Annotated in this window: 44 protein-coding genes (1 of these 44 running past the window's edge); 26 read left to right on the top strand and 18 right to left on the bottom strand. The window is 71.0% G+C overall.

Features of this window, described 5'->3' with window-relative positions; all coding sequences use genetic code 11:
* Positions 1 to 261: 261 nt before the first annotated feature.
* Positions 262 to 1,080: a hypothetical protein gene (locus tag BLW78_RS06445; protein WP_091677723.1), complete on the top strand. Its 819-nt coding sequence runs from the start codon at positions 262 to 264 to the stop codon at positions 1,078 to 1,080.
* 52 nt (positions 1,081 to 1,132) lie between these two features.
* Here BLW78_RS06445 and BLW78_RS06450 read toward each other — a convergent pair whose 3' ends face one another.
* From BLW78_RS06450 to BLW78_RS06460, 3 genes are all read right to left on the bottom strand, one after another.
* Entirely contained in the window at positions 1,133 to 1,846 is a 714-nt protein-coding gene (locus BLW78_RS06450; protein WP_244526814.1) for a hypothetical protein, read from the bottom strand.
* A gap of 89 nt (positions 1,847 to 1,935) precedes the next feature.
* Positions 1,936 to 3,720 (bottom strand): glycosyltransferase, encoded by a 1,785-nt coding sequence (locus BLW78_RS06455; RefSeq protein ID WP_091677729.1) that lies wholly within the window; start codon positions 3,718 to 3,720, stop codon positions 1,936 to 1,938.
* The gene (locus tag BLW78_RS06460; RefSeq protein WP_244526815.1) at positions 3,720 to 5,417 is read right to left on the bottom strand and encodes a hypothetical protein; all 1,698 of its coding nucleotides are present in this window, start codon (positions 5,415 to 5,417) and stop codon (positions 3,720 to 3,722) included. The genes BLW78_RS06455 and BLW78_RS06460 overlap by 1 nt, the downstream gene beginning before the upstream one ends.
* Before the next feature lie 158 nt (positions 5,418 to 5,575).
* On the opposite strand from BLW78_RS06460, the gene BLW78_RS06465 reads away from it, so the two are divergent.
* Positions 5,576 to 6,571 carry a glycosyltransferase family protein gene (locus BLW78_RS06465; protein WP_091677734.1) on the top strand — a complete coding sequence of 332 codons (996 nt, stop codon included), beginning with the start codon at positions 5,576 to 5,578 and terminating at the stop codon, positions 6,569 to 6,571.
* A gap of 32 nt (positions 6,572 to 6,603) precedes the next feature.
* Entirely contained in the window at positions 6,604 to 9,807 is a 3,204-nt protein-coding gene (locus BLW78_RS06470; protein ID WP_091677737.1) for a glycosyltransferase family protein, read from the top strand.
* A gap of 55 nt (positions 9,808 to 9,862) precedes the next feature.
* Here BLW78_RS06470 and BLW78_RS06475 read toward each other — a convergent pair whose 3' ends face one another.
* On the bottom strand, positions 9,863 to 10,957 hold the full coding sequence (locus BLW78_RS06475) for an aldo/keto reductase (RefSeq protein ID WP_091677740.1): 1,095 nt from the start codon (positions 10,955 to 10,957) through the stop codon (positions 9,863 to 9,865).
* 95 nt (positions 10,958 to 11,052) lie between these two features.
* Between BLW78_RS06475 and BLW78_RS06480 the strand changes: the two genes are divergently transcribed.
* On the top strand, positions 11,053 to 11,964 hold the full coding sequence (locus BLW78_RS06480; RefSeq protein ID WP_091677743.1) for a LysR family transcriptional regulator: 912 nt from the start codon (positions 11,053 to 11,055) through the stop codon (positions 11,962 to 11,964).
* 25 nt (positions 11,965 to 11,989) lie between these two features.
* On the opposite strand, the gene BLW78_RS06485 is transcribed toward BLW78_RS06480, so the two are convergent.
* Positions 11,990 to 12,868, bottom strand: a complete 879-nt coding sequence (locus tag BLW78_RS06485; protein ID WP_091677746.1) for an SDR family oxidoreductase — start codon at positions 12,866 to 12,868, stop codon at positions 11,990 to 11,992.
* 122 nt (positions 12,869 to 12,990) lie between these two features.
* On the opposite strand from BLW78_RS06485, the gene BLW78_RS06490 reads away from it, so the two are divergent.
* Positions 12,991 to 13,881, top strand: coding sequence for a LysR family transcriptional regulator (locus BLW78_RS06490; RefSeq protein ID WP_091677748.1), 891 nt, complete (start codon positions 12,991 to 12,993; stop codon positions 13,879 to 13,881).
* Positions 13,882 to 13,933: 52 nt separating this feature from the next.
* On the opposite strand, the gene BLW78_RS06495 is transcribed toward BLW78_RS06490, so the two are convergent.
* The gene (locus BLW78_RS06495) at positions 13,934 to 14,887 is read right to left on the bottom strand and encodes a LysR substrate-binding domain-containing protein (RefSeq protein ID WP_091677751.1); all 954 of its coding nucleotides are present in this window, start codon (positions 14,885 to 14,887) and stop codon (positions 13,934 to 13,936) included.
* 108 nt (positions 14,888 to 14,995) lie between these two features.
* Here BLW78_RS06495 and BLW78_RS06500 point away from each other — a divergent pair, with 108 nt between their 5' ends.
* Complete coding sequence (locus tag BLW78_RS06500) at positions 14,996 to 16,285, top strand: D-serine ammonia-lyase (RefSeq protein ID WP_091677753.1); 1,290 nt, start codon at positions 14,996 to 14,998, stop codon at positions 16,283 to 16,285.
* A gap of 114 nt (positions 16,286 to 16,399) precedes the next feature.
* Here BLW78_RS06500 and BLW78_RS06505 read toward each other — a convergent pair whose 3' ends face one another.
* From BLW78_RS06505 to BLW78_RS06515, 3 genes are all read right to left on the bottom strand, one after another.
* The gene (locus tag BLW78_RS06505; protein WP_020091601.1) at positions 16,400 to 16,651 is read right to left on the bottom strand and encodes a PilZ domain-containing protein; all 252 of its coding nucleotides are present in this window, start codon (positions 16,649 to 16,651) and stop codon (positions 16,400 to 16,402) included.
* Between the two features lie 117 nt (positions 16,652 to 16,768).
* A complete protein-coding gene (locus BLW78_RS06510) occupies positions 16,769 to 17,074 on the bottom strand; it encodes a hypothetical protein (protein ID WP_091677756.1) in 306 nt (101 codons plus the stop codon).
* 291 nt (positions 17,075 to 17,365) lie between these two features.
* On the bottom strand, positions 17,366 to 17,653 hold the full coding sequence (locus BLW78_RS06515) for a hypothetical protein (protein ID WP_091677759.1): 288 nt from the start codon (positions 17,651 to 17,653) through the stop codon (positions 17,366 to 17,368).
* Positions 17,654 to 18,243: 590 nt separating this feature from the next.
* On the opposite strand from BLW78_RS06515, the gene BLW78_RS06520 reads away from it, so the two are divergent.
* From BLW78_RS06520 to BLW78_RS06535, 4 genes are read left to right on the top strand one after another with little or no spacing between them, the layout of a single operon-like run.
* Positions 18,244 to 21,510, top strand: a complete 3,267-nt coding sequence (locus tag BLW78_RS06520; RefSeq protein WP_091677762.1) for an efflux RND transporter permease subunit — start codon at positions 18,244 to 18,246, stop codon at positions 21,508 to 21,510.
* The gene (locus BLW78_RS06525) at positions 21,510 to 22,895 is read left to right on the top strand and encodes an efflux RND transporter periplasmic adaptor subunit (protein WP_091677764.1); all 1,386 of its coding nucleotides are present in this window, start codon (positions 21,510 to 21,512) and stop codon (positions 22,893 to 22,895) included. The genes BLW78_RS06520 and BLW78_RS06525 overlap by 1 nt, the downstream gene beginning before the upstream one ends.
* A 5-nt stretch (positions 22,896 to 22,900) precedes the next feature.
* Positions 22,901 to 23,752 carry a response regulator transcription factor gene (locus tag BLW78_RS06530; RefSeq protein ID WP_348272434.1) on the top strand — a complete coding sequence of 284 codons (852 nt, stop codon included), beginning with the start codon at positions 22,901 to 22,903 and terminating at the stop codon, positions 23,750 to 23,752.
* A complete protein-coding gene (locus tag BLW78_RS06535; protein ID WP_091677769.1) occupies positions 23,739 to 25,124 on the top strand; it encodes a sensor histidine kinase in 1,386 nt (461 codons plus the stop codon). Before BLW78_RS06530 ends, BLW78_RS06535 begins: the two co-directional genes overlap by 14 nt.
* Positions 25,125 to 25,202: 78 nt before the next feature.
* On the opposite strand, the gene BLW78_RS06540 is transcribed toward BLW78_RS06535, so the two are convergent.
* Positions 25,203 to 25,496, bottom strand: a complete 294-nt coding sequence (locus tag BLW78_RS06540) for a hypothetical protein (RefSeq protein ID WP_091677772.1) — start codon at positions 25,494 to 25,496, stop codon at positions 25,203 to 25,205.
* A 562-nt stretch (positions 25,497 to 26,058) separates the two neighbouring features.
* On the bottom strand, positions 26,059 to 27,660 hold the full coding sequence (locus tag BLW78_RS06545; protein ID WP_091677775.1) for a porin: 1,602 nt from the start codon (positions 27,658 to 27,660) through the stop codon (positions 26,059 to 26,061).
* Positions 27,661 to 28,409: 749 nt separating this feature from the next.
* Here BLW78_RS06545 and BLW78_RS06550 point away from each other — a divergent pair.
* From BLW78_RS06550 to BLW78_RS06565, 4 genes are all read left to right on the top strand, one after another.
* Complete coding sequence (locus BLW78_RS06550; protein WP_091677778.1) at positions 28,410 to 30,182, top strand: ethylbenzene dehydrogenase-related protein; 1,773 nt, start codon at positions 28,410 to 28,412, stop codon at positions 30,180 to 30,182.
* 14 nt (positions 30,183 to 30,196) lie between these two features.
* A complete protein-coding gene (locus BLW78_RS06555; protein WP_091677781.1) occupies positions 30,197 to 31,234 on the top strand; it encodes a 2Fe-2S iron-sulfur cluster-binding protein in 1,038 nt (345 codons plus the stop codon).
* Between the two features lie 75 nt (positions 31,235 to 31,309).
* Entirely contained in the window at positions 31,310 to 32,119 is an 810-nt protein-coding gene (locus BLW78_RS06560) for a PstS family phosphate ABC transporter substrate-binding protein (RefSeq protein WP_091677783.1), read from the top strand.
* Complete coding sequence (locus BLW78_RS06565; protein WP_091677786.1) at positions 32,116 to 34,977, top strand: putative bifunctional diguanylate cyclase/phosphodiesterase; 2,862 nt, start codon at positions 32,116 to 32,118, stop codon at positions 34,975 to 34,977. Before BLW78_RS06560 ends, BLW78_RS06565 begins: the two co-directional genes overlap by 4 nt.
* Positions 34,978 to 35,020: 43 nt before the next feature.
* Here the strand turns inward: BLW78_RS06565 and BLW78_RS06570 are convergent, their stop codons facing one another.
* From BLW78_RS06570 to BLW78_RS06585, 4 genes are all read right to left on the bottom strand, one after another.
* Positions 35,021 to 35,503: a DUF1203 domain-containing protein gene (locus BLW78_RS06570; protein WP_091677789.1), complete on the bottom strand. Its 483-nt coding sequence runs from the start codon at positions 35,501 to 35,503 to the stop codon at positions 35,021 to 35,023.
* Positions 35,504 to 35,600: 97 nt separating this feature from the next.
* A complete protein-coding gene (locus BLW78_RS06575; protein WP_091677790.1) occupies positions 35,601 to 36,656 on the bottom strand; it encodes an adenylate/guanylate cyclase domain-containing protein in 1,056 nt (351 codons plus the stop codon).
* A 33-nt stretch (positions 36,657 to 36,689) separates the two neighbouring features.
* Positions 36,690 to 37,049, bottom strand: coding sequence for a response regulator (locus BLW78_RS06580; protein WP_026604690.1), 360 nt, complete (start codon positions 37,047 to 37,049; stop codon positions 36,690 to 36,692).
* A gap of 49 nt (positions 37,050 to 37,098) precedes the next feature.
* Positions 37,099 to 40,026 carry a response regulator gene (locus tag BLW78_RS06585; RefSeq protein WP_091677793.1) on the bottom strand — a complete coding sequence of 976 codons (2,928 nt, stop codon included), beginning with the start codon at positions 40,024 to 40,026 and terminating at the stop codon, positions 37,099 to 37,101.
* Positions 40,027 to 40,328: 302 nt separating this feature from the next.
* On the opposite strand from BLW78_RS06585, the gene BLW78_RS06590 reads away from it, so the two are divergent.
* From BLW78_RS06590 to BLW78_RS06635, 10 genes are all read left to right on the top strand, one after another.
* Positions 40,329 to 40,538: a hypothetical protein gene (locus BLW78_RS06590; protein WP_020091585.1), complete on the top strand. Its 210-nt coding sequence runs from the start codon at positions 40,329 to 40,331 to the stop codon at positions 40,536 to 40,538.
* Between the two features lie 299 nt (positions 40,539 to 40,837).
* Positions 40,838 to 40,978, top strand: coding sequence for a hypothetical protein (locus tag BLW78_RS31300; protein ID WP_020091584.1), 141 nt, complete (start codon positions 40,838 to 40,840; stop codon positions 40,976 to 40,978).
* A gap of 482 nt (positions 40,979 to 41,460) precedes the next feature.
* The gene (locus BLW78_RS06600) at positions 41,461 to 41,550 is read left to right on the top strand and encodes a K(+)-transporting ATPase subunit F (RefSeq protein WP_020091582.1); all 90 of its coding nucleotides are present in this window, start codon (positions 41,461 to 41,463) and stop codon (positions 41,548 to 41,550) included.
* A gap of 23 nt (positions 41,551 to 41,573) precedes the next feature.
* Entirely contained in the window at positions 41,574 to 43,289 is a 1,716-nt protein-coding gene (gene kdpA, locus BLW78_RS06605) for a potassium-transporting ATPase subunit KdpA (protein WP_091677798.1), read from the top strand.
* 1 nt (position 43,290) lies between these two features.
* Entirely contained in the window at positions 43,291 to 43,485 is a 195-nt protein-coding gene (locus BLW78_RS06610) for a hypothetical protein (protein WP_091677801.1), read from the top strand.
* Positions 43,486 to 43,591: 106 nt separating this feature from the next.
* Complete coding sequence (gene kdpB, locus BLW78_RS06615) at positions 43,592 to 45,682, top strand: potassium-transporting ATPase subunit KdpB (RefSeq protein WP_091677803.1); 2,091 nt, start codon at positions 43,592 to 43,594, stop codon at positions 45,680 to 45,682.
* A gap of 21 nt (positions 45,683 to 45,703) precedes the next feature.
* A complete protein-coding gene (locus BLW78_RS06620; protein WP_091677806.1) occupies positions 45,704 to 46,309 on the top strand; it encodes a K(+)-transporting ATPase subunit C in 606 nt (201 codons plus the stop codon).
* Between the two features lie 185 nt (positions 46,310 to 46,494).
* On the top strand, positions 46,495 to 49,212 hold the full coding sequence (locus BLW78_RS06625; RefSeq protein WP_091678268.1) for a sensor histidine kinase: 2,718 nt from the start codon (positions 46,495 to 46,497) through the stop codon (positions 49,210 to 49,212).
* Positions 49,209 to 49,937 carry a response regulator gene (locus BLW78_RS06630; RefSeq protein ID WP_091677809.1) on the top strand — a complete coding sequence of 243 codons (729 nt, stop codon included), beginning with the start codon at positions 49,209 to 49,211 and terminating at the stop codon, positions 49,935 to 49,937. The genes BLW78_RS06625 and BLW78_RS06630 overlap by 4 nt, the downstream gene beginning before the upstream one ends.
* Before the next feature lie 45 nt (positions 49,938 to 49,982).
* Positions 49,983 to 50,429, top strand: a complete 447-nt coding sequence (locus BLW78_RS06635) for a PTS sugar transporter subunit IIA (protein ID WP_091677812.1) — start codon at positions 49,983 to 49,985, stop codon at positions 50,427 to 50,429.
* A 16-nt stretch (positions 50,430 to 50,445) separates the two neighbouring features.
* Here the strand turns inward: BLW78_RS06635 and BLW78_RS06640 are convergent, their stop codons facing one another.
* Genes BLW78_RS06640 through BLW78_RS06650 form a run of 3 tightly spaced genes read right to left on the bottom strand, consistent with a single transcriptional unit; the run spans position 50,446 to position 55,357 of the window.
* Positions 50,446 to 51,786 carry an NCS2 family permease gene (locus BLW78_RS06640; RefSeq protein WP_091677815.1) on the bottom strand — a complete coding sequence of 447 codons (1,341 nt, stop codon included), beginning with the start codon at positions 51,784 to 51,786 and terminating at the stop codon, positions 50,446 to 50,448.
* A complete protein-coding gene (locus BLW78_RS06645) occupies positions 51,786 to 54,521 on the bottom strand; it encodes a molybdopterin-dependent oxidoreductase (protein WP_091677818.1) in 2,736 nt (911 codons plus the stop codon). Before BLW78_RS06645 ends, BLW78_RS06640 begins: the two co-directional genes overlap by 1 nt.
* Entirely contained in the window at positions 54,518 to 55,357 is an 840-nt protein-coding gene (locus BLW78_RS06650; protein WP_091677822.1) for an FAD binding domain-containing protein, read from the bottom strand. The genes BLW78_RS06645 and BLW78_RS06650 overlap by 4 nt, the downstream gene beginning before the upstream one ends.
* Before the next feature lie 173 nt (positions 55,358 to 55,530).
* Between BLW78_RS06650 and pucL the strand changes: the two genes are divergently transcribed.
* Both pucL and BLW78_RS06660 read left to right on the top strand, forming a co-directional pair.
* On the top strand, positions 55,531 to 56,373 hold the full coding sequence (gene pucL, locus BLW78_RS06655; protein ID WP_091677824.1) for a factor-independent urate hydroxylase: 843 nt from the start codon (positions 55,531 to 55,533) through the stop codon (positions 56,371 to 56,373).
* 413 nt (positions 56,374 to 56,786) lie between these two features.
* Positions 56,787 to 57,671, top strand: the 5' portion of a protein-coding gene (locus tag BLW78_RS06660) for a methyl-accepting chemotaxis protein (protein WP_091677827.1). Its footprint extends 600 nt past the window's final position; only the first 885 of its 1,485 coding nucleotides appear in the window; the start codon lies at positions 56,787 to 56,789; its stop codon lies off the right edge, out of view.

A 57,671-nucleotide genomic window follows, 5' to 3' on the forward strand; every position in this document is an offset into this window, starting at 1 on the left:
GCGGGCGGCATGGCGGCGATCGCGCGGGCCAACGAGCAGGTCGACGCGGCCACCCGCCAGGTTCGGGAAGCCGCGCGCGCCGTCGGCTGAGGTCGCCCGCCCCGGTTCCGGGGGCGCACCGGCGCTCGCGGGTCGCCGCGACCGGTTTCAGACGGGCGGATTCGCCAGCCGGCCGCTTTGGCCCGGACAGGCCGCGCATGATAGCGAGGGCGCGGCTCCGATGCCGGCCCGGGTCGGCGGCGCGACGCGCGGGAAACGACCTTGGCGGCGATTTGGCTGACGGCCCTGATCCGGGCGCTGACCTCCGGGACCGTGGTGGTGCTCGCCTCCGTCCTGGCCGAGTGGCTGGGACCGGTCTGGGGCGCACTCGTCGTCAGCCTGCCGGTCTCCGCCGGGCCGGCCTACGTGTTCATGGCGATGGAGCACGACGCCGCCTTCGTGGCCGGGGCAGCCCTGAACGGCTTCGCGGCGAACGCCGCGACGGGCCTGTTCCTGATCGTCTACGCCCACCGGGCGGCCGGCCGGGACATGACCGCCACCCTCGGGCCGGCGATCCTCGCGTGGCTCGCGGCGGCCCTGCCGGTCTCGGCTCTCACCTGGACGCCGACGACGGCGTTCCTGCTGAACGCCCTGGTCTACGGGGCCGGCGCGCTCTCGACCCGGCACGTCGTGCGCGCGACCCTCGTGCGGAGCGCCGTCGTCGCGCGGCCGCGCCCGCTGGACCTGATGATCCGCGCGAGCGCCGTCGCGCTGTTCGTCGCGGCCCTCCTGGCGCTGAGTACGGCGCTGGGCCCCGCCAGGACCGGGGTCATCGCCGCCTTCCCGGTCACGATGACGAGCGCCTTCGTCATCCTCCATCGCCGCATCGGCGGGGCGGCGATGGCGCGTCTGGCGAGCGTCGCGATCCGCGGGGTGTTCGGCTTCGGCCTGACGCTGCTGACACTCCACCTGATGATCCAGCCCTACGGTGCCGCGCTCGCGCTGACGGTCGCGCTCCTCGTCTCGCTGATCTACTCGGCGGGTCTCCTCGTGGTGCAGCCCCGTCCCGGTCGGCAGGAGCCCGGCATCGTCACGCGCTGAGGCGCGCCGTCCGACCGCGACCTCGTCGCCAGGGCGCAGCCGACGAAGCGCCTCAGACGCGATCGTCCTCCCGCTGCAGGGCCCGCTTGCGCCAGGCCGTGAGCAGGCTGGCGAGCGCGTCGGGATCCAGCCCGTAGCTGTCCGGCAGACCCGCGTTGCGCCCGATCAGGTGCCGGTTCATCGCCCCGAGGCGCGTCGCGCCGGCGCTCGTGTCGTCGAACGTGACGAGGCGTTGCCCCGAACCCGGCATGGAGACCGGCTCGAACACGCTCACGTCACGCCACCGGACGCGCCGCGCGCGGCCCAGCTGCACGACGGTGAAGCCCGTCTCGTCGAGGAGCAGCGCCGAGCCGCGGATCGCCGTCAGGATGAGGAACGGGACGCCTCCGAGGAAGAGCGCGACGCCCGGCCAGAGCAGCAGTTGCATCGCCGTGGAGGGCGCCTCGTGCAGCACCATCCAGAGCGTGACGCCGCCGAAGCCGGCGGCCATCAGGGCCAGGAACAGGAGTTTCCGCACCGAGGCGCGCAGGATCACGGGGCCGGGGAACTGCGCCGCCAGCGACCCCGCCGACCGGCTCTCGGATTCGAGCAGGTCCGGCCGCAGCTGCCACACGGCGACGGCCGCGCACACGCCGAAGAACACCGTCGTCGTGACGCCGCCATCCGCGCCGGTGGCGATCATCCCGAGGCCGGCGGCGACGAAGAGGAGGCTGATGCCGAGCAGCAGGACGTTCCGGCCACGGTCGCCGCGCGCGAGTTTCAACACGATCGCCCCGCCCTCCCGCGACGCCGATGGCCGGTGGTGGCCACCCGATTCCGAGACGCGACCATACAGGCCGCGCCGCGGGGCGGCGATCACGCGCGCCGCGCCGTGTCGCCGCTCTCGCCCAGCATCGCCAGCACCTGCGCGGCCCCCTCCTCCGGCGCGATGCGGGACGTGTCGAGGAGCGGCACCCGCAACTCCTCCGCGAGCGCCCGATAGCCGGCGATCCGGGCTTCGGTCATGTGCTCCGACGGGTTCGGGACGCCGCGCGCGACCATGCGGGCGATGGTGGTGGGACGGTCGGCCCAGCACATGACGGTGAACGGGCGCGGCTCCCAGCCCGGACGGAAGGCCGGCGAGAGGAGCTGCGAGGCGGTGAACCAGTGCCGGTCGAACACGACCGGTCCCGGCGGGGCGTTGGCGATCGCCGCCGCCACGGCCGCGTGCGCCAGGTCGTCGGCCAGCGCGTGCTGCCCCGTCCGGGCGAGGTGGACCAGGATCGCGCCGACCGGACCGCTGAACGGGTTGAGCACCGTCGCGCCGAGCGCCTCGGCGACGTGCCGCGCGATACTCGACTTGCCGGAGCCGTCGAGCCCGTCGACCGCGAGCGCGATCCGCGAGGCCTGGGCGGCCTTCTGCTGGGCCCGCGTCAGGTTCGAGGGGTAGATGCGGCCCTCGCGACGGCCGTGCTCGAGGTAGTGCAGCTGCCCCTGCCACGCGTGCTCGAACAGCGCCGCGAGGTCGGCATGCAGCCGGATATAGCCGAGGGCGTCGAAATCCTCCGGCAGGGGCCCGTCCCGGCTCGCGAGGTCGGCGAGGCGCAGCGCGGTCTCGCGCGGCGGGCCGGACGGGCGCGCCGCATCGGTCCGGCCCGCCCGCAGCGCGATCGCCTCCGCGACGACGGCGAGCAGACCGTCCGCGTAGGTGTCCCAGTCGAGCGCCCGGATCCGCGCCCGTCCCGCCTCGGCCCGGGACGCGGCGCCGGCCGGATCGGTCGCGATCCTGTCCACGGCCTCCGCGATGGCCGCGCCCAGCGCCGCGTCCGGACCGTCCGGCACCACCAGGGCCGTGACGCCGTCCTCGGCGAAAGCCAGCGTGCCGTGCACGGTCGCGACGAGCGGCGTGCCGCAGGCCATCGCTTCCGCGGCCGGGTTGCACCAGCCGGCATGCGCCTCCGCGCTGCAGAACGCGTCGAGCCCGTGATACCACGCCGGCAGGTCGGACTCGGGCAGCGGCCCGTGCACGACGAGGCGGCCCGACGCCACCAGATCGGCGCGCGCGCCCACCAGCCCCCAGTCCGGCCGTCCGAACCAGTGCAGGGCCCACACGTCGCCGAGCCTGTCGAGCGCCGCGAGCTGCGCGGCGGGGCGCTTGTTGGCGATGCCGCCGAGCCGGCGCCGCGCGCCGCGCGCGGGCGGCGAGACGGGCGGCGCGAACAGCCCGCTATCGACCGCACCGACGAGGCGCCGCCACGGCAGGCCGAGGGCCTGGAGGGCGGCGTCGTCCCAGTGGTCGTTGTTCGCCACGACGAGGTCGGGCGCGAGGGTCCGCGTGACGCGCGCGTAGGCGTCGCGCCGCACCGGCGCGTTGAGGAGGTGCTGGATCCGGGCGCCGAAGTTCGGGGCCCGGAGGTCCGCGAATCCCTCGATCGTGGCATCCGGGAAGCCGCCGCCGGGCACCATGACGGCGTCCCAGCTCGCGCGCGCGGCGTCCTCGCGGTGCAGGACGGGCAGCCGCGTCTCGAACCCGTCCTCGCCGGTGCCCAGGGTCAGGTACGCGAACGCGTGACCGCGACGCGCGAGCACCCGCCCGACCCGCTCGAACCGGAGCAGGCCGCCCGTCAGCGCCAGGTGGTCACAGGCGACGAGCAGCCGCATCACGGGGTTCCTCTGATGAGACGCAGGAGGCGAAGGGACAGGCGGCTGCCGTCACCGGCCGAAGCGCGGCGGGCGTCGAGGGTGTCCTGGAGGTGGTCGCGCGCGCGGTGCATCTCGGCCGCGTAGGCGATCACGCGGTCGGTGCGGCGGACGCCCTCGCGCGCGGCGGCCTCGTGCGCGGCGGCGTCGGCGGCGCGCGCGGCGCGCAGGGCCGCGTTCTCCTCGAGCAGCCGCGCGATCTCCGCGGAGGCCTCCGCGAGCGCAGCGCGCGGATCCGCGTCGATCCGGGTCTCTTCGCCGACCGGCAGGCGCGTCGCCGCCGCCCAGTCCAGGCCGCGCTCCGTCACCCGGTCGCTGACGATCGTCTGGAAACGGCATTCCCGGGCCAGCCGGTCGGCGAGCTGCGCATCGTCCAGAGCCAGCCCGAGTCGCGGCAGCAGGGCGCGCAGGGCATCCAGAAGGGTCAGCGTGGACAGCCCGCCGGGACGCCAGTCTCGCGCATCGGTCAGCGCGTTGACCAAGCCCCGCACGGCGAGGTGGCCAGCGTCCAGAGGGCCTCCGAGCTCCCATTCCAGGTCTATGAACGTGCCGTCGGCGGCCGAGACGAGATTCTTCGGGATGGCGTCGAGGGCCTGTCCAGGGAGGATTGTCTGGGTCTCGAGCGGCGCTCCCGCCGCGAAGCGGCGCGAGACGGCTTGAAGCCACGTCCCGGCCCAGGCGGCGACGGCTTCCGGGCACCAGCCTTCCCGCGCCAGCCGCGCCTCGAGAACTTCAGACCAGAGGGAGCCCGGCACGTAGGTCTCCGACGGCAACAGGTTCGTGACGCCTCGAACCGCGGCGGGAAGGTCGGGATACACGCGCGCGCGACGCACCGCGATCTGCGACCCGGCCTCCGCGAAGGTCACCAGCCGCTCGAATTCCGGGCGGCGGCGCAAACCCGCGTGGATCGCCAGCCGGTCGTCCGGCGGCAGCGGCTCCGCCGATGCCGCGATCACGAAGGCGGGCGCCAGATCGCCGATGAGCCCCTGCTCCGTCACCGTCGCCCAGGCGCGCCGCGGCGAGAACAGCGCGCCCGCGCGGGCTGCCGGATCCGGCCCGGCCGCGCCGATGGCGAGCAGTCCGGGATCGAACCCGCCCGGCCGCGCGAGGCCCCGCTCGGCGATGAAGCTCACGGGCTCCTCCCGCCCCGGGAACGGGAACCACCATTCCTGATAGGCCAGGCCGCGGGCCTGCAGGGACCGTTTCAGGCCTGCCCGCGTGGGCAGCCGGAGGCCGTCCGACCTGAGGCGTCCCTCGAGGCTCGGGAAGCCGCGCTGCCCCACCGTCTCGGAGCCCGCAGCGAGTCCGTGGAGCGAGAGGGCGTTGTCGATGACGAGGATCAGCCGCCCGCCGGGTCGCAGCCGTTCCTGGGCCCAGGCGATCGTCGCGTCGAGCGCGTCCTGGCCCCCGTCGTCGCGACACGACAGCAGCCCCGTCAGCACGACGCCATCGAAGAGCGTGGAAGCCGGCAGGTCGGCGCCATCCGCCGTGGTGACGAGGGTGGCGTCGGGAGCCCAGCGCGCGCGGCTCCCCGCGTCGGGCTTCGGGCCCAGCAGCAGAAGCGTGCCGGTCAACCACGGCAGGAAGGGGCGCAACGCCTCGGCGCAGGGCTCGCGCGGCGGGTGCGGCGCGCCTATTGCCACTTCATCCCGTGCCATACTTCCTGATTGCCAACATCGAATTGCCCGAAATTACCCGATCGCCAAGTGGTTGGGGGAAATTAATCGACGAAATGGACATGCGACAGTTGCGTGTCTACTTACAATTGGCATTAACCTGCAATTAAAACTGGCCCGTCTCGCCGAGGTCACGAGGGATGAATTTCGTCAGCGCGATCTCGTTGGCCGGGCCGCACGTCCTGGTCACGAGCACCTTCCCCGATGCGCTCAACAGGAATCCCGGGATCCGGAGCGATCTGGCCGAGGGCTTCGCCGAACTGCTCGGCGCCGAGCGCGTCAGACACACCCCTCTGGAACTGGCGGTCGGGGCGGTCCGGGCGACCCGGCCGGATGTCGTGATCGCGGTCGGAAGTCTCGTGCCTGACCTGGCGGATCTGCGCGCGCTTCGGCGCGCCGCGGACGCCGTGGGTGCCGTCCTGATCTTCTGGCTGACGGACGACCCGTACGAGTTCGACTACGCCTTCAAGGCGGAACTCTACGCCGACATCGTCGTGAGCAACGATTCCTGGGCGGCGCAGCACTACCGGCACCCCGACGTCCACCACCTGCCGCTGGCCGCGGCGCCCGACCGGCATTTCCGGCCGATCGCCCCGGTGGCGGAGCGGGAGACAGTCCTGTTCTTCTGCGGCGTCGCCTACCCGAACCGCGTCGCACTGATGCGCCGGATCGACGATCTCCTGTGCCGGCACGTCGTGGAGATCCTGGGCGCCGAGTGGCCGGACACGCTCCGATGCGCGGTGAACCGCCGCCTCACGCCGGCGCAGATGGCCGACTACGCCGCGGCGGCGCGGCTGACGCTCAACATCGGCCGCGACCTCGACGTGGCCAATCGCCGGCTGTCGCTCCCGCAGGCGACGCCGGGACCGCGCACCTTCGAGGTCGCTCTGTCGGGCTCGGCGCAGCTGTTCTTCGTCACCGGCCTGGAAATCTGCGCGCATTTCGAGCCGGACACGGAGATCCTGCTGGTGGACGGCGCGGCCGATATCGCGCGCGCCATCGAGCGGTCGCTCGACGAGCCCGCCGCGATCGAGGCGATCGCGCGCCGGGCGCAGGCGCGGGCGCTCCGCGAGCACACCTACCGGCATCGCGCGGCGCGCCTGCTCGATCTGAGCCGCCTGACGGTCCCGGCCTGATCACGCCGCCGCTGAGACGGACGAGACCGCGCATGTCCGACCTGTCGATCCTGCTGCTCGACACCGAGCCGCAGACCCACAACCGCTACCTCGTGCTCGCCATCGCGGACGCGCTGCGCCGGCATCCCGCGGTCGGCCGGGTCCATATCGGCGGGCACGGCGATGCCCTGGCCACCTTCGTCGAGCAGGGTCTCGACACGCTGATCGCTTTCGGCGGCGCGCGGGCGCACGCGCCCCTGGTCGGCCGGCTCGCGGGGCTCGCCCGGACCAGCGTGCTCTGGACCACGGAGGATCCGTACGAGCGCGAGGCGAACGTGCGCGGGTCGGGGGCCTTCGATCTGGTCTTCACGAACGACCTTGCCACGGTCCCGGCCTACGGGGGCCGGGCGCACCACCTCGCCCTCGGCGCCTCCTCGCTCTTCCACGATCTCCCGGTGCTCGAGGACGACGCGCGCTACCGCTACGATCTCCTCTTCATCGGAACGGCGTGGCCGAACAGGGTCGCGACCCTGAACGCGCTCTCGGCCAAGCTGCCGCGGGACGTGATGTTCAAGCTGGCGCTGCCGTGGAACGCGCATATCGGTCCGCCGGAGCTGGAGGACGAGGCGCTCGTCACGGACTGGCGCTGCGGCAACCGCGACTTCGCCCTCCTGGCGAACCGCAGTCGCGTCGTGCTCACCCTGCCCCGGATCTTCTCGGCGGCGCGCGCCGATCAGGCGACCGGTTCGACGCCGCCGCCGCGGCTGTTCGAGACGGCGCTGGCCGGCGGCTACCAGGTCGTGGTGTCGCCCGAGCCGGAGACGGCCGCCTACTACACGCCGGGCGCCGAGATCGCGCTCTGCGACGACGAGGCCGGTGCGGTCGAGGCGATCCTGACGGCCCTGACCGAACCGGAGGCCCGCATCGCGCGCGCGCGCGCCGCGCAGGCGCGGACCCGCGCCGAACACCTCTACGACCATCGCGTGGCGACGATCCTGGACGCGGTGATCGATCGGCGCCGGACGCAGACGCGCCGGCCGCCCCTCGAACCGTCAGCGCCCCGCACGGTCCTGATGCTCACCCACAACCGGATGGGGCATCGTCCCGGCGGCGGGGTCGAGGTCTATCAGGAACTGCTGACCGAGTTCGGCGAGCCGTACCGCGTCCTGTTCCTCTTCTCCGTCTTCGGCGACGGGCGCTGGTCGCTCCGGCTCGAGGGCCCGGGGATCGCGGAGAGCTTCGCCTGCGGTCCCGTCACGCCGCCGCTCTCGACGGACCCGTTCGTGGAGGGGATCTTCCAGAGGCTGCTGTTCGAGCATCAGGTCGACCTCGTCCACATCCATCACCTGATGCACATCCCGCTGTCGCTGCCGCTGATCGCGCGGGCCTGCGGCATACCCACCGTCTACCACCTGCACGACCATTTCCTGATCTGCGAGCGCTGGCTGCTGCTCGATCACACCGGCCGGTTCTGCGACGTCGTCAATCGCGGGGCGGACCAGTGCGACGCCTGCCTGGTCTCGGGAAACCAGTATCCGCCCGGCTCCAAGGCGCGCCGCGACGGCATGATGACCCTGGTAACCGACGCGATCGACGCCTTCGTCACGAGCACGCCCGCCACGGCGGGGTACCTCCGGCGCTACTTCCCCGGCATTCCCGCCGACCGGATCGTCGAGATCCCGATGGTGGCGCCGAACACCGCGCCGGCCGGGGCGCGGCCTGTGTCCAGGCGCAGGCGCGACGGCGATCGGCTGACCGTGGCGATCCTGGGCAATCTCGCGGCCCACAAGGGCGGCCAGCAGGCGATCAACCTGATCCGGAGCTGCGAGGCCTATCCCATCCATTTCAAGGTGATCGGCCGCATCGACGACCCGTACCGCGAGGCGGTCGCGGGCCTCGGACCGGATCAGGTCACCGTGACCGGCGCCTACGAGCAGCACGCGATCGGCGGCCTGCTGGCCGGCTGCGATGTCTCGCTGCACCTCTCGACCTGGCCCGAGACGTTCGTCATCGCGCTGACGGAGGCGTGGCAGGCGGGCCTGGTCCCGATCGTCGCCGATATCGGGGCCCTGGCCGAGCGCGTCGAGGACGGGGTCGACGGGTTCAAGGTCCCGCCGGACGATGCCGGTGCCGTCCGCGCGCGCCTCATCGCGCTGCACTACGATCGCGCCCGCCTCGCCCGGATGCAGGCCTCCATCGGCCGGAAATCCTTCCCCGACACCGACGGCCACCTCGGGTCGGTCCGCGCCCTCTACGAGCGCCTGATCGGGGCGCGGCCGCTGCGCCACGGACGCGTTCCCAGCCACCTGCGGCACGGTTTCGATCTGCGGCTCGAGACCCTGGGATACCGGACGAACGCCGCCTCCTGGACCAGCGCGGCGATCGCGTGGGACGAGGCGGCCCGCGCGCCGGAGGCGTCGCCCACCGTGATGGCGGCGGCGCGCGCGCGCCCGGTTCCGGAGCTGCCCGACGCGTTCCGTCGCCTGACGTTGAGGCCGGTCCGGCGCAGCGAGTGCGGCTGGAGCCTCGACGTGCTGCGCACGGACGAGCGCCTGAACCGGAGCCTGGATCTCTCGTCGGTCGTCGCGCGGGCCTCCGTGTTCCTGCGCGGCTGGCTGCACGTCTCGGGGCCGGCGCCGAAGGCGATCTACCTGCGGCTGACGGGTCGCACCGGGACATCGTGGGTCGCCCTGCAGAGCGATCTCCGTCCGGACGTGGCCAAGTGGTACGGAGAACCCGCCGCCGCGACGTCCGGCTTCACCGGCCAGATCGACGTCGCGGGGATGTCCTTCGGACGCTACGCGCTCGCGATCGTCCAGATCGCCGACGGTAGCCTGCGCATCCTCGAAGACGTCGCCTCGATCTTCATCGCCCCCGACACCGAGCCGCCGGCGCGCTTCGTTCCGGAGCCGCGCCATCTCGTCAGCGGCCCGCCGCACGTCCCGGATCTGCACCACAGCCTGCCGGATGCCGGCGACGCGCTCCGCGTGTCGCCGGGGCAGCTCTGGGCCGCGGAAGTCGCGTTCCCCGGGACCGCGCCCCGGCTCGGCAAGGACACGCTGGCGGTGTTCCGCGGCACCAACGGTCAGACGTGGCGGGCGCCCGTCCTCAAGATCGACGAGCGGACGGTGCGCATCACCGCCTCCGTCCCGAACATCGATCCGGGCGCCTACACGGTGTCCCTGGCCGAGCCGCACAACAGGACGTTGCGGACCCTCGCGACGCTGTTCCGCACCCAGGTGGCGCGTTCGGAGTGACGGGGATCACCGGCAAGCCCGGTCTCGTTCCACCGAGCCGACCCCGGACGCGGGCCTACCACGCCTCGACCCGTTCACCGCCGAAGATGCGCGAAGTCGGCAGCTCGAAGATGAAGTAGGGATTGAGTTGCGGCGGAGCCGCGGCCTCATCCAAGCGGGACTGCTGCTCGGGCGTCAGGACGACCTCGAGGGCGGCGATGTTCTGCGCCAGCTGCTCCGGGCGGCTCGCCCCGACCAGGACCGAGGCGACGCCGGGGCGCCGCGCGACCCAGGCCAGCGCCACCTGCGCCATCGGTCGACCGACGTCCGCGGCGACCGCCCGCAGCACGTCCACCACCGCGAAGTTCGCCTCGGTGAACAGCATGCCGCCGAAGGGGTTGTCGCCGTTGAGCCGGCCGTCGCTGCCGCCCTCGGCCGCATCGCCGGCCCGGTCCGGGAGCGAGCCTGCCGGCCCGGCCTGAGCGAGCTTCTCGCGCCCGTACTTGCCGGTCAGCAGGCCGGCCGCCAGTGGGCTCCAGGGCACCAGCCCGAGCCCGAGGGCGCGGCCCGCGGGCAGCACGTCGAGTTCCACGCCCCGGTCGAGCAGCGAGTAGGCGTATTGCAGGCCGATGGGTTCCGGGAGGCCGTGGGCACGGGCCAGCGCGGCGATCTGCGCGGCGTACCAGGCGGGCGCGTTCGAGAATCCGTAATACAGGATGTCGCCGCGCGCGACGGCGTCGGTCAGCGCCCGGAGGACTTCCTCCGGCGGCGTGGTCCGGTCCCAGACATGGGTCCAGTACAGGTCGATCCAGCCGGTCCTGAGACGGCGCAGGGAGCTCTCGAGACCGGAGCGGATGTTCCGCGCGCTGTTGCCTCCGGCGAGCGGCGTCCCCTGCGCGCGCGGAAAGCCGGACTTCGTCGCGACGACCAGGCGGTCGCGCAGACCGCGCGCCGTGATCAGGTCGCCGAGCATCGTCTCGCTCGCGCCGCCCGCGTAGACGTCGGCCGTATCGAGGAAGTTGCCGCCCGCTTCGACGTAACGGTCGAAGATGGCCGCCGAGACCGTCGCGTCGCTGCCCCAGCGGGCGGCGCCGAAGGTCATGGTCCCGAGCGCAAGGGGGCTCACGGCCAGACCCGAGCGTCCCAGGGTTCGATAGTGCCTCAGATCCATCGCCGCACCTCACTGTTGAGGACTGGGACGTAGTCCGCCGTAGGGATCGGGATTAGCAGTGCTATTCCGCATGCGTCTGTGAGCAGAGTTCAGGAATGCGGCGCGGCACCCTCGACGATCTGGCGGCTTTCGCGGCGGTGGCGCGCCATCGCAACTTCACGCGGGCGGCCGCGGAGATGGGGCTGTCGCCCTCCGCGCTCAGCCACACGATGCGGGCTCTGGAGGCGCGTCACGGCGTGCGCCTGCTGGCCCGCACCACCCGCAGCGTCGCGCTCACTCCGGCCGGCGAGCGGCTGCTGCGGTCGGTCGGCCCCGCGCTCGAGGACGTCGCGCGCGGGCTCGACGCGCTGGCCGAGTGGCGCGGCGCGCCGTCGGGGCGGCTGCGGCTGACGACCTTCGCGTACGCCGCGCGGGCGATCCTCGAGCCCAGACTGCCCGCCTTCCTGATCGATTACCCGGCCGTCTCGGTTGAGGTGATCGTGGACGACCCCCTGACCGACATCGTTGCCGCCGGCTTCGACGCCGGGATCCGCTTCGGCGAGACGGTCGAGCGCGACATGGTGGCGGTCCGGGTAGGACCCGACCTGCGCACGGTGGTCGTCGCGACCCCGGACTACTTCGCCCGTCACCCGCGCCCTGAGAGCCCGGCTGACCTGGAAGCGCATCGCTGCGTGAACTACCGGCTCGTCGGCGGCGGCGGGTTGCTGCCCTGGGAGTTCGCCCGCGACGGCCGCGAGATCCGGGTACGCGCGGCCGGCCAGCTCGTCGTGAACGATGGCCGGCTCGCGGCCGCCGCGATCCGGGCCGGTGCCGGGAACGGCTACATGCTGGAGGACGAGGCGGCCGACGACCTGGCCGCGGGACGTCTCGTCCAGGCGCTGGACGCGTGGTGTCCGTCGTTTCCCGGCTGCCACCTCTACTACCCCGACCGGCAGGTCACGCCCGCCCTGCGCAGCCTGATCGACGCGCTGCGGTGGCGGGAGGCGCCGCCGCCTCCCGGCCCGTGAGACCGTGCCCGCGGGGCCTCCCCGCTCAGGCGCCCCGCCAGTCGCGGGCGACCTCGCCCGCGAAGTCGCGGTAGCTGCGCGGCCTGCGGCCGAGGAGCCTCGCGAAGTCCGCAACCTCGGCCTCGGTCGCGACGGCGCCGTCCTCCTGGTAGCGGCGCATCATCACCCGCAGGTCATAGGCAAGCCAGGCGGGGGCGAAGCTCCGGAGCCGCTGCTCCATCGCGTCGAGATCGTCGCCTCCGTAGCGGACCGCGCGCCCGAGGGCCTCGGACCAGATCTCCGCCAGGGCGTCGCCCGTCAGGGCGTCCGGGCCGACGACGTCGTAGGTCTCGGCCGGAAGACGGTCGGCCGCGCGCTCGCGGCGCAGCAGCGCGTTGGCCGCCGCCTCGGCGATATCGCGCACGTCGACCATCGAGACGCCGGCCTGCCCGAGGGGCACGGCAAACAGGCCGGCCCCGAGAAGCGGCTCCTTCTGGGCGAGGTCGTTCTGCATGAAGTAGGAGGGCCGCAGCACCGTGGCGGGCAGGTCGAGGGCCGCGATCATCCGCTCGACGGCGTGCTTGCCGGTGAAGTGCGGGGCATCGACGAAGGCCTCGCTCTTGAAGACCGAGAGATAGACGATGCCGCGCACGCCCGCGTCGCGGGCGAGGCTGAGTGTCGTGATCGCCTGGGTCAGCTCGTCCGGCGCGTTGGCGACGAGCAGGAACAGGGTGTCGACCCCGACCAGCGCCGCGCGCATCGCGTCGATGTCGGCGGGATCACCGCGGACGGCCTCGACGCCCGAGGGGAATCGCGCCTTCTCGGGCGAGCGGGTCAGAGCGCGCACGGCGGCCCCCTCGGCGACGAGATGATCGATGACGGCGGAGCCGATGCGGCCCGTGGAACCGGTGACGAGGATGGTCATGGCGGATCTCCTGGATGCGGGGCGGCCCCGAGCGGGCCGCCGATGACCCGAAGATGCGCCGTTCCTTTTCTGAGCCATAGTCGGCAAGATCGGGACTGGGTGTCCCGGATCTGGAACAGCACATGGACCTCGCGGCGCTCGCCGACTTCAATCTCGTCGCCGGCCACGGCGGCTTCGGCCGCGCCGCCCGGGCGAGCGGGCGGCCGAAGGCGACGCTGTCGCGGCGCGTCGCCGAGCTCGAGGCGAGCCTCGGGACGCGGCTGATCGAGCGGGGCGAGCGCAGCCTGCGCCTGACAGAGGCGGGGGCGCTCCTCCACGCCCGGACGGGGCCGCTGCTCAGCGAGATCGCGGAGGCCGGCGCCGTCGTCGGTGGCGGCCTCGACCGACCCCGTGGGCGGCTCCGGGTGAGTGCGCCGCTGCTCCTTTCCGACACGCAGCTCGGCCGCGTCGCCGCGGACTTCGCCCGCGCTTATCCCGAGGTCGAGCTGGAGATCTCCGCCGAGGACCGGTTCGTCGACCCGATCGAGGAGGGTTTCGACGTGATCATCCGGGTCAATCCGAAGCCGGACGAGCGCCTCGTCGGGCGCTGTGTCCTGCGGGACGAGCTCTGGCTGGTGGCGCCGCCCGAGGTCCCGCGTCCCGAACCGTCGGCCGGGACCGACGCGGCGACCGTGCCGGCGGCGGTGCGCTGGACGCCGCGTCAGGACGAGACGTGGCAGGTCCATGACGGCCGGACGCGCCGGTCCTACGCGCCCGTGCCGGTCCTGCGCCTGTCCTCGCTGCCGATGCTGCGCGACGCCGTGGTGGCGGGCGCCGGCGCGGCGCTGCTCCCGCGCTCGCTTGTCGGGGGCGACGTGGCGGCCGGACGCCTCGCCTGCTGGGGCTGGCTGGAGGGGCCGCCGACGGAGCTGTGGGCGCTCCACACGTCCCGGCGCTTGGTCAGTCCCAAGGTGAACGCCTTCGTCGCCCATCTGGCAGCCGCGCTGTCGACGGATCGACCCGCCGGGCGGTAGATTGAGCGTTCGAACCGAAGGACGCCGAGCGCGGCGCGCGCGGGACGGTGCCCTATCCGCATTCCGCCGCACCGTCCCGACGCGGCGCCTCGGGCGAGCCCGGCGGACCCGCCATCGTCCGGCCGAGCCAGTCCACGAAGGCCGCCGCCGGCCCCGCGGGTGGCAGGGCACGCACGAGAACGAAGTACCGGAGCCCGTTCATGACAGCTTCGTCGCAAGCCGGCACGAGGCGCCCGTCGGCGCGATAGGGCGCGACGATCAGCGATCGCCCCAGGGCGATGCCCGAGCCGCCGAGCGAGGCGCGCAGCGCCAGTTGCGCGAGGTTGAAGTAGAGGTTCTGGACGCGGCCGCCCCAGGGCGCCCCGTGGACGCGTATCCAGCGATCCCACTCCTCCGAGACGCTCGCGGCCGCCTCCCACGGCGTCGCGTCGTGGAGCAGCACGACGGCCCCGCCGGGATCCGCCGCATCCCGGTAGGCCGGGGCGCAGACCGGGTAGACCGGCTCGGGATGGTCGAAGATGACCGTCGCACCGGGAGGCGGCGCCGGGCCGTAGCGGATCGCGACGTCGATACCGGACTGCGCCATGCGTCCCGGATCCAGGTCGTGGGTCTCCCCGAAGACGGCGACGTCGATGTCGGGATGCGTGTCGCTGAAGGCTTTCAACCTTGGCGCGAGCCATTCCGAGGCCAGGGAGGGGACGCAGCTGATCCGCAGCGTCGCCCGGCCCTCGCGCCGTTCCCCCCGGAGAAGGGCCTCGCCCATCCCGTCGAAGCCGCTCCGCGCCGCGGCGAACAGATCGTGACCCGCTGCGGTCAGCCGGATCTCGCGGGTGCCCCGCTCGAGCAGCGGGTAACCGAGGCGCCGCTCCAGCCGCTGGATCCGCTGCGTGACCGCGCTCTGCGTGACGGCGAGGCGGTCGCCCGCACGGGCGAAGCCGCCCGCCTCGACCAGGACGCGGAAGAAGAACAGGTCGCCGGCCAGGCGCGCGTCGAGCCTTACGGGCATGCCCGATCATAAGCGGGCCTAATAGACCGCACCAGAGAATATAATTGGCCGCATGAGCGCCGCTCGCGCAGGGTCGGCGCGGACAAACCGGGCAGGATCGGGAGCGCCATGGCAGCCGTCGGCGGGATGGAGACTCGACTATCGGGCGACCGGATTCCAGAGGCGGTCAGGCGCGCCAGCCCCACGGTCTGGATGAACCCGGCGCTGGACGCCACCGCGTCCGTCCTGCCCGGACTCGCGACCGGCCGTGCCGACGTGGACGCGGCCGTGGCGCGCTGGCAGCGGTTCGCGCCGCTCCTGGCGCGCCTCTTCCCCGAAGAGGGCGCCGGCCGGATCGACTCGCCGCTCGTCCCGCTGGAAGAGCGCCTGTCCCGTGACGTCCTGGACGGCGCCGACGGGCGCGTGCTGGTGAAGGCCGACCACGCGCTGCCGGTGACCGGCTGCATCAAGGCGCGCGGCGGCGTCTACGAGGTCCTGGCCTATGCCGAGGACCTGGCCGCGCGGGCCGGGCTGCTCACCGAGGGGCAATCCTACGCGGCCTTCGCCGACCCGGAATTCCGCGCCCTGTTCGCCCGCCACGTGATCGCGGTCGGCAGCACCGGCAATCTCGGCTTCAGCGTCGGCCTGATGGGGCGCTCGCTCGGCTTCGCGGTCGAGGTCCACATGTCCCACGACGCCAAGGCTTGGAAGAAGCAGCGCCTGCGCGAACTTGGCGCCCGCGTCGTCGAGCATCGCGGCGATTACGGGGCGGCGGTCGCGGCGGCCCGCGGCGCGTTCGCCGGCCGCGCGGACGCCCATTTCGTCGACGACGAGGATTCCGTCGACCTGTTTCTCGGCTACGCGGCCGCGGCCCTCGACCTTCAGCGCCAGCTCGCGGAGGCCGGGATCGCAGTGGGGCCGGCGCATCCCCTGTTCGTCTATCTGCCCTGCGGCGTGGGCGGCGCACCGGGCGGCGTCGCCTTCGGCCTGAAGCTCGTGTTCGGTGACGCCGTGCACCCGGTCTTCGTCGAGCCGGTCGCGTCCCCGTGCATGCTGGTCCAGCTCGCGGCCGGTCTCGACCGCCCGGTCAGCGTCTACGATGTCGGCCTCGACAACCGCACCGCGGCGGACGGGTTGGCCTGCGCCTCCGCGTCGATGCTGGTGGCCCGGACGCTCGAGAAGCTGGTGGCCGCCGTGGTCACGGTGCCCGACGACGCGCTGTACCGCTGGCTCAGGGTGATGTGGACCGAGGCGGGCCTGCGCCTGGAGCCCTCCGCGGCGGCGGGCTTCGCGGCGGCCGGGCGCTTCGCCGCCACGCTGCCCGCGGCGGTCGGCGCCGCGGCCACCCACGTGATCTGGACGACCGGCGGCGCGCACCTCCCGGCCGAGGAATTCGAGGCGACCCTCGCCCGCGGTTGAGGCGCGCTGGACGCCGGCTCAAAAGCCGAGACCGCGCGGCCGCGGCTCCTCGATCGTGTCCGATCGCCAGGCGATCCGGGGCCGATCTGGAGCGAGGGCAGATTCGGCTTTCGGTCACTCCATCAGGTCGGTCAGGGCCCCGATCTCGTCGGCGTTCTTCCAGACCGTCTCGCAGCCGATCACCGTGTCGGTGGCGTCGATCGTCAGCGTGAACGCGGGGGGCACCCGCTCGGTCCCGACGAGCCGGAGGCGAACACCCCACCGCGACATGTCGTGCACCACGCAGGGGATGGCGGGATGGCCGGCCACCGAGATGCATCCGCTCAGGTTGACGGAGACGCGTCGGGCGTTGCGCTGGTTGTCCATAAGTACTCCGCGCTAGAGCGCCGGAGCATAAGCGGCGACCGATCAAGGGCCGGTTTACGAACTGAACTCAATTGCGCCTAAAATTCGCGTCGAGGTGGCTAATACCGAAGTCTCGACCTACCGGTTGGGAAGCCACCGGGAGACGAAGGTCAGCGGACGCGACGTGCCGGGCCGGCCGTCGGCATGCTCACGCGCGTCCTCGTCCGGCAGCAGCGACCCGATCAGGCGGAGCAGCTTCTCCCGCTCCTCTCCGGTGAACAGCACGAGGAACGAACCGAGATCCAGTTGGACCTCCGGCGCGTCATCGCCCGGGGAGTGAGAGACGTAGGGCTGTCCGGTCTGGAGGTCGCGCATCAGGGCCCAGCGGTCGCCGCCGACGCCGACATGGAATTCGCGCGCTATCCGTGGGCCCTGTTCAATCATTGCTCATCCCGCACGCGGTCAACGTGCAATTTTCAACGGGATAGAGCGCGCAAACGCCTTGCGATATAACCTGGCTCAAGAATTCACAGGTATCGTCGACTGCAGCCCCACCGGCGCGAGCCGCCGGTGGCGGGATGTCGGCGCGGTCTCGGGCTGGAGGTTGGTGCACTTGCGGCGCAGGATCGCGGACGATCCGACGCCGGACTGACATGCCCCATCTCCGCGCGGCAGAGGGCGCGTTTTCGGACCGAGAAGGGCGAGCGCTCCGCTCTCGCCCGGTCGGCGCCGGCCCTAGCGATACGCGTGGGGGCGTGAGCGCTCGAAGGCGGCCGCGCAGGCCGTGTCGAAGAGCTTGCAGGGCGGCTGGGCGTCGCCCGGTTCGACGAGCATCGGCTGTCCGCGGATGTCTCCGGTGGCGTGAGCCTGCGAGTACCGTGACCGCGGGTCGAAGTAAGGATCCGAAGTGTAACTGCTCATGAAGGCGCCTCCTGCCGGCATCTCGCTCTCGGACAGCGCCACGCCGGTCTGCAGCGCCAATGAGAGCACCGAGACCAGGAGCAGCAGACATCGTCTGGTCATAGGCCCGCGCCTCCTCGCGCGCACGAGATCGGCAGCGCGGACGCTGCGCTCCGGATGTCCTGGATGTGTTCGACGAGACCGCCGCGGGCGTCAGCGGCCGGTCTCTGCGAGCAGGCCCGCCACAACGCGTGCGCGCTTCGGAACAGCCGCCCGACGGGATCACAGCGTGGCCGCGACGCACTGCCTTCAGCGACGTTGGCGGGTCAGCCCATCTCGACATTCGGAAGATGGCGCAAGCCGAGCACGCACTGCAATAAAATAGGCTTTTCAGCAGTGAAAACGGAATTGATTTGAGAAATTTTCTTTAAAATTCGATGCGCGCCCGTCCGGCCGCGGCCTGGGACGGAGACAGTGCAAGCATCGGATTCGTGACGCACTTTAGAGATCCGCTGCCGCTTTAAGTTTCTTAAACGCGCTTTATTTTGTCGTGCCGAATTCATTCGAAGAGTGTGTTTGCCAGGACTATAACTTCGGCGTGCCGGGCATTCGCCCTGCCTTCTCTTCGCACACGAGGCTTGATCGGCTCCCAGTTCACGCGGGCACCCCGCGGGAATGGGAGCCGGGTCACGGCGGGACACCCGACTGATCACATGGAACTCGTCCGGTTCGCTCTGAAGTTTCGCAAGAGCTTCTATGTTCTTGCCGTCCTCATGTTCCTCGCGGGGCTCGGCTCGATCACCGTCGCGCCGAAGGACGTGCTGCCCGCCGTCGATATCCCGGTGGTGGTGGTGGTGTGGACCTATAACGGTCTCGACGCGACCGACATGGTCCAGCGCATCACGAACTACAGCGAGTTCTCGCTGTCGAGCAACGTGAACAACATCCGCCGGATCGAGTCGACGTCGATCCAGGGCACGGTGACCGAGCGGATCTACTTCGATTCCGCGGTCAGCATCGATCTGGCGATGACCCAGGTCGACTCGGCGATGAACGCGATCCGCTCGCGCATGCCGCCGGGCGTGCAGCCCCCCGTCATCATGCGCTTCTCCGCCTCGTCGGTGCCCGTCATTCAGATGGCGCTGTCGTCCTCGAAACTGCCGCTCACCAAGGTCTTCGACTACGCGCAGTACCGGACCCGCCGCCGGCTCGCCGAGGTGCCGGGCTCGACCCTGCCCTCCCCCTACGGCGGCGCGCCCCGTCAGGTCATGGTCGATCTCGACCCCGGCAAGCTGCGCGCGATCGGCATGACGCCGCTCGATGTCCTGAACGCCGTCCTCAAGCAGAACCTCGTCGTGCCCTCGGGCCTCGCGAAGATCGGGACGCAGCAATACACGGTGCGGCTCAACTCGAGCCCGCAGCTGGTCGATCAGCTCAACCGCATTCCCATCAAGGTCGAGAACAACCAGCCGGTCCTGCTGCGCGACGTCGCCCATGTCCGGGACGGCTCGCCCCCGCAGATCAACATCGTCCGCGCCGACGGCCACCACTCCGTCCTGTTGCAGGTCCTCAAGAATGGCGCGGCCTCGACCCTGGACGTCGTGAACGCCGTCAAGGCCGCGCTGCCGGACATCCACGCGGCCGCGCCGAAGGGCATGACCATCACGCCGCTGTTCGATCAGTCGGTCTTCGTCTCGGACGCCATCTCCGACGTGGTGCGCGAGGCGGTGATCGCGGCGGGGCTCACCGGTCTCGCCATCCTGCTGTTCCTCGGCTCCTGGCGCTCGACCATCGTGGTGCTGGTGTCCATCCCGCTCTGCATCCTGACCTCCCTGTCGATCCTGGTTGCTCTGGGCCAGACCATCAACGTGATGACCCTGGGCGGCCTCGCCCTGGCCGTCGGCATCCTCGTGGACGACGCGACGGTCGCGATCGAGAACACCTACCGGATGTTCGAGGAGGGCTTCTCCTTCCGGCGCTCGGTGGTCGAGGGCGTGGCCGGCATCGCCAAGCCGGCCCTGATCTCCACGCTGGCGATCTGCTCGGCCTTCTCGGCGGTCTTCTTCCTCACGGACGCGCCCCGCTACCTCTTCGTCCCGCAGGCCGAGGCGGTGGTCTTCGCGATGCTGACCTCCTACCTCCTGTCGCGGACGCTGGTGGCGATCCTCATCGACGTCCTGGTCGCCCCGGAATACGCCCGGCATCACGGCCCGGCCGCCGAGGTCGATGGGGCGTCACCACCCCGCCGCCGCTCCGTCCTCGGCCGGATTCTCCGTGCGCCGACACGGCCCCTCGCCTGGCTGCTTCAATATCCGCTGCGCGGCGCCCTCGCCTTCCGCAACGCGTTCGAGCGCGGGTTCGCGCGCTTCCACGCGGGCTATGTCGGTCTCCTGTCCGCGGTGCTCGGCCACCCGGCCCGCGCGCTGTCCGGCGCGCTCGCCGTCTTCGCGGTGACGGCCGCGATCTTCCCCTTCGTCGGTCAGGACTACTTCCCGCAGATCGAATCCAGCCAGATGACCCTGCATATCCGCACGCGTCCGGGCGAGCGGATCGAGCAGGCGGAGAAGACCTTCGCGCAGGTCGAGGACGTCGTGCGGCAGGTCGTCCCGAAGGACGAGCTCGGGCTCATCCTGGACAATATCGGCCTCCCCGCCTCGAACTACAACTTCGCCTTCATGGATGCGTCGTTCGTCGCCTACAATGACGGGCAGATGCTCATCAACCTGAAAGGTGAGCATAAGCCGATCTCCTTCTACGAGAAGCGGCTGCGCCAGGTCCTGCACCAGGCCTTCCCCGACGACACCTTCTACTTCCAGCCGTCCGACATCATCACGCAGATCCTGAATTTCGGGACCGTCGCGCAGATCGACGTGCAGGTCTCCGGGCGGCACGATGCCGAGGACCTCGCCGTGGCGCAGGACCTCGTCCGCCGCATCGCGGCGGTCCGCGGCGCCGTCGACGTCCACCTGCACCAGATCGTCGACGCCCCGCAGATGTACGTGAACGTCGACCGCAGGCTGGCCTCCGAGATGGGCGTCAGCGAGCAGTCCATCGCGCAGAACCTGAACGTCTCGCTCTCCGGCTCCTTCCAGGTCAGCCCGAACTTCTGGGCCGATCCCAAGTCCGGCATGCCGTACCAGCTCTGGGTCCAGACGCCGGAGTGGCGCAACGCCGACATCACGCAGCTGATGAACACGCCGGTCTCGGTGCACACGGACGCGGGTGACAGGCCCGGCATCCCGATCCTGCTGTCGAACATCGCCACGATGCAGCGGCAGCCTGAGCAGACCGTGATCAACCACGTCAACCAGCAGCCGACCTTCGACATCCTCGCCAACGTCCAGAACGCGGATCTCGGCAGCGTCCGAAACGCCGTGGATCGGATCGTCGCCGAGGAGCAGGTCAAGCTCCCGGCCCCGGACAAGATCCTCGTCCGCGGCCAGATCGAGAGCATGGAGAGCGCCTTCTCGCGCATCGAGCTCGGGCTCGGGATCGCGCTGGTGGCGGTCTACCTGCTGCTCGTCCTGAACTACCAGACGTGGGTCGACCCCTTCGTGGTCATCGCCGCCCTGCCGCTGGCCTTCTGCGGCATCGTGATGAGCCTGTTCATCACCAGCACGGCGTTCTCGATCCCCGCCCTGTTCGGCGCGATCATGTCGGTCGGCGTGGCGAGCGCGAACTCGATCCTGCTCGTCACCTTCGCCAAGGAGCACCGCGAGGCCACCGGCTGCTCTGCCCGCGAGGCCGCCCTGATGGCCGGCCATACCCGCCTCCGGCCGGTGCTCATGACCGCCTCCGCGATGTTCCTGGGCCTGATCCCGATGGCGATCGGGTCCGGCGAAGGCGCCGAGCAGAACGCCGCCCTCGCCCGCGCGGTGATGGGCGGGATCGGGATGGGCACCGTCTCGACCCTGCTCTTCGTCCCCCTTCTCTACACCCTGCTCCGCCGCAACCCGATCAAGCCCCTCGAGGATTATTGATGACCCGTTTCAACGACGCCCCCGGGAGCGGCGCCGAGGCAGCCGCGCGGGCGCACCAGCACGCGGTCGAGATCGACCCGCTGCGGCAGGACGGGGCCGGCGAGGCCCTCGTCCACGCGGTGCCGCCGCCGCCGCGCAAGCGCCCGTTCCTCGTGGCGTTCCTCGCGCTCGGCAGCGCCCTCGGGCTCGGTGCCTGGCACCATTGGGAGACCTACCAGGCCTCCCTGGTGACGCAGGCCGAGGCCGTGAACTTCGTGCCCGAGGTCCGCACCGGGCCGGCGCAGGTGGATGACGGGCCCATGACGCTGACCCTGCCGGGCCAGACCGAGGCCTTCGACCATGCCGACATCTTCGCCCGCGCCACCGGCTACATCGCCGAGCGCCGGGTCGACATCGGGTCGCGGGTCAAGAAGGGCGACCTGCTGGTCCGGATCGCCGCGCCCGACCTCGACCAGCAGGCCCGGCAGGCCGAGGCCCAGCTCGGCCAATTCAAGGCGCAGCTCGCCGTCGCGCAGGCGGATGTGGAGCAGGCCAAGGCCAGCGTGACGCTCGCGAACGTGACCGACGCCCGCACCGCGACGCTGGCCGGACAAGGCTGGGCCTCGAAGCAGAACGCCGACCAGACCCGCGCGGGGATGCTGACCGCCACCGCGACCCTCGCCGCCGCGCAGGCGAAGGTGAAGGTCGCGGAAGCCAACATCACCGCCCAGCAGGCGACCGTCGAACGGCTCCGGACGCTGACCACCTTCGAGAACGTCGTCGCGCCGTTCGACGGCATCGTGACCGCCCGCAAGGTCGATGTCGGCGACCTCGTTCACGGCGATGCCGGCTCCGGGACGCCGCTCTTCACGGTCGACAGCACCGATGTCCTGCGCGTTGCGGTGCAGGTGCCGCAATCGGCCGCCGTGGGTATCCGCGACGGGGTGAAGGCGCGGGTCCAGGTCGCGCAGATCGCGGACCGGACCTTCGACGGCACGGTCTCGCGCAGCTCGGTGGCTCTCCAATCCTCGGTGCGGACGCTGGACACGGAGGTCGACGTCGCCAATCCGGACGGACTCCTGCGGCCCGGCCTCTACGTCGCCGTCACTTTCGCGGTGCCGCGCACGCATCCGCGGGTGATCGTGCCGTCCGAGGCCCTCATCTTCGACGCGGAGGGGACGCGCGTGGCCGTGGTCGGGGCGGACGACACCGTCCGGCTCCGGCCGATCACGATCGCGCGCGATCTCGGCACGCGCCTCGAGCTGCGCAGCGGCCTCGACAGCGGCGAGACCGTCGTCCTCAACCCGCCCGCCGGCCTTCAGGACGGCAGCCGCGTCGTCCCCCGCGGCTCCGTCGCCTCCCAGGTCCCGACAGCCAAGCTCTCCGAGCAGGCGAGCGCGGAGTGAGGCGCATGGTCCAGATCCCTCGCTCCCTTGTAAGCTTCGCCGGCGGGATGACGCAGGTCGGCCGCCGCGACCGAACCGCATTTGACTCCGGCTCCGAAGAGGATAATTCCACCTCTCCCTCCGAGCCGCAGGAGACCAGACAGGGCCGGCGAATACAAAATAAGAAGGAAAAACGAATGGCCAGCGTATTGGTAGTCGAGGACGACCGGCGGGTCGCCGCGGAGATCGGTTCAGCCCTCGCGGAATACGGATTTCAGGTCGACGAAGCCCCCAGTGGCAGCATCGGACTACGCAAGGCCCTGGACGGTAACTTTGACGTGATCGTGCTCGACCGGATGCTCCCGGAGATCGACGGCCTGTCGCTGCTGACCGAGCTGCGCGCCGCGAAGGTCTCGACGCCGGTCCTGATCCTCAGCGCCCTGTCGGCCGTCAACGAGCGCGTCGACGGGCTGCGCGCCGGCGGCGACGACTACTTGGCCAAGCCGTTCGAGTTCATCGAGCTCACCGCCCGCGTCGACGCGCTGGCGCGGCGCAAGATGGCGGCCGAGGCGGTGAACGAGCTCGTCGTCGGCGACCTGCGCCTCGACCTGATCGAGCGCGTTCTCCAATGCGGGAACCGGGAAATTGAGCTCCTGCCCAAGGAATTCGCGATCATCGAGTTCCTGATGCAGAACGCCGGCACGCTGGTGAGCCGGAAGATGATCTTCGAATCCGTCTGGGGCTACAGCTTCAATCACCAGTCCAGCGTCATCGACGTCCACATCGGCAAGATCCGCAAGAAGCTCGATCCCGACGGGCTGAACCCGCGGATCCACACGGTGCGCAACACGGGCTTCATCCTCCGTGCGCCTTCTTGAGGTCCGGCGCACCAGCGGCTTCCGGGTCGCGTGCCTGTTCTTCGCGACCTTCGGGACCGCCTCGCTGGCACTCTCGGGCTTCCTCTACGTCGACACGCGCAGCTACGGCCGCAAGGCCGCGTTCGAGTGGGTCGAGTGGGAATCGAAGCACCTCCTGAACCTGTCGCCGCGCGCGCTGCGCGAGCGGATCGACGCGTCCGAGGATTTCGCCGAGGGCGGCCGCCCGCTCGTCCTGTTCGGGCCCGACCACGTGCGCCGGGCCGGCGCGCCGATCGCCTTCCCCGACAGGGCGCCGATCGGGAAGCCGTTCATCCTGGCACAGCCGCTGGATCACCGCAGCCGCACGCTCTTCAGCCAGCTCACCGAGCTTCCGAGCGGCGAGTACGTGCTGGTCAGCCGCTCGGCCCAGGATCTCCAGTCCCTCGAGAAGGCGCTGGTCGAGACCTTTGTCTGGGGCATGGCCGCCACCATCGTGATCGGCCTGATCGGCGCCGTCGTGTTCGGCGCCGGCTCGCTGCGGCAGAACGATGCGATCACCAAGGCGGTCGAGCGCATCATGCGCGGCGACCTGAGCGAGCGCCTGCCGACGCGCGGCGTCTCGGCCGACCTCGCTCACCTCACGCGCGTCGTGAACGACATGCTCGACCAGCTCGAGCGGCTGATGCTGGAGATCAAGGGCGTCAACGAGAACATCGCCCACGACCTGCGCACCCCGCTGACCCGGGTGGTCGGCACGCTGGAGCGGTCGCTGCGCAAGGCCGACAGCGTCGCGGCCTTCCGCGCCTTCAACGAGGACGTCCTCGCCGAGGTCAAGAGCATCGTCGTCCGGTTCTCGGCCCTGCTGCGCATCTCCGAGATGGAGGACCGCCTGCGCCGATCGGGCTTCACCCAGGTCGATCTCGGCCGGCTGCTCGAGGATGCGGTGGAGTACTACGAGCCCCTGGCGATCGAGCGCGACATCCGACTTCTCTGGGAGCGGCCTGACGGCCCGTGCGCGATCGAGGGCGACCGCAGCCTGATCTTCGAGGCGGTGAGCAACCTGATCGACAACGCCCTGAAGTTCACGCCGGCCGGCGGGCAGGTGACGGTCGCGCTGCTCCGGAATCCGACGGGGATCCAGGTCACCGATACGGGCTGCGGCATCCCCGCAGAGGAGCTGAGCGCCGTGCGCGCCCGGTACCGCCGCGGTGCGCTGAAGACCGACAAGAGCGGCTTCGGGATCGGCCTGAGCCTCGTCGATTCCATCGCGCGGCTGCACAGCGCCACCTTCGACATCGCCTCCGACGGGAGCGGCTGCCGCGTGACCCTCAGCTGGACCCACAGCGTCGCGGGGCACCCGTCGATCGACCTCCTGCCGGCCGCATCCCTCTGACGCCGTCGTCACGCCGTCGCGCCCGGCCGGTCCCGCATCGCGGGGCGTGCCGGGCGCGGGGCCGTACCGGGTGGGCGCTCAGTAGGACGGCTGGCCGCGGCGGCGCTCGCGGCTGTTGAGATGGCTCCACTGGCGATTGGCCGGGACGGTCTCGACCGCGCTGGGCCGCTGGATCGCGGCGCTGTAGCCGGTCGCCCCCTCCCACATGCCGCCCGCCTTGTCGTTGCCCTCGGAGGCGGACCACGCGTCGAGGCCGCTGCCGTTGGTCCGGACGATGAGGCTGGGATCGATGGTCGCGCCACCGTCCTGAGCGAGAGCAGGTCCCGCGATCAGCATCGCGCCCATCGAGCAGGCGAGGACGATGTTCTTCATGATGATCTCCCGTTACACAAGCTGTCGCTCGCCGGCGACGTGGTAGTAAGATGCTGCAATACCCATTTAAACTCTATATTTTATTGCGGAATAATTCTTTCGCTCTTTGGACGGGCTTCAATCTTGAAACGATTTTTGAATTTCTCGTGGAGGATGGCCTCAGTTCGGCCACATCCCGGTCACCGGGATCAGGGCTTGTGTCGCCCAGGCCTGACGGACAATCCTGCCCGGCTTGCGCCGGCAGCGAGCACGAAAAAGCCGACCGGTTGCCCGGTCGGCGAAGTCGTATGGGTCTGAAGCTCTGGGTCAGACCGGCCCTGCCCTGGTACCCGGGCCAGCCGCTCTGAAACCATAGCATCCGCTCGGTCGGCGGCGAAGCAAGCCGCTGAAGAGCTGACTCTCTTGTAGATGATTTTGCGACGATCGCAAGCAAAAGATCTTTTATTTGTTGAATATGGCCCAATTTACGAGATAACTTACTTGGCGTTCCAAATAGAGAAGCCCGGCCTTGCGGCCGGGCTCGAGACTGGACGTTGCGCCCGCGAAGGCGCGTCGGATAGGTTCAGAAATCCCGCTGCACGCGGAACCGGAATTGGGCCGCATCCTGCGAATTGACGTAGCGCAGCGCGTTCTTCGAGATGTCCGGCGTGACGCCGCTGTTGAGCGCCGTGCGGATGTACTCGCCCTCAACGCCGATATCGAGATCCTTCACGGGGGTCCAGATCAGGCTGGCGCCGGTGATCATCTGGTTGTTGCCCCGCAGGATGGGACTCGTGGCGAAGGCCAGGGCATTCGACGCACTGGCGCCGGCCGGGGCGAAGCCGAAGCCGAGGAGGCCCAGAGCGTTGCGCCCCTTGGAGCTGTAGTCGATCTGCGCGTAGCTGCCGAAGAAGGCCGAGCGCCAGGCGGGCGACCAGTAATGGAGCAGGGAGGCGACAGCGGAGAACGAGGTCGACAGTTCGAGGCGGCCGGTCGCGGGATTGAGCACCGCGTCGGCGTAGTATTGCGCGAACGAGCCGCCGCCGACCGGCGCCGCGCCGAGGGCGTCGTACGGCGCGGTGTAGTTGGAGATGCCCGTATAGGCGATGGCACCCTGCCCGTAGGCGCCTTGGAGGTAGAGCGTGTCGCCCGTCGCGATGAACGGCAGGTTGACCTTCAGGCCGCCCTGGACCGCCCAGCCGTAGGCGTTCGAGGCGCGTCCCGTCGGCGAGATGCCGAGGCCGGTCGTGGCGGTGGTGATGCCCGCGACCGTGCTGCCGGCGTCGCCGGCATTGATCTCGTGGACGGCGGCCGAGAGCTGCGCCGAGCCCCAGGCCTGGTCGATGCGGGCCGCGCCGACGAAGTCCGGCATGCGGCTCTTCTGGGTGACGTCGACGAAGGCGACATTGCCGGGACCGACGACGATCGGCGCCAGCCAGGTCGAGGGGGTGAACGGGTTGAAGGCGTTGCTGTAGCCCGCGAAGCCGCCACCGGCCGTGAAGGCCCCGACGGCCGAGCCGGTGCCGAAGATCGGGAAGCGCCGGTAGGTCGGATCTTCCATCGAGGCGGTCAGCGTGATGCCGTTCCCGAGGATCGCCGAGTAGGCGAGCAGGTTCGTGCTGAACGTATCCGAGCCGGCCGTGCCGCCGATCAGCTCGAAGTCGTGCGCGTAGAAGTCGAAGAAGGAGGACGCGCGGCCCGCGGTGAGCCCGGCGAACTGAATGAAGGCCTTATCGGCGTTGACGTAGGTCTGCGTGCGGCCGAAGGCGTCGGCGCCGAGGCCCGCGATGGCCAAGCTCTCGCGCTGCCGGGATCCCGAGGTCAGGAACGGGCCGCTGCGGTTGGCGACATCGATGCGCAGGAAGGCGCGCAGGGTTCCGTAATCGGTCTGGGTCCGCGAATCGAGGTTCAGACGCATCAGGCCGAGATAGCCGGTGAGGTCGCCGCCGCCGCCCGTGCGAACCTTGCTGGTCTGATACAGGAAGTCATACCGCGCCCGTCCGGACAGACGAATGCAGGTATCGGTCCCGGGGATGTAGAAGAAGCCGGCGCCGTAGGCGTTGCAAACGCGTACGAACTCGACCGGCGCAGCCTTTAACGTCGGGAGATCGGCAGCGTACGCACCGCCGATCGGGATCATCAGGGCCGAGGAGCCCAGTAACAGCGCCTTGATTCTGGTCATCATATCCCCGCATCCGACGCCGTGGTCGTGCCACTGTCAGCGTCAACCCAATGATCCGCGTTCACGCACGTGTACGGGTTCCGACACGGTGCGACGTCGCAGTAATTTTTTGAGAATTGGCCGCTTTATCGCTCGGCAGCTGGACCGTATCCGTCAAGATTTGATTTTACAAATAAATTGCGATTGCGTTTTTCAACCGAAATTGACTTCCTGAACTTTGTTTTTGTATCTGAATTGATCACGGAAATGGGAGTGCGCGGGCGAGGCGAGCTGCGGATCGCGGCCGCGTCGGCTCAGCGAGGCTGGTTGATGGCGCGGTCCATCGCGTGGACTCCGCCGACCGAGACCTTGAGTTCTGCGACGTGGATGTCGCTAGCAGCGATGAAGAGGCATCTGCCGCCCTATCAGGCCTGCTCCCCGAGATCCGGCGACAGATCCCGTGGCGGCGCTATGAGACCCTGTCTGCGCGCAATCCTGACTGAGCGCTCTGTCGTGACAGGTGGCTGAGGTGCCGCTCTGAGGCCGTACCCTGTCGGCCGCGACCGCCGCCCATCGACGCGCGACCTGTAACGGTTTGCGCCGCGGCGGGCCGGAGCGGCCTTCCCGACTGACCGACCTAGCCGAGACCGCCGTTAAGCATATCGATCAAGAGTTATAGATTGCAAAGCTCGGCTATATCCCGCGGCCGGCATCATGATTTACAAAGTTCTAACGTAGCGCGTCCAATTTGCGGCGACGGTGCGGAGGATCGAATGTCGGAACCGCTGACCCTCGCGCCGCATCAGCCCGGCGGAGCCGAGACCGCCCCCGGGTGGCGCAGTACAGCCGCCGCGCAGGTCGACCGGCATCCCCGCTCCGATGTCGGGACCATCGTGATCCACTGGGTGGTCGCCATCGCCATGGTGGCGAGCCTGCTCACGGGCCTGCGCATCTCGGCCGACGCACCCGTGGCGCGGACCGCGAAGTTCCTGGCGCCCCTGCTTCCGCAAGGTGAAGTCTGGACCGTCCACTTCGTGGCCGGCCTGACCCTGTTCTTCGGAATCACCGCCTATCTGGTCTACCTCGTGCGCGGGCGTCTCACGGATCGCAACGGCCTGTCGCGGCTCCGCGCCCTCCGTGTCAGCGGGCGAAGCAAGGCCGCCCGGAAGGCACGGTGGGGCGGCATCAACGTCGCGCTGCACTGGCTGATCTACGCCGTCACGCTCGTCCTGACGGGTACCGGGGTCGCGCTCTACCTCGGCTATGGCGGCTGGGTGGTCTGGCTGCACGCCACCTGCGCGCTGGTCGCCCTGGTCTACATCGCGGTCCATACCCTCGCGCACTTCATGTACGGCGGCCTGTGGCAGCTCCTTCGGTTGTTCCGTCCGGCGGCCCTGGCGGACGGTGCGGCGCGGCGGCGGCGACCGCTCCTGGCCGCCGCCATCATCGGCCTCCCCGTCGTCGGCGGCCTCGCCTTCGCGGATGTGAGAGGCCGCTCCACGCTGGTGATCGACAAGGTGTCGGCCGGGCCCGACCTGTCGAAGCTCCTCGAAGACCCGGTCTGGCGCACCGCGCGCCCGGTCTCGGTCCGGACGATGCAGGGGGCCAATTTCGGCGGGACCGGTGAGACCACCGTCGAGATCCGCGCCGTGCGCGACGCGACGAACGTGTATTTCGCCTTCCGCTGGTGGGACCCGTCGCGCTCGCTCAAGCGCGTCCCGATGATCAAGAAGGCGGACGGCTGGCACCTCCTCGACGCGGACGCGGCGCGCGCGGACGTGACCGCCTACTACGAGGACAAGCTGGCGGTGATCTTCTCGCGATCCGACGCGTTCGGCAGCGGCGGGTCGACCCATCTCGGCGCCCGGCCGCTGCCCGACGCCCCCGCCCCGCTCAACGGCCGCGGCTACCACTACACCACCGACGGCAGCTACATCGACATGTGGCAGTGGAAGGCGGCCCGCGGCGGCATGCTCGGCGTCGTCGAGGACATGCATATCGGTCCGCCCACCGACCCCACCGCCGCCGAGCGGGCCGTGAAGGGCCGCTACCAGGCCGGCTACTGGGGCGATCCCGGCACCAGCGCGTACCGCTACAACTTCAAGTTCGAGGGTCCGGGCGGCTACGCGGGGGCGGTCGAGCCGCTGCGGCTTCCCAAGGACTGGCAGGCGACGGTGGCCAGGCTCGGCACCGTGAATCTGGACTTCGATGCCAGCACGTCGCCGGGCTCGGCGTGGTGGATGGTCGAGAAGACCGAGACGGTGCCGTACTCGGCGGCCGCCGACGCGGAGATCCCGGTCGGCACCGTGATGCCGGGCGTGCTCATGACCGACAGCTATACAGGGGACCGCGCCGGGATCTCGGCGGCCGCCGACTGGGCCGACGACCACTGGACCCTCGTCGCCGCGCGCAAGATCGCGACCGGCAGCAAGTACGACGTCGATTTCCTGCCGGGAAACACCTTCTACCTGTATGTCTCGGCCTTCGATCACACGCAGACGCGGCACACGCGGCACATGCGGCCGGTCGAAGTCCTTCTGCGCTGAGCCGGGAGCGCGCCGTGGCCGAACGCGTCACCCTCGTCATCAACGGAAGGCGGGTCAGCGCCAGCGCCGGCCAGACCCTGCTCGACGCGGGTCTGGCGGCCGGCCAGGCGATCCCGCACGACTGCGCCACCGGGCAGTGCGACACCTGCCGCGTCCGGATCCATGCGGGCGCGGTCGACGATGCGGGGACGCGCATCGGCGAGACCGTGCAGGCCTGCCGGGCCCGCCTGACCACCGACGCGGTCATCGAATTCGACGAGGTTCCGGAAGCCGTCCGGCGGGCCGGCACCGTGGACCGCGTCGTCGATCTCACCGCCGAGATCGTCGAGGTGACGGTCGCGCTGCGCAAGCGGCTGACCTACCTGCCCGGCCAGTATGTCCGGGTCTCCTTCGCCGGGCTGCCCGCGCGGGACTACAGCCCGACCCTGCGCGCGGACGGATCGGGCGAACTGAACGAATTGATCTTCCAGATCCGCCGCCAGCCCGACGGCGCGGTCTCGCCGCTGCTCGGCGGCAGGATCGGACCGGGAACCGCCGTGAAGGTCGAGGGCCCGTTCGGGACCGCCTTCCACCGGCTCGGGCGCGGCCGTCTCGTGATCGTCTCATCGGGCGTAGGCTGGGCGCCCGCCTGGGCAGTCGCCCGCGCGAGCCGGATGCGTGAGCCGGAGCGCGACCTGCTCGTCGTGGCCGGCGCGCGGCACCCGCAGAATCTCTACATGCGCCCGGCGCTCGACTGGCTGCGCGCGCGGGGGGCGACGACGGTCCTGACCTGCAGCGGCGGCAACCCGCCTCCGGATGCCCGGCCCGGGCGGCCGACGCTCCACATGCCGATGCTCACGCGCGACGACACCGTTCTCGCGGCGGGCGCCCCCGAGATGGTCGCGGCTGTCCAGTTCCTCGCCGCGGCGACCGGGGCGACCTGCTACGCCGATCCCTTCTACGCGGCCGCGCGTGGCGCGGACGGGAAACCGCCGTCCGACACTAACTTCCTGCAGCGCTTCCTCCAGCGCGTCGCGGGTCATCGGACCGCTAAAACGGAGCCTGTCGCCTAGCAGATCGTCAACCACACCTTCGGTGTACGGTATCCGGTGACCTCGGGTTAAGCACTCGAGGCGCATTCTCGGGTTATGGCACTGTTATTCACGTCTCTTCGGCGCATCATCGCGGGTGGAATCATCCTCCTGGCCCTGCCGGCCGCCGCGCGCGCGGACGACCTCGCGGTCGTCGGCACGGGCGACGGGATCGAGATGCTCCAGGCCGTGGCGGCCGCCTACAATGCCGAGAGCGGCGACGTGCGCGTGTCGGTGCCGCCGAGCATCGGTTCCGGCGGCGCCGTCGCGGCCGTGGGCGGCGAGCGCCAGAGGCTCGGGCGGGTCGCGCGCCCGCTGACCGAGGCCGAGAAGGCCCAGGGACTCGTGGAGGTGCCGCTCGCCCGCATCCCCTCGGCGATCTTCGTCCATCAGGGCGTCGGCGTCACCAACCTGACCAGCGCGCAGACTGCCGCGATCTTCGCCGGCACGGTCGACAATTGGAGCGCCCTCGGCGGCCCCGATCTGAAGATCCGCGTCGTCCGGCGCGAGGACACGGACAGCACGCTCACGGTCCTGCGGGCCACCATGCCGGGCTGGCGCGACCTCGTCCTGACCAGCCGCTCGAAGACCGCGACCACGACCCAGGACGCGATCGCCACGGTGCGGGAGACGCCCGGCGCGATCGGCTTCGGACCGTACTCGCCGGCGCTCGCGGGCGATCTCGCGGTCCTGACGATCGACGGCCGGGCCCCGCGCGATCCGGCCTATCCGAGCGCCGTGACCCTCGCGCTGATCTACAAGGCCGCCACGCGCGACGCCGCGGCGTCGGCGTTCCTCGCCTTCGCGACCTCCGACCGCGCGGGACAGGTCATGGCGGAGCGGGGCGGCGCCCCGCTCAGGCCGTGACCGGCACCGTCTTCTCGCGTTCCCTGCGCGCGCGCCTCGTCGGCGCCACGCTCTCGACGGCCGCGATCGCGCTGGCGGCCCTGGTTTTCCTGGTGGTTCTGCGCTCCGGCCAGACGCTCCGCGAGCAGGCGCAGGAGGTCTCGACCTGGTCCGAGGCCCAGCTCTCCGACCGCCTGCTCAGCGACGCCAAGCTCGCCGCGGCGCGGCTCCAGATGCAGCGCGAGGACGTCGAGCGGCGCTTCGCCACCATGTCCAAGCGCTGGGACGTCGCGAAGGCGGTCTTCTCCGGCAACACGGTGGCGGCCTCGGAGCTTCTGCGGCCGGCTCTCGCCCTCGCCGATCTCGACGGCGCCATCGCCTTCGACCTCAATCTCCGCGCCCTGACCGCCGACCGCGTCGAGGCGGACCTCCTCGCCGCCAACGCGGCGTTCCGGACGTCGCCCGTCGCGGCGTCCCTGCGGGCCGTGCTCGCCCGCAACGATCGGGAGCACGCGGACGGGTTCGTGCTGTCGCTGCGCTGGGACGACGCGCTCGCGCGGGCGCTCGCCGCCACCGAGAGCGGCACGGTCGCCGACATCTTCGGCGAGCCGCTGTTCGACGATTTCGGCGAGGTGATTGGCGGCCTCGTCGGGTACCGGGTCCTGCGCGCGCACGAGCCGACCCTGACGGCCTTCGCGTCCCTGAGCAACCGCGACGTCCTGATCCTCGCCGACCAGAACCTCCTCTCCTCGGCGGGATCGGAGGTCTCCAACGCCCAGCTCGGACCCGCGTCGGGCGCTGAGCTGCACGCCGTGCTCGGCGCCGAGAAGGTCGCGCGCTGCATCCCGCAGCCGCCCGACATACGCCTCTGCGTTGCGGCGCCGCTGCGGGAGTTGCAGCAACTCACCGGCAAGGTCGTGGGCATCGGCGAGGAGAGCTCGCGCGCGCTGCTGCGGACGCTCAGCGTCGTCGCCGGTCTCACGCTGTGCCTCGTCGCCGTCGTCATGCTCTTCCTGTCGAGCCGGATCACCCGTCCCCTGGTGCGCATCACCCAGACCGTCTCCGAGGTCGCGCGCGGCAACTGGCACGTCAGCGTGCCCGATATCGACCGTGCCGACGAGGTCGGCGATATCGCGCGGGCCGTCGTCGTGCTCGAGCATTCCCTCTCGGAGCGCGATCAGCTGCGCGACGACGTGTTCCGGCAGAACACGGTCCTGACGGAGCGCGAGCGGCAGCTGCAGGAGCAGAACGAGCGCTTCGACGCCGCCCTGAACAACATGTCCCAGGGCCTGTGCATGTTCGGCGTCCACGGCCGGCTCAAGGTCTACAATTCCCAGTTCTGCCGGATCTACGGGATCGCTCCGGGCGTGCTGGATCTCGACCCGACACAGGATGAGGTTCACCGGCTCGCTGGTCTCACGGACTGGTCGGCCGCGGAGAGCGGGCCGATCCGCCGGACCCTCACCCGGACGCTCGCCGACGGCCGCTGCATCGAGATCACGGTCGAGCCGATGGCCGATGGCGGCTGGGTGGAGACCCACGAGGACGTCACCGCGAGCGTCACCGCGCAGGCGCGGATCGCGCATCTCGCGACCCACGACGCGCTGACCGGCCTCTCGAATCGAGCGCTCCTAGCCGACCGTCTGGCCGCCGCCTTCGCGGACCATGCGGTCGGCGGCCGGGCGGTGACCGTCATCTGTCTCGACCTCGACGACTTCAAGGGCATCAACGACACCCTCGGACATCCGGCCGGCGACGAGCTCCTCCGACAGGTCGGCCGCCGCCTCACCGGACTGTGCCCGTCCGGCGGCACGGTGGCGCGCCTCGGCGGCGACGAGTTCGCGATGGTCCTCTTCGAGGCAGACCTGCCGGACGGCGTCCTCGCCCTGGCGGAGCAGATCCTGATCCAGCTCAGGCGGCCATTCTTCCTCGCCGGCCAGTTCGTGTCCGTCGACGGGAGTCTCGGTATCGCCGTCTCCGGCACGGAGGATGCCGACGGCGACGATCTCCTGCGCCGCGCCGACGTCGCCCTCTACGCCGCGAAGGCCGACGGCGGTCGGCGCGTCCGCGTCTTCGAGCAGGAGATGGAGGAGCGTCAGAACCAGCGGCGCTGGCTGGAACGCGAGCTGCGGCTGGCGATCGGCACCGCGCAGATCGAGCTGCACTATCAGCCGCTGTTCGACCTGGCGACGAACGCGGTGACGAGCTTCGAAGCCCTCGCGCGGTGGCACCACCCGGAACGCGGGATGATCTCGCCCGGCGAGTTCATCCCGGTCGCCGAGGCGACGGGGCTGATCGACGCCCTCGGCGCCTACGTGCTCGAACGGGCCTGCACCGATGCCATGACGTGGCCCGGCTCCCTGCGGGTCGCCGTCAACATCTCGCCGATCCAGTTCCGCGAGGGCAATCTCGACCGGTTCGTCGAGGAGGTCCTGCTGAAGACCGAGCTGCCGAGCCACCGCCTCGAGCTGGAGATCACCGAGTCGGTCATTCTGAGCCAGGATCAGGCGAGCTTCGAGATGCTCAGCCGCCTGCGCTCCCTAGGCGTGCGGTTCTCGATGGACGATTTCGGGACCGGCTACTCGTCCCTCTCCTCCCTGAACACCTTCCGATTCGACAAGATCAAGCTGGACCAGTCCTTCGTCCGGAACCTCCTGGAGAAGGACGAGGCGGCGGCGATCGTCCACGTCGTCGCCGAACTCGGCCGCAGCCTGAAGATCACGACGACGGCCGAGGGCGTCGAGACCCCGGAGCAACTGGCCCGGTTGCGGGCGAGCGGGTTCTCGGAGGTCCAGGGCTACCTGCTGAGCAGGCCGATCCCGGCCGCCGGCGTGGCGGCCTTCATCAACGCGCAGGAGCATATCCACGTCGCGGCCTGAGCGGGCCGCGCAAGGGCCCGTTGGGCGGCTCGGCGGCTCGCGCTCAGTCGGCGACGCGCTCCACGCGGGACAGGAGGCACCCGGGCCGCGCCGTGTGGATGTTGACGAAGCGGGTGCGCGGATCGTCGAGGGCGCGGCGGAGCGGAATCTCGGCCTCGCTCCCGGGACATACCTGCCCGAGATCGTAGAGGCAGAGATGGTCCGCGTCGTAGGCACGGACCGAGATCAGCGTGTTCGCGCGGACGATCGGCGCGAGGCCGTCGACCGCCTCGGCGCGCTTGCACTGGTCCGCGTGCAGGAAGATCGGACTGGGTGTCCAGTAGATCCCGCGCGGCTCGGGCAGATCGTAGGATCCGAGCAGCATGGTCTCGCCGGGCCGGCCGAGCCGCAGGCAGTGTCGGCAGGGAAAGCCGCCATCCGCCGTCGCGACGACCCGACGGACCGGGTTGTCCCGGTCGTCAAGGCCGGTGGTACGGAAGCGATCGGCGGTCTCCGTCGGGATCGGAACGCAGCGATAACGGGTCATGGTGCACCTCCGGGACGGGCCCTAAGCTCCGTCCCGGCGCGCCGCATCCCGCTTCTTGCTGCGCAATCCGGAACGCTCCGCGGCCGCCGCGGGCGTCTCAGGCCGGGGTCGCGTCGCCGGCCGCGAGGGCGTGGCAGTACACGTCGACCGCGCCCTTGCCCTTCAGCGTCACCGGGCCGATCGGCCGGACGTCGCGCGGGTCAGGCAGGCGCGCGAAGGCCTCGCGCGACAGGTGCAGCGCGCACCCGTCGCCGAGGCCCGCGAGCCGGGCGGCGACGTTCACGGTGTCGCCCCACAGGTCGAAGGTGAACTTCGTCCGGCCGACGATGCCGCCGACGACCGGCCCGATGTGGATGCCGCCGCGGATCCGCCAGCCCGGCTCGCCATCGGCCGCGATAGCCACCATGTCGGCGGCGCAGCCGATGGCGGCGGAGACCGGGTCGTCGTGCGGCCGCAGCAGGTTGGCCGTGGCCATGAAGGCGTCGCCGATCGTCTTGATGTTCTCCAGGCCGCGCGCCTGCGCGACCACCTCGAAAGCCTCCGCGAGGCGCTGGATCTCAGCGACGACGACGTCCGGGCTCTGATCGTGGCACCACGTGGTGAAGCCGACGAGGTCGATGAACAGGACGGCGACGTCGCCGAACAGCCGCGGCTTGACCTGCCCGGTCTCCATCAGCTCCGCCACCGCCGAGACCGGCAGGATGGCGTGCAGGAGCTCGTCGGCGCGCTTGCGCTCGCGCTCGATGGTCCGCAGATGCGCGACCTCGCGGTCGTGCGCCCGCTTCCGCTCCAGGCAGGACCGGATGCGCGCCTCCAGGATCACGGGCTCGAAGGGCTTCGGCAGGTAGTCGAAGGCGCCGAGCTCGATGCACCGGACGATGCTGCCGATCTCCATGAGGGCGGAGATCATCACGACGGGCGTGTGGCGCCAGGCCTCGTGGGCCTTCATCCGCTCGAGCACGGCGTAGCCGTCCAGGGCCGGCATCATCACGTCGAGGAGCACGAGGTCGAACGGCTCCTCGCTCAGCCGATCGAGGGCCGCCCGCCCGTTCGCCGCCCGCACGCTGGCGTGGCCGAGGAGCTCCAGCTCCTGCTCCAGCAGGTCGAGGTTGAAGGGCTCATCGTCGACGATGAGGATGCGGGCTGGCTCCACGGGTCCTCCCTTCCTGGCGTGAGACGGCCGCGCTCAGCCGAGCCAGTGCTGCAGCTTGGCGAAGAGCAGGTCCTCGTCGACGGGTTTGGTCATGAAGTCGTCGCAGCCGGCGGCCCGCGCGCGGTCCTCGTCGCCGGTCATCGCGTTGGCGGTGATCGCCATCACCGGGATGGCGGCGGTCGTCGCGTCGGCCTTGATGCGGCGCGTCGCTTCCCAGCCGTCGACGAGCGGCAGCGACAGGTCCATGAGGATGAGATCCGGCCGGTGCGCGATCGCCATGTCCACGCCGGCGGCCCCGTCGACGGCGATCAGGATCTCGTACTCGTCCTCGAGCAACTGGGTCAGCAGATCGCGGTTGAGCGCGACGTCCTCGACGATGAGAATCCGCTTCATGGGCCGGTCCCGGGCGTCGCGGGCCGCCACGAACGGGTCGTGTCCGACCTCATCGGTCACCGTCGGCGGTCTCAGTCTCCAGGACCGGCAGCACGCGGCGGACCTCCCGGACCAGGGCGGCGCGATCGAGTCCGCCCTTGTCGATCAGTCCGAGCACGCGCTCGCGGAGCATGCCGCGCTCGGCGGAGTCGAGGGACGCGGCGGTCAGGACCACGACGGGGATCGACCGGGCGGCGGGATCCGCCTGCAGGGCATCCAGAAAGGCGAGGCCGTCCATCCGCGGCATGAGCAGATCGAGGAGGATGACGCTCGGGCGGGCCTGCGCGATGCGCTCCAGTCCGGCCGCCCCGTCGGCCACCCAGTCGACGGTGCAGTGCTCCGAGTCGAGGAGCTGGCGCACGAGGTCGGGCACGTTGGGATCGTCGTCGATCACGAGGACGCGCTCGTTGTCGGGGGCGATCCGCGCGAGGGCGCCGATCAGGGCCTCCCGCTCGAACGGCTTCACGATGTAGTCGGTGGCGCCGAGCCGGAAGCCGAGCTCCTTCTGGTCGACGATGGAGATCAAGACGACCGGGATGTCCCGGGTCAGCGGATCGGTCTTCAGCGCGTGCAGCACCTGCCAGCCGTCGGTGCCGGGCATCATGATGTCGAGGGTGATGGCCCGCGGCTGCAGCTCCCGGGCCTTGACCAGCCCTTCCTGGCCGCTCGCCGCCCCGACGACCGTGTAGCCGGCATCGGCGAGGTTCTCCTTCAGCAGGTAGACGACGTTGGGATCGTCGTCGATCGCGAGCACGACCTTGGCGCCCGAGCGCGGCGCGGTGACGGCGGCGGGTGCCGATTTCGGGGGCGGCGGCACCTCGGCGCCGCCGGCGATCCGCGGCGGGATGGTGAGCGTGAAGGTCGATCCCTCGCCCTCGCGGCTCTCGACGCCGATCCGGCCGCCGAGCAGGCGCGCCAGCCGGTGGCTGATCGCGAGCCCGAGCCCGGTGCCGCTGTGGGACCGGGTCGCGCTGTTGTCGACCTGATGGAACTCCTCGAAGATCGCGCTCAGGGCGCCCGCCGGGATGCCGATGCCGGTATCCATCACGGCGAACTCGATGCCCTCATCGGCCGAGCGGACGCGGAGCGTGACCGATCCGGCCTCGGTGAACTTGATGGCGTTGCTGAGCAGGTTGATCAGGATCTGCCGCAGCTTCTCCTCGTCCGTGCGCAGCATCGGGGGCGGGTCCCGGACCTCCCGGACGAGGCGCACGCCCTCGTTCTTGACGAGGGGCTCGACGGTGCGGAGGCACAGGTCGAGGACCGGCTCCAGGGCGAAGTCCGAGGGCTTGACCTCCATGCGCCCCGCCTCGACCTTGGCGAGGTCGAGGATGCTGTTGATCAGCGAGAGCAGGTGCTCGGAACTCGCCAGGATCTTCTCGAGATTCTCGAACTGCTTGACCGGCAGGACATCCTTCGCCCGCCGCATCACCAGCCGGGTGAAGCCGATGATCGCGTTGAGCGGGGTCCGCAATTCGTGGCTCATGTTGGCGAGAAAGCTGCTCTTGGCGCGGCTCGCCTCCTCGGCCGCCTCCTTCGCCTGACGCAGGCTCTCCTCGGCCTGCTTGCGCTCGATCACGCGGCCGAGCTGCGCGCCGATATTGCTCATGACCCGGAGCAGCGAGGCGTCCGGCGGGGACGCGTCACGGGCGAAGAATTCCAGCACCGCGACGACGTCGCGCCCGACAGTCACCGGAAAGGCGAACCCCGCCCGGATGCCGTGCTCGACCGCCGCCGGCGCGCGCGGGTCCGCGGCCAGAGTCGGGTCCCCGACGCTCCATTCCGGCGCGCCCGAGACCAGAACGCGGCCGGCCAGGCCCGATCCGGCAGCCAGCGACGTGGCGGCCGTGGCAGCCTGGAATCGCGCGACATCCGCGCCGGGGTCGCAGTGCCAGATGCCGGTCGGGAGCAGCGTCCGCGTTCCGTCCCGGGCCAGGATATGGGCGTGACCGACGGGCCAGCCGGCGTGCTGCGCGACGCGCTCGAGGCAGAAGCGCAGGGCGTCCTCGACCGTCGGGGCCTCGTTGGCGGCCGCGGCGGCGGCCTGGAGCAGCTCGACGAAGGCGGTCTGCTTCTGCAGCGCCAGCTCGGCCTCCTTGCGCTCGGTGATGTCGCTCCAGGACTCGACCACCTCGACGGGCTGGCCCGTCGCGTCCCGCAGGAGGCGCTGCTCGTCCCGGACCCAGCGATAGGTGCCGTTCGCGTGCAGGAACCGGTACTCGATGACGTTGTGCCCGTCCGCGAGCAGGTGCGGGAACTCGGCGAGCACCCGGTCCCGGTCGTCCGGGTGAAGCCGCTCCAGCCAGAATTCCGGGCCCGCCAGGTAATCGCCGGGCTCGTAGCCGAGGAGATCGCGCACATTCTCGCTGATGAAGGTCGGCGCGTTGCGCCCCCCGACCTCGAAGCTGCAGATCATCGACGGGGACGCGGTGAGCAGGTAGGTCAGCCGCCCCTGCGTCGCCTGGAGCACCTGCTCGGCGCGCTTGATCTCGGTCACGTCGGTGTAGACCGCGACGACGCCGCCGTCGTTGGTCTTGCGCTCGTTGACCTGGACCCAGCGGCCGTCGACGCGCTGCTGGAGAAGCGGACCGCGCGGCGCGCGGTAATGGGCGATGCGCTCGGCGACCCAGGCCTCGACGCTCATCCCGTCCGGCCGTACGACGCAGGTCTCCGCGACGGCGTTGGCGATGGCCTCGAAGGTCACGCCGGGCACGATGATGGCCGACAGGCCGGGATGGAAATCCTGGAAGTGCCCGTTGCACAGGACGAGGCGATCGTCCGGGTCGAACAGCGCGAAGCCCTCCGAGCTGCTCTCGATCGCCTCGACGAGCTTCTGCTTGGCGACCCCGGCCTCGTCGAGAGGCCCGGCGCTCCGGCTAGGGCCGGCGTCGGCGGCCCGACCTGTCTCGCTGGGTGATCCGGCCGGCGCGTGGGACATACCTCGAACCACTCCGACACCGACGCGCCAGGGGTGACGCCTTGCCCTGCCAAACCTGATCTGCGCGATGCCCGCGGGCGCGCAATTCATTATTCGGCACCGTCGCATGGTCTATTTTGCGGATCAAGCTGTACGGGAATCGCTGTCCCGCCCCAGTCACGGGCTCGCCGTTCGTCGCCCGGTTCGTCGCCCGTCTGCCGGCTTCTCGCTTCCAATCCCGTCCGGAACGCATCGGTGCCATGTCTCGGCGCGGCGTGGCGGCACGCCGAGAAGGTGTATCTTCCGTGAAAACGGAGGAAACGATGGCTTACAAGATCACTTTTCGCCGCGGAAAACGCGAGAGCTTCACCAAGCTGTGGCCGTGCGACCTCGAGGCGGCGACGGCCTACGCGCTCGCGCAGCTCCCCCTGCAGCAGCGCGAGAACGGGGCGACCTCTGTCACCGTGGTCTGCGAGCGGACCGGCGAGGTCGTGTTCAACTCGACCGAGCAGCCCGAGGCCGCGACGGTCTAGGGCATCGCCCGGCCGCGGACCGGACGCTCCCGGAGGGGCCGCGTCGTGCCACCAGATCCCCTCCGTGCGCCCGAGCCCGTCCCGGCCTCGGTGGGCCGCGCCGAACCGGGATCCGGCGCCCACGACTCACCGCCCCGCGTCCTGCACGCGTTCGATCCGCGCTTTCTCGGGCTGACGGGCGCGCCGGCCCCCCATCCTGATGACATCCCTATGCCGGACGCCCCGCACGCGTCTTGGTCCCTCACGGCCGATGCGGACGTGGTCGCGCCATCGGGCATCAGCCCGGATGGAGCCTCCGCATGCCGATCGTCCGTTACATCCTCGCCGAGTGCAGGGCCGACCGCGTCTTCGCGCTGATGGTCGTCGCGCTCGGCGGGTGGTCCGCCGTGTCCCTCGCGCTGCTCGCGCTGAACGTCTTCGAACCCCTGCGGGTCCAGTGAGCGCCGGAGTCGCGCCGCCCTGTCGCGGCGACGCGGCGTCGCCGCCCGGCACGGCACCCCCGGGGTTATCCATCCAGCCGCTGGCGGGCCGCTGCCGCGTCTGCGGCCTCGCCTACGGCGGCATCCTCGGCCGCGAGGCGGGGGTGATCCGGCTCGATCGCGCCCGGTGGCGCCGTCTCTGCCCGGGCGCGGCGTGGCTGACCGTGCCGGCCGCCTGCGCGGGTCTCCGGGCCAGCTTCGGCAGGGGCGCCGGATCCTAACGCGGCCCTTATAAACTCCCGCCCGGTCCTCGCTCGAACCCTAACGCGGTTCCCGGCGACACTGCCGGTCGGCCAAGGCCGGCCGCGGAGCCTCCGCGGCCGGTCCGCCGAACCGGACCAGACCACCATGCTCGACATCGTCTTCCTCGCAGGGGGCCTCGCCTTCTTCGCCGCGGCGGCCGGCTACGCGGCCGCCTGCGACCGGCTCTGAGAGAGGCCGCCATGACCCTCGATCTCGCCCTCGGCGCCTGCGTGACCGCCGGCCTCCTCGTCTACCTCACCTACGCCCTCGTCCGCCCCGAGCGGTTCTGAGCGGCCCTGACGGATCTCCCCCCATGACCCTCAACGGCTGGATCCAGATCGCGCTGTACGGCGCGATCGTTCTGGCGCTCGTGAAGCCCCTCGGGTCGTACATGACCCGCGTCTTCACCGGAGAGCGCACCCTCCTCTCGCCCGTGCTCGGACCGATCGAGCGCGGGCTCTACCGCGTGTCCGGCATCGATGACCGCCAGGAGCAGCACTGGCTGGCCTATACGGGCGCGGTCATCCTGTTCCACGTGCTGGGCTTCGCGGTGCTCTACGCGATCCTGCGCCTGCAGGCGGTACTGCCGCTGAATCCGGCCGATCAGAGCGCGGTGGCGCCGGATCTCGCGTTCAACACGTCGACCAGCTTCATCACCAACACCAACTGGCAGTCCTACGGCGGCGAGACCACGCTGTCGTACCTGTCCCAGATGCTGGGCCTGACGCACCAGAACTTCCTGTCGGCGGCGACCGGCATCGCGGTCGCGGTGGCGCTGATCCGCGGGTTCGCCCGCGCCTCCAGCGGCACGATCGGCTCGTTCTGGGTCGATGTGACCCGCGCGACCCTCTACGTGCTGCTGCCGATCTGCATCCCCTACACACTGTTCCTGGTCTGGCAGGGCATGCCGCAGACGCTCAGCGCCTACGCGGACGCCACGACACTCGAGGGCGCCAAGCAGACCATCGCGCTGGGCCCGGTCGCGAGCCAGGTGGCGATCAAGATGCTCGGCACCAACGGCGGCGGCTTCTTCAACGCCAACGCCGCGCACCCCTTCGAGAACCCCACCGCCCTGTCGAACTTCGTCCAGATGGTCTCGATCTTCGCGATCGGCGCCGCGCTGACCAACGTCTTCGGCCGCATGGTCAGTGACGAGCGTCAGGGCTGGGCGATCCTCGGCGCCATGGGAATCCTGTTCCTGGCCGGCGTCGCCGTCACCTACTGGGCCGAGGCCAACGGCAGCTCGGTGCTCAGCAGCTTCGGGCTCACCGGCGGCAACATGGAGGGCAAGGAGGTCCGCTTCGGGATCAGCGCCTCGGCGCTGTTCGCGGTGATCACCACGGCGGCCTCCTGCGGCGCGGTGAACGCGATGCACGACTCGTTCACGGCGCTCGGCGGCCTGATCCCGCTGCTCAACATGCAGCTCGGCGAGGTCATCATCGGCGGCGTCGGCGCCGGCCTCTACGGCATGCTGATCTTCGTCATCGTGGCGATCTTCGTGGCGGGCCTGATGGTCGGCCGCACCCCCGAATACCTCGGCAAGAAGATCGAGGCGAAGGAGGTGAAGATGGCCATGCTCGGCATCCTCTGCCTGCCGCTGATGATGCTGGGCTTCACCGCCCTGGCGACGGTGGTGCCGGCGGGCCTCGCCGGCCCGGCCAATGCCGGTCCGCACGGCTTCTCGGAGATCCTCTACGCCTACACGTCGGCGGCGGCTAACAACGGCTCGGCCTTCGGCGGGCTCACGGCCAACACGCTGTTCTACAACAGCACGCTCGCCGTCGGCATGCTGGTCGGCCGGTTCTTCGTGAAGATCCCGGTGCTCGCCATCGCGGGCTCGCTCGCGGCCAAGAAAACGGTCCCGGCCTCCGCGGGCACGTTCCCCACCCACGGTGGCCTGTTCGTCGGGCTGCTGGTCGGCGTCGTGCTGATCATGGGCGGCCTGACCTTCTTCCCGTCGCTCGCGCTCGGCCCGATCGTGGAGCACTTCGCGGGCGCGGCCGGCCAGACCTTCGCGACGGGGGGCTGAGATGCCGCGCGCTTTCCCCGCCCGGCGCGTCCCGCGCCACCACCTCGCGCTGCACCGCTCTCCACTGCGGCACGACCGCGGCGGCGCTCAGCCCCTGCGGACCTCCGACCTCATCCTGGCGCTCCTCGGCGTCGTGATGCTCGGCGGCTTCGCCCTGCTGGCCGCCTACGCGCTCACCCTCGGCGCCGGGGGCTGAGCCTCCGCAACCGTGATCGCGCGCGGAGCGATGCGCGGCCCTGGGTTGCTTCGCTCCGCTCGCAAGGACGGCAGCCTCACTTCAATCTCTCCTCCGGACATCTCCCATGTCGCGTCAGACGTCATCCCTGTTCAGCGCCGCCCTGATCGGGCCGGCCCTCCTCGGCTCGGTACGAAAACTCGATCCGCGGGCCATGATCCGAAACCCGGTCATGTTCGTGGTCGAGGTCGTGGCGCTCCTCACCACCGTGCTGTTCGTCCGCGACCTCGTCACCGGCGGCAGCGACCTGCTCTTCTCGGGCCAGATCATCCTCTGGCTGTGGTTCACCCTGATCTTCGCCAACTTCGCCGAGGCGCTCGCGGAGGGTCGCGGCAAGGCCCAGGCCGACAGCCTGCGGCGCACCCGCACCGAGATGACCGCCAAGCGCCTCATTGGGCAGGGCCGGGCCTTCGAGACGGTGCCGGGCACCTCGCTCAAGGTCGGCGACGTCGTCCTGGTCGAGGCCGGAGACCTGATCCCCTCCGACGGCGAGGTGATCGAGGGCGTGGCCTCCGTGAACGAGGCGGCCATCACGGGCGAATCCGCCCCGGTGATCCGCGAATCCGGCGGCGACCGCTCGGCGGTGACCGGCGGCACGCAGGTCCTCTCGGACGAGATCAAGGTCCGCATCACGGCCGCGGCCGGCTCGACCTTCGTCGACCGGATGATCGCGCTCGTGGAGGGCGCCTCGCGCCAGAAGACGCCGAACGAGATCGCCCTGAACATCCTGCTCGCCGGCCTCACCCTCGTGTTCGTCTTCGCGGTGGCCTCGATCCCGAGCTTCGCGAGCTACGCGGGCGGGTCGATCCCCGTGATCGTTCTGGTCGCCCTGTTCGTCACGCTGATCCCGACGACCATCGGCGCGCTGCTCTCGGCGATCGGCATCGCCGGGATGGACCGGCTGGTCCGCTTCAACGTGCTCGCGATGTCGGGCCGCGCCGTGGAGGCGGCGGGCGACGTCGACACGCTGCTCCTCGACAAGACCGGCACGATCACCCTCGGCAACCGGCAGGCGACCGAGTTCCGCCCCGTTCGCGGCGTCAGCGAGCAGGACCTCGCCGACGCCGCGCAGCTCGCCTCGCTCGCCGACGAGACGCCGGAGGGCCGCTCGATCGTGGTGCTGGCCAAGGAGAAGTACGGCATCCGCGCCCGGGACATGGGCGGCCTCAACGCCACCTTCGTGCCGTTCACCGCGCAGTCGCGGATGTCGGGGGTGGATCTGCAGGGCACGTCGATCCGCAAGGGCGCGGTCGACGCCGTCATCGCCTCGGTCTCGGGCCAGCCCATCGCCTCGCGCGGCTCCAACGTCGCCCTGGCCGTCCGCCCCGAGGCCGAGACCGGCGTCGTGACCGAGATCCGCGCCATCGCGGAGGAGATCGCCAAGGCCGGCGGCACGCCGCTCGCCGTGGCCAAGGACGGCCGCCTGCTGGGCGTGGTCTACCTCAAGGACATCGTGAAGGGCGGCATCCGAGAGCGCTTCGCCGAGCTGCGCCAGATGGGCATCCGCACGGTGATGATCACCGGCGACAACCCGATGACCGCGGCGGCGATCGCCGCCGAGGCCGGCGTCGACGACTTCCTCGCCCAGGCGACGCCGGAGGACAAGCTCGCGCTGATCCGCAAGGAGCAGGCGGACGGCAAGCTCGTCGCCATGTGCGGTGACGGCACCAACGACGCCCCGGCGCTGGCCCAGGCCGATGTCGGCGTCGCCATGAACACCGGCACCGTCGCGGCCCGCGAGGCCGGCAACATGGTCGACCTCGACAGCGACCCGACGAAGCTCATCGAGATCGTCGGCATCGGCAAGCAGCTGCTGATGACCCGCGGCGCGCTGACGACCTTCTCGATCGCCAACGACGTGGCCAAGTACTTCGCCATCATCCCAGCGATGTTCCTCACGCTCTACCCGCAGCTCCAGGCGCTGAACGTCATGGGCCTGGCCTCGCCGCAGAGCGCGATCCTGTCGGCGATCATCTTCAATGCGCTCATCATCGTCGCGCTGATCCCGCTGGCCCTGCGCGGCGTCACCTACCGGGCCGTCGGCGCGGCCGCGCTGCTGCGCCGGAACCTCCTGATCTACGGCCTCGGCGGCGTCCTGGTGCCCTTCGTCGGCATCAAGGCCATCGACCTCGCCGTCAGCGCCATCCACCTCGCCTGAACCGGCCCTCGGAGACCTGCCATGCTCAAACAGCTTCGCCCTGCCCTGGTCCTGCTCACCGCCCTGACGGCGATCACGGGCCTCGCCTACCCCCTCGCGATGACTGGCCTCGCCAGCGCCATCTTCCCCGCGAAGGCCGCCGGCAGCCTGATCGCGCGCGACGGCACGGTCGTCGGCTCCAGCCTGATCGGCCAGAACTTCACGGGAGCCGGCTACTTCCACGGCCGGCCCTCGGCGACGACGGCGCCGGACCCGTCCGACGCCGCGAAGACGGTGCCGATGCCCTACAACGCGGCGAACTCCTCGGGCTCGAATCTCGGGCCGACCAGCGCCGCCCTCGCCGAGCGGGTGAAGGGCGATCTCGACGCGCTCAGGGCCGAGAACCCGGATGCGCCCGTCCCGGTCGACCTCGTCACGACCAGCGGCTCGGGCCTCGACCCGGACATCTCGCCCGAGGCCGCCTACTTCCAGGTTCCCCGCGTCGCCAAGGCCCGCAACATCCCGGCGGACAAGCTGCGCGCGCTGGTGTCGTCGCGCATCGAGGCGCGCACCCTCGGCCTCCTGGGTGAGCCGCGCGTCAACGTGCTGGCGCTGAATGTCGCGGTCGACGATCTCGCCCGTCGCTGAGGCGCGCCCGACAGCAGGGGGGACCCCGAAGCTGCGCTGCGGATTCCGCATCGTCTTCGCGAGCGGAGCGAAGCAATCCAGCCGCGCCACGCGCACCGGCGTCCCGCTGCCCTGGGTTGCTTCGCTCCGCTCGCGATGACGCGACCATCCCGCGTTGTCCGCGGCGTTTTGCTAAGATGGCGATCATGCCCGAGACCGGCCGCGACCCGACCCGCCCCTCCCCCGACGCCCTGCTCGAAGCTGCGCGCCGGGAGGAGCGGACGCGCGGCCGACTGAAGGTGTTCCTCGGCGCCGCCCCCGGGGTCGGCAAGACCTACGAGATGCTGACCGTCGGCCGGGCCCGGCTGAAGGCGGGGACCGACGTTGTGGTCGGCGTGGTCGAGACGCACGGCCGGGCCGAGACCGAGGCCCTGCTCGACGGCTTCGAGACGATCCCCCGCCGGTCGGTGCCCTATCACGGCACCGTCCTCCAGGAGATGGACCTCGACGCGCTGCTCGCCCGCCGGCCGGCCCTGGCGCTGGTCGACGAGCTCGCCCACACCAACGCCCCGGGCTCGCGCCACCCGAAGCGCTACCAGGACGTCGAGGAGCTCCTCGACGCCGGCATCGACGTCCTGACGACGCTCAACATCCAGCACGTTGAGAGCCTCAACGACGTGGTCGCGTCGATCACCCGCATCCGGGTGCGCGAGACGGTGCCGGACGGCGTTCTCGACCGCGCCGACGACATCGAGGTGGTGGACCTCAACCCCGACGACCTGATCCAGCGCCTGAAGGACGGCAAGGTCTACGTCCCGACGCACGCCGAGCGCGCGCTCAAGCACTACTTCTCGCGCGGCAACCTCACGGCGCTCCGCGAGCTGGCGCTCCGGCGCACCGCCGACCGGGTCGACGACGAGCTGCTCGGCCACATGCGGGCCAACGCGATCGCCGGTCCCTGGGCAGCGGGCGAGCGCGTGCTGGTCTGCGTGAACGAGGACCCCCGCTCCGCCGGCCTCGTGCGCCACGCCAAGCGCCTGGCCGACCGCCTGCACGCCCCCTGGACGGCGCTCTCCATCGAGGGCGCGCGGGCGGCAGCCCTGAGCGAGGCCGAGCGCGACCGCATCGCCGAGGCCCTGCGGCTCGCCGACCGCCTCGGCGGCGACGCCGTCACCCTGCCGGGCGGGCGCCGGATCGCCGACGACGTGCTAGACTACGCCCGCTCGGCCAACGTGAACCACATCGTCGTCGGCAAGGCGAACCGCTCGTGGCTCTTCGAGCTGGTCAACGGCTCGGTTGTGTACGACCTCGTGCGGCACAGCGGCGCCATCAGCGTGCACGTCGTCCCCGGCGAGGCCGTCCCGGACGAGAAGCCGGTGCGCCGCGCCGTGGCGGTGACCGCGCCGCGCCCGGGGCGCGACGCGCGGCCCTACGCGATCGCACTGGCGGCGATCGCCGCGGGCCTCGGCGCGGCCATCGTCGCGGAACCCTACGCGGGCGTCGAGAACGCCGACCTGTTCCTGCTGACCGCGGTCGTGGCCGTGGCGGTGCGCTGGGGCCTCGGGCCGTCCCTCGTCTCGGTGGTGGCGGCCTCGCTTGCCTACAACTTCTTCTTCCTGCCGCCGGTCTACACGCTCACCATCGCCGATCCGACCAACGTCGCGGCGTTCCTGCTCTTCACCCTGGTGGCCGTCCTCGTCTCGAACCTCGCCTCGCGCGCCCGCCGCGTCGCGGTGGTCAGCCAGGGCCGGGCGCGGGCCACGGAACGGCTCTTCGGCTTCTCGCGGAAGCTCGCCGCCTGCGGCACCCTCGACGACGTGCTCTGGGCCACCTGCGCCCAGGTCGCCGCGATGCTGAAGGTGCGCGTCGTCCTCCTGCTGCCGGACGGCCAGGCCGTCACGGTGCGGGCGGGCTACCCGCCCGAGGACATGCTGGACGAGGCCGATCTCGCGGCCGCGCAGTGGGCCTTCGACAACGACCGGCCCGCGGGCCGGGGCGCCGACACGCTGCCGGGCGCCAAGCGCCTGTTCCTGCCGATGCGGACCGGGCGCGGGACGATCGGGGTGATCGGCCTCGATTCCGACGGCACCGGGCCGATCCTGTCGCCGGAGGGCCGCCGCCTCCTCGACGCCCTGGCCGACATGGGCGCTCTGGCCATCGAGCGGGTCCGGCTCGTGGAGGATCTCGACCGGGCCGAGCGCGCGGCCGAGACCGACCGCCTGCGCCAGGCGCTGCTCACCTCGATCAGCCACGACCTGCGCACGCCGCTCGCCTCGGTCCTGGGCGCGGCCAGCACGCTGCGCGACCTCGAGGCGGCGCTCCCAGCCGACGCCAAGGCGGAGTTGCTGGCCACGATCATCGAGGAGTCGGAGCGGCTCAACCGCTTCATCGCGAACCTCCTCGACATGACCCGGCTGGAGGCCGGCGCGGTGGCCCCGAACCTCTCCGCGCAGGACGTGGCCGAGACGGTCGACACCGCCCTGCGCCGCACCCAGAAGATCCTCGCCGAACACCGCGTCGCCGTGGAGGTCGAGGCCGACCTGCCGCCGCTGGCGCTCGACCCGGTCCTGTTCGAGCAGGTCCTGGTCAACCTCCTCGACAACGCCGCCAAGTACGCGCCCGAGGGCTCGACCGTGACGGTGCGCGCGCGCCGCGCGGACGACCGGGTCCGGATCGCCGTGCTGGACGAGGGCGACGGCCTGCCGGAGGCGGATGTCGAGCGGGTCTTCGACAAGTTCTACCGCGTCCGGAAGGGCGACCGTGTCCGGGCCGGAACGGGGCTGGGCCTCGCCATCTCCCGGGGCTTCGTCGAGGCGATGGGCGGCACCGTCACGGCCGAGAACCGCCCCGACCGCGGCGGCGCCTGCTTCACCGTCAGCCTGCCGGTTCCGGCCCGGAGCGCGCCCAGGGACATCGCCGCATGAGCCCCACGATCCTCGTCGTCGACGACGAGCCGCCGATCCGCAAGCTCCTGCGCATGGGTTTGGCCACGCAGGGCTACGCGATCCTGGAGGCGCCCGATGCCCGGACCGCCCTGGCGCTGCTCGGCCGGGAGGGCGTCGATCTCGTGATCCTCGATCTCGGCCTGCCCGACATGCGCGGCCACGACCTGCTGCGGTCGGTTCGATCGAGCCGTCCCGACCTCCCGGTCGTCGTGCTTTCGAGCCGCGACGACGAGAGCGGCAAGGTCGAGGCGCTCGATCTCGGCGCCAACGACTACGTGACCAAGCCGTTCGGCATGGCGGAGCTGCTGGCGCGCCTGCGGGCCGCCATGCGCCACCAGCTCGCCGCGCGGGGCGAGCGGCCGATCTTCCGCGTCGACACCCTGTCGGTCGATCTGGTCCGCCGGATCGTGAAGGTCGACGAAGCTGAGGTGAAGCTGACGCCGCGCGAGTACGATTTCCTGCGCGTCCTGGTCCTGCATGCCGGCAAGGTGCTCACCCACGCGCAGCTGATGCGCTCCGTGCCGTCCTCGTCCGATCCGCAATACCTGCGCGTCTACGTGCGCCAGCTCCGCCAGAAGCTGGAGGCGGATCCCGAGCGCCCGCGGATCTTGCTGACCGAGACCGGTGTCGGCTACCGCCTGCGCGCGCCCGACGACGAGCCGGCCCCGCCGCACCGCGGCGCCGGCGGCGCGACCGCCCACTGATCCCGAGGACGACCCGATGTGTCCCAGCGCCCGCGATCCCGCGCGATGAGTGTGGACCGGATCCTCGCGCCCTCCGACGCGCTCGTCGGCCTGCGCGCCGCCGGCAAGGGCGCGCTGCTCGAGGAACTGGCGCGCCGCGCCGCCGGCGCCCTCGGCCTCGCCGCGGAGACGATCCTCCCCGCGCTGATCCGGCGCGAGAGCCTGGGCTCGACCGGGATCGGCGACGGCATCGCCCTGCCGCACGCGCGGCTCGAGGGCATCGCGCGCCCCTACGGGATCCTGGCCAGGCTCCGCGACCCGATCGATTTCGACGCGGTCGACGATCGGCCGGTGGACCTCGTCGTCCTGCTGCTGCTCCCGGCCGTCGCCGAGGGCGAGACGCTGAACGCGCTGGCCTGCGTGGCGCGGCGCCTGCGCGACCCCGGGGCCGCCGCGGCGATGCGCGCCGCGCGGGACGCGGCGGCGCTCTACGCGGCCGCGACGGGCCGGTAAGGGCGCCGCGCGGCCGTCAGTGCGCGCCGCCGGTCTCGACGAACTTGAACAGGAAGACCGCCGCGATCACCCAGACGATCGGCTTCACCTCCCGGGCGCGGCCCGCCAGCAGCTTCAGCGCCGCGTAGGTGATGAACCCGCAGGAGACGCCGGTGGCGATCGAGTAGGTGAAGGGCATCAGCAGGGCCGTGACGCAGGCCGGCACGACCTCGGTGATATCGTCCCAGTCGAGCTCGACCAGCTCGCGCAGCATCAGGCAGGCGACGTAGAACAGCGCCGGCGCCGTGGCGTAGGCGGGCACCGCGCCCGCGAGCGGCGCGAAGAACAGGCAGGCGAGGAACAGCACCGCCACGGTGGCGGCCGTGAGCCCGGTGCGGCCGCCCTCCTCGACGCCGGAGGCGCTCTCCAGGTACGCCGTCGTGCTCGACGTGCCGAGGAGCGAGCCCGCGAAGACCGAGACGGAATCGGCCATCAGCGCCCGGTCGAGGCGGCGCATCTTCCCGTCGGTCAGGAGCCCGGCCCGGCTCGCCACGCCCATCAGCGTGCCCGTGGCGTCGAACAGCTCCACCAGGAACAGGACCAGGATGACGTGGAGCAGGCCCGCCGAGAGGGCACCCGGGATGTCGAGGGCGAACAGGGTCGGGGCGATCGAGGGCGGCAGGGAGACGATTCCCTGGAAGGTGTTGCCCGCGAAAACGAAGCTCAGCGCCGTGACGGTGAGGATGCTCGACAGCAGCGCCGCCCGCACCTTCCGGGCGGAGAGGACGGCCACCATCAGGAAGCCCAGCACCGCCAGGATCGCCTCGGGCTTGTGCAGGTCGCCGAGGGTGACGAAGGTCGCCGGGCTCGCCGCGACGAGGCCGGCGTTCTTGAGCGCGATGATCGCCAGGAACAGGCCGATCCCGACCGTGATGGCGATCCGCATGGAGCGCGGGATCCCCTCGACGATCAGCGCGCGCAGGCCTGTCAGCGTGACGATCAGGAAGCACACGCCCGAGATGAACACCGCGCCGAGGGCGGCCTGCCAGCTGAAGCCGAGCTGCTGGACCACCACGTAGGTGAAGTAGGCGTTGAGCCCCATGCCGGGCGCGAGGGCGATCGGGTAATTGGCCCAGAGCGCCATGATCAGCGAGCCGAGCGCCGCCACGAGGCAGGTCGCCACGAAAACCGCGCCCCGGGGCATGCCGGCATCCCCGAGGATGCTCGGGTTGATGAAGACGATGTAGGCCATCGTCAGGAAGGTGGTCAGCCCCGCCAGAACCTCCGTGCGCACGCTGGTGCCGTGCTCGGCCAGGCGGAAGGTGCGTTCCAGGAAGCCGGGCCTCGCCGCCGGCACCGCGTCCCGCGGGCGGTCCATCACGCGAGCCCGGCCCGGCCGGCCGCGACGGCCCGGTAGATCCTGTCGGGCGCGAAGGGGGTCGCGGTCAGGCGAGCCCCAGTCGCGTCCCGGATGGCGTTGCCGAGCGCCGCCGCCACCGGGTTGAACGGCGACTCGCTCATCGACTTGGCGCCGAGGGGGCCGACGCTGTCGTGGGTATCTGCGAAAAGGACCTCGGTGTCGGGCACGTCGGCGCAGGCGGGGATGTGGTAGTCGCGGAACGTCTGGGTAACGAGGCTCCCGTCCGCGGCGACCTGGACGTCCTCGTAGAGCGCCGCGCCGAGCGCCTGCGCGATGCCGCCCTCGACCTGACCGCGGCACTGCATCGGGTTGATCACCCGCCCGGCATCGGCGGCGTGGACGCTCCTGAGGATCTGCACCGCGCCGCTCACCGGGTCGACCGCCACCCGGAAGGCGTGGACGTTGAACGCCACCGAGCGCGGGCTGCCGTCGGCCCGGCCGGTCGCGTCCAGGGGACCGACCGCCGCCAGCGTGACCGGTCCGGCCGGCGTCTCGACCTGCTCCCCGTCGAAGCGGCAGGATTCCGGGGTCGCGCCCGCGATCTCGGCGGCCCGCGCGCGGATCCGGAGCGCGAGCGCCTCGGCGGCGCGCAGCGTCGCCAGGCCCGCCACCACCGTGCCGGTGCTCCCGTAGGCGCCGGTGTCGTGCCCGACGATATCCGTGTCCGCGCCCGCGACGCGGACACGTTCCGGCGCGGCGCCGAGCGCCGAGGCCGCGATCTGCCGATGCACCGTGCTGGTGCCGTTGCCGAACTCGGCCGTCCCGACGCGCACGGTGAAGTGCCCGTCGGCGTCCAGGCTGACCCGCGCGTCGGCGTGGTGGCCGCGCGGCGGGATCGTGTCGATCATCGCCATCGCCATGCCGGTCCCGGCGCGCCAGCCGGGTTGCGGCTCGGGCCCCGGATCGGCCCGCAGCGCGTCCTCGACCAGGGTGAGGCACTGGTCGAGCCCGTAGCTGCCGAAGATCACGTCGTGCGGTTCCAGGCTATTCGACACCATGGCGTCGCCCGGCTTGACGGCGTTGCGCCGCCGCAGGGTGAACGGGTCGATGCCGAGTTCGCGGGCGACCTCGTCCAGGGCGGATTCCAGCGCGAAGATCGTCTGGCTCAACCCGTAGCCGCGGAAGGCCCCCGCCGGCACCGTGTGGGTGTAGACGGCGCGGCCGCTCACCTGCTTGTTCGGGCAGACATAGGCGGCCAGCACCTCGTGGCAGGCGTGGTGGATCACGCCGCCCGCGTGGTTCCCGTAGGCGCCGGTATCGGACAGGACGTCGAGGCTCAGCGCCGTGAGGGTGCCGTCGCGGCGGGCGCCGACCTTCACGTCCACCCGCATCGGGTGGCGCGTCGTCGTCCCGACGAACTGCTCCCGGCGGGTCAGCTCCCAGCGCACCGGCCGGCCGGTGTGCAGGACCGCCAGGGCGACGAGATCCTCGGTCAGCATCTCCTGCTTGCCGCCGAAGCCGCCCCCGACCCGCGCGCAGACGACGCGCACCGCGTCCTTCTCGAGGCCGAACAGGTCCGCCAGCGCGTCCCGGGTCAGGAACGGCACCTGGGTGCTGGTGCGCAGCGTCAGGCGGCCGTCCTCGGCGCGCCAGCCGACGCAGCCGTGCGTCTCCATGGCGGCGTGCTGGACGCGCTGCGACCTGAACGTCCCGGCGTAGACGAAATGGGCCTCGGCGAGGCCCGCCTCCACGTTGCCGACCGCGCCGTGCACCTCGCCGGCGAGGTTGGGATGCTGTTCGAGGGGCGGCGCGTCCTCGCCCGGGCAGTCACGGGGATCGTGGACGCGGGCTGCGTCGGAGTCGAGGGCGCGCTCCGGATCGAGGAGCGCCGGGCGCACCTCGTAGGTCACCCGCAGGGCGCGGCAGCCGGCCTCGGCGGCGGCTTCCGTCTCCGCCACCACGGCGGCGACGCGCTGCCCGACGAACCGCAGGATCGGGTCGAGCACCCGCGTGTCCGAGGCGTCGTCGCGCGGGTCCTCGTGGCGGGCGGTCGAGAAGGGGCGCGTCGGCGCGTCGGCGTGGGTCAGCACGGCCACGACGCCCGGGACGGCGCGGGCGGCCGTCGCGTCGATCGCGACGATCCGGGCATGGGCGTGCGGCGAGCGCAGCACCTTGAGGTGGAGCGTGTCGCCGAGCGGTGCGTCCATCGTGAAGCGGGCGCGGCCGGAGACGACCAGCGGCGCGGCCGGTGCCGCGAGGTTGCGGCCCACAGGATCGCCGCAGCCGCCGCTCTCGATCGAGCGCGCGCCGCCCGCGATGGCCTCGCGTACGGCGCGGTAGCCGGTGCAGCGGCAGAGATTGCCCTTGAGGGCGGTGCCGAGATCCTGCTTCTGGCCCTGATCGAGGCGCGCCGCGGTCATGATCATGCCGGGCGTGCAGAAGCCGCACTGGAAGCCCTGGGCCGCCAGGAAGGCTTCCTGCATCGGGTGGAACGCCGCCGGCTCGGCCGCGTCGGCGCGGCAGGGACCGGCCAGCCCTTCGATCGTGGTCACGCTCCGTCCCTCGGCGCGGAAGGCCGGTACCAGGCAGCTGTGCACGGGCTCGCCGTCGAGATGGACCGTGCAGGCGCCGCAATCGCCGGCGTCGCAGCCCTTCTTCACGCCGAACCAGCCGGCCTCGCGCAAGTAGGTCCGGAGGCACTGCCCGGCTCTCGGCGCGCCCTCGTGCGCGGACCCGTTGATCGTGAGCTTCATGACGCGGCTCCCGGCGACGGCGCCGCGTCGAGCGACCCGCGGATCTCCTCGGCGAAGTGCCGGGTCATGTGGCGGCGCCAGTCGGGCCGCCCGTGGACATCGTCGTGGTAGAGCGCGTCCGGGATCGCCTCGTCCAGCGCCCGCATCAGCGCGGCCGGATCCGGCAGACCGTCGAAGGCGAGGCGGAGCGGTCGTTTGACGGAGGCCGTGACCGTGAGCGCGAAGGCGCCGTCCGCGCCGCGCGTCCCGATCAGCAGCGCACCGGAGCGCCCGTTCGGGCTGAGGCTGATGCGGCGGAAGGCCGTGCGGCGCGCGAGCGCCGCGGTCGGCATCGACAGGCTCCGCAGGATCTCGCCCGGTGCCAGGGCGTTCCGCTGCGGCGCGAGGACGAAGTCGAGGATCGGGAGCTCCCGCTCGGCCGCGTCGGCGGACCAGATCGTGCAGGTCGCGTCGAGGGCCGTCGCGAGGGCGATCATCGGGCCGGCCGGGAGTGCGAGACAGACGTTGCCGCCGACCGTGGCCACGTTCCAGATCTTGAAGGAGCCGAGCAGCGCGCGGCAGCACTGGCCCACCAGCGGCGCCGCGTTCCAGCCCGGCGGCAGTTCCAGCCGGTCGAGCTGGGCGATGGTGCAGGTCGCCGCGAGGGTCAGGCCGTCCGCGTCGACCGCGTGCGGTGGCCATCCGAGCGCCGCGAGGTCGACGAGGCGCCGCATCCCGACCTGCGGCTCGGAGAACAGCCACGTCCCGCCTCCCAGGCAGGCATCGCCGTCCGCCCAGGCGGGAAGCTCGGTCCGACTCCGCGGCCGGACGACGGTCTCGATCGTGTTGAGGTCCATGCCCGCTCGCCGGTCCGAGGCCGGTTCGGCCCGGCCCGACACTATGCCGGTTCTAATCGGGCCCCGGTCAAGCCGCGCCGGCAACTTCGAACCTTGGCGCCCCCACGCACGTCGGCCTAGGATGAATCAGATTTGCGTGAGATGGCCGGCGGCGGTCCGGATCGGAGATCCCCATGGCCCTGACGGCATCGCGGTACGGCAAGGAACGGGTTCGCGTGCTGCGCCTCGCCCGCGACGGCGACCACCACACGCCGCGCGAGCTGACGCTGTCGGTCATGTTGACCGGGCGCTTCGAGGCGGCCTGGACAGAGGGTGACAACCGCGCCTCCATCGCTACCGACAGCATCCGGAACATCGTCAACGTGACGGCGGCGCGGCATCTCGGGCTCGACGCCGAGGGGTTCGTCGCCGCGGTCGCACGGGTGCTGCTCGAGACCTACCCGCAGGTCGAGACCGTCACGATCGACGCGGAGGAAGTTCGCTGGCTCCGCCACGCGATCGCCGACGCGCCGCACAGCCACACCTTCACGCGCGACGGGAACGGCGCCGGCTTCGTGGGGCTCACCGCCGACCGGACTGGGTCGACCCTGCGCTCCGGATTGCGCGGCTACACCTTCATGAAGACCACGCAATCGGGCTGGACGGGGTTCGTGGCGGACCAGTACCGGACCCTGCCCGACACGACCGACCGCATCGCCGCGACCAGCATGGACGCGACCTGGACCTGGGCCTCGGCGCCGCACGATCACGCCGGAACAAACGCCCGCATTCTCGCGACGCTGTTGACCGTCTTCGGCACCACCTACAGCCGCGGGATCCAGGACAGCATGTACCGGATGGGCGAGGCCGCCCTGGCCGCCGTCCCGGAACTGGCCGAGATCGGCTTCGTCATGCCCAACAAGCACTACCTGCCGATCGACCTGACACCGTTCGGCCTCGACAACCCGGGCGTTGTCTTCCTGCCGACCGACGAGCCCTACGGCCGGATCGAGGCGACCATCGGCCGGACAGGTTGATCAGTCCGCGCCGCGACGCCCTTCCCAGATTCCCCACGCATCATCGCGCGCCGCGTCGATCGGTGGGCTGTGGATCAGCGGTGCAATCCTACAACCGCAGGCTGGCAAGCGGCGGGCAAACGCGGGCGACGCACAACGCAAGATAGTCTCGCCCTTGATCTATGCTGTCCCATGGCTTTTCATTAAGTGGGACTGCGCAGTAGGCGGCTCACCGCGATTTTCTTGAGCAAAGCGAACCATTTTAACCGCCGCGCAACGGCATCCCATTATCGAAGCCCTCGCTATAGCCGGGCATCGACAGATTTATGATGTCGCCCGGCGCAATAAAAATTTATCTCGATCAAGAAATTCTTGATCCGACCAGCTCGGTGCGCGCTTCGGCCGCACCCTCATCTCAGGATGCGGAGACATCGATGTTCGAGGGCGTTCTGGCTGGGAGGGATCACGCGGCCAAACTCGCGGCGTTGAGCCGGTCCCTCGCCACCATCGAGTTCGCGTTGGACGGCACGATCCTCGACGCCAATCCGAACTTCCTGGAAGCCATGGGCTACGCGCTCGAAGAGATCCGCGGCCGGCATCACAGCCTGTTCGTCCCGCCGGCCGAGCGGGAGAGCGAGGCCTATCGGGAATTCTGGGACAAGCTGCGGCGCGGCACCTTCGCCAGCGCCGAGTACAAGCGGCTCGCCAAGGGCGGGCGGGAGGTCTGGATCCAGGCCTCCTACAACCCGGTGCTCGACGCGCGCGGCGGACCGGTCAAGATCGTCAAGTTCGCCACCGACATCACCGCCCAGAAGCTCCGCGCCCTCGATCTGGAAGGGCAGATCAGCGCGCTGCACCGCTCGCAGGCGGTGATCGCCTTCGCGCTCGACGGCACGATCCTCACCGCCAACGCGAACTTCCTCGACGCGGTGGGCTATCGGCTCGACGAGATCGTGGGGCGGCATCACAGCCTGTTCGTCGGCGAGGCGGAGCGCGCCAGCGAGGCTTACCGGCTGTTCTGGGCCGCCCTGGCGCGCGGGGAGTATCAGTCCGGCGTGTTCAGCCGCAGCGGCAAGGGCGGGCGGGAAGTCTGGATCCAGGCGACCTACAATCCGATCACGGACGCGGATGGACGGCCCGTCCGGGTCGTCAAGTTCGCCACCGACATCACCGCCCAGGTCCACGAGCGGCAGCAGCGCGCCGCCGCGCAGAGCGCCATCGGCGCCGAGCTGGACGCCATCGGCGACGCCGTGGCGGATGTGACGCGCCAGGCCGACGCGGCGGTCACGCGCGTGGACCGCGTGTCTGGCGACATCCGC

This window comes from Methylobacterium sp. 275MFSha3.1, assembly GCF_900108435.1.
Lineage (GTDB): Bacteria > Pseudomonadota > Alphaproteobacteria > Rhizobiales > Beijerinckiaceae > Methylobacterium.

What these genes read in the sequence shown, in the direction of transcription:
- BLW78_RS06485 (WP_091677746.1), bottom strand. Translation starts at nt 12,868, where the DNA reads ATGACCATCCTCGTCACCGGTTCCACGGGCCGCATCGGCTCCGCCGTC.
- BLW78_RS06600 (WP_020091582.1), top strand. Translation starts at nt 41,461, where the DNA reads ATGACCCTCGATCTCGCCCTCGGCGCCTGCGTGACCGCCGGCCTCCTC.
- BLW78_RS06455 (WP_091677729.1), bottom strand. Translation starts at nt 3,720, where the DNA reads ATGCGGCTGCTCGTCGCCTGTGACCACCTGGCGCTGACGGGCGGCCTG.
- BLW78_RS06515 (WP_091677759.1), bottom strand. Translation starts at nt 17,653, where the DNA reads ATGACCAGACGATGTCTGCTGCTCCTGGTCTCGGTGCTCTCATTGGCG.
- BLW78_RS06570 (WP_091677789.1), bottom strand. Translation starts at nt 35,503, where the DNA reads ATGACCCGTTATCGCTGCGTTCCGATCCCGACGGAGACCGCCGATCGC.
- BLW78_RS06525 (WP_091677764.1), top strand. Translation starts at nt 21,510, where the DNA reads ATGACCCGTTTCAACGACGCCCCCGGGAGCGGCGCCGAGGCAGCCGCG.
- BLW78_RS06460 (WP_244526815.1), bottom strand. Translation starts at nt 5,417, where the DNA reads ATGGCACGGGATGAAGTGGCAATAGGCGCGCCGCACCCGCCGCGCGAG.
- BLW78_RS06495 (WP_091677751.1), bottom strand. Translation starts at nt 14,887, where the DNA reads ATGCCCGTAAGGCTCGACGCGCGCCTGGCCGGCGACCTGTTCTTCTTC.
- BLW78_RS06635 (WP_091677812.1), top strand. Translation starts at nt 49,983, where the DNA reads ATGAGTGTGGACCGGATCCTCGCGCCCTCCGACGCGCTCGTCGGCCTG.
- BLW78_RS06530 (WP_348272434.1), top strand. Translation starts at nt 22,901, where the DNA reads ATGGTCCAGATCCCTCGCTCCCTTGTAAGCTTCGCCGGCGGGATGACG.
- BLW78_RS06520 (WP_091677762.1), top strand. Translation starts at nt 18,244, where the DNA reads ATGGAACTCGTCCGGTTCGCTCTGAAGTTTCGCAAGAGCTTCTATGTT.
- kdpB (WP_091677803.1), top strand. Translation starts at nt 43,592, where the DNA reads ATGTCGCGTCAGACGTCATCCCTGTTCAGCGCCGCCCTGATCGGGCCG.
- BLW78_RS06480 (WP_091677743.1), top strand. Translation starts at nt 11,053, where the DNA reads ATGCGGCGCGGCACCCTCGACGATCTGGCGGCTTTCGCGGCGGTGGCG.
- BLW78_RS06550 (WP_091677778.1), top strand. Translation starts at nt 28,410, where the DNA reads ATGTCGGAACCGCTGACCCTCGCGCCGCATCAGCCCGGCGGAGCCGAG.
- BLW78_RS06620 (WP_091677806.1), top strand. Translation starts at nt 45,704, where the DNA reads ATGCTCAAACAGCTTCGCCCTGCCCTGGTCCTGCTCACCGCCCTGACG.
- BLW78_RS06560 (WP_091677783.1), top strand. Translation starts at nt 31,310, where the DNA reads ATGGCACTGTTATTCACGTCTCTTCGGCGCATCATCGCGGGTGGAATC.
- BLW78_RS06540 (WP_091677772.1), bottom strand. Translation starts at nt 25,496, where the DNA reads ATGAAGAACATCGTCCTCGCCTGCTCGATGGGCGCGATGCTGATCGCG.
- BLW78_RS06475 (WP_091677740.1), bottom strand. Translation starts at nt 10,957, where the DNA reads ATGGATCTGAGGCACTATCGAACCCTGGGACGCTCGGGTCTGGCCGTG.
- pucL (WP_091677824.1), top strand. Translation starts at nt 55,531, where the DNA reads ATGGCCCTGACGGCATCGCGGTACGGCAAGGAACGGGTTCGCGTGCTG.
- BLW78_RS06645 (WP_091677818.1), bottom strand. Translation starts at nt 54,521, where the DNA reads ATGAAGCTCACGATCAACGGGTCCGCGCACGAGGGCGCGCCGAGAGCC.
- BLW78_RS06505 (WP_020091601.1), bottom strand. Translation starts at nt 16,651, where the DNA reads ATGGACAACCAGCGCAACGCCCGACGCGTCTCCGTCAACCTGAGCGGA.
- BLW78_RS31300 (WP_020091584.1), top strand. Translation starts at nt 40,838, where the DNA reads ATGCCGATCGTCCGTTACATCCTCGCCGAGTGCAGGGCCGACCGCGTC.
- BLW78_RS06640 (WP_091677815.1), bottom strand. Translation starts at nt 51,786, where the DNA reads ATGGACCGCCCGCGGGACGCGGTGCCGGCGGCGAGGCCCGGCTTCCTG.
- BLW78_RS06630 (WP_091677809.1), top strand. Translation starts at nt 49,209, where the DNA reads ATGAGCCCCACGATCCTCGTCGTCGACGACGAGCCGCCGATCCGCAAG.
- BLW78_RS06490 (WP_091677748.1), top strand. Translation starts at nt 12,991, where the DNA reads ATGGACCTCGCGGCGCTCGCCGACTTCAATCTCGTCGCCGGCCACGGC.
- kdpA (WP_091677798.1), top strand. Translation starts at nt 41,574, where the DNA reads ATGACCCTCAACGGCTGGATCCAGATCGCGCTGTACGGCGCGATCGTT.
- BLW78_RS06650 (WP_091677822.1), bottom strand. Translation starts at nt 55,357, where the DNA reads ATGGACCTCAACACGATCGAGACCGTCGTCCGGCCGCGGAGTCGGACC.
- BLW78_RS06470 (WP_091677737.1), top strand. Translation starts at nt 6,604, where the DNA reads ATGTCCGACCTGTCGATCCTGCTGCTCGACACCGAGCCGCAGACCCAC.
- BLW78_RS06510 (WP_091677756.1), bottom strand. Translation starts at nt 17,074, where the DNA reads ATGATTGAACAGGGCCCACGGATAGCGCGCGAATTCCATGTCGGCGTC.
- BLW78_RS06545 (WP_091677775.1), bottom strand. Translation starts at nt 27,660, where the DNA reads ATGATGACCAGAATCAAGGCGCTGTTACTGGGCTCCTCGGCCCTGATG.
- BLW78_RS06465 (WP_091677734.1), top strand. Translation starts at nt 5,576, where the DNA reads ATGAATTTCGTCAGCGCGATCTCGTTGGCCGGGCCGCACGTCCTGGTC.
- BLW78_RS06585 (WP_091677793.1), bottom strand. Translation starts at nt 40,026, where the DNA reads ATGTCCCACGCGCCGGCCGGATCACCCAGCGAGACAGGTCGGGCCGCC.
- BLW78_RS06500 (WP_091677753.1), top strand. Translation starts at nt 14,996, where the DNA reads ATGGCAGCCGTCGGCGGGATGGAGACTCGACTATCGGGCGACCGGATT.
- BLW78_RS06610 (WP_091677801.1), top strand. Translation starts at nt 43,291, where the DNA reads ATGCCGCGCGCTTTCCCCGCCCGGCGCGTCCCGCGCCACCACCTCGCG.
- BLW78_RS06580 (WP_026604690.1), bottom strand. Translation starts at nt 37,049, where the DNA reads ATGAAGCGGATTCTCATCGTCGAGGACGTCGCGCTCAACCGCGATCTG.
- BLW78_RS06625 (WP_091678268.1), top strand. Translation starts at nt 46,495, where the DNA reads ATGCCCGAGACCGGCCGCGACCCGACCCGCCCCTCCCCCGACGCCCTG.
- BLW78_RS06590 (WP_020091585.1), top strand. Translation starts at nt 40,329, where the DNA reads ATGGCTTACAAGATCACTTTTCGCCGCGGAAAACGCGAGAGCTTCACC.